Source organism: Arthrobacter silviterrae (genome assembly GCF_011045165.1).
Classification (GTDB): Bacteria; Actinomycetota; Actinomycetes; order Actinomycetales; family Micrococcaceae; genus Specibacter; species Specibacter silviterrae.
The window spans coordinates 1-54570 of sequence record NZ_JAAKZI010000019.1 but is presented as its reverse complement, the minus strand read 5'-3'; the positions used below and the strand labels follow the sequence as shown (position 1 = coordinate 54570).

General features: G+C 66.6%; 58 protein-coding genes (1 of these 58 only partly in view). 27 read left to right on the top strand and 31 right to left on the bottom strand.

The genetic code is table 11. The annotated features are described in order from the left end of the window. Together G6N77_RS11765 and G6N77_RS11760 are read right to left on the bottom strand one after the other, a co-directional pair. Nucleotides 1-1212, bottom strand: partial view of a glycosyltransferase 87 family protein gene (locus tag G6N77_RS11765; protein WP_370875255.1) — the 5' portion only. Its footprint begins 18 nt before the window's first position; 1212 of the gene's 1230 nt are visible here — the first part of the coding sequence; the start codon lies at nucleotides 1210-1212; the stop codon falls past the left edge of the window. A 76-nt stretch (nucleotides 1213-1288) separates the two neighbouring features. Next, nucleotides 1289-2617, bottom strand: coding sequence for a glycosyltransferase 87 family protein (locus tag G6N77_RS11760; protein ID WP_306987510.1), 1329 nt, complete (start codon nucleotides 2615-2617; stop codon nucleotides 1289-1291). Between the two features lie 235 nt (nucleotides 2618-2852). On the opposite strand from G6N77_RS11760, the gene mptB reads away from it, so the two are divergent. After that, nucleotides 2853-4430, top strand: a complete 1578-nt coding sequence (mptB, locus tag G6N77_RS11755; protein ID WP_306986875.1) for a polyprenol phosphomannose-dependent alpha 1,6 mannosyltransferase MptB — start codon at nucleotides 2853-2855, stop codon at nucleotides 4428-4430. On the opposite strand, the gene G6N77_RS11750 is transcribed toward mptB, so the two are convergent. Continuing rightward, complete coding sequence (locus G6N77_RS11750; protein WP_165182356.1) at nucleotides 4414-5112, bottom strand: DNA alkylation repair protein; 699 nt, start codon at nucleotides 5110-5112, stop codon at nucleotides 4414-4416. The genes mptB and G6N77_RS11750 overlap by 17 nt on opposite strands. Before the next feature lie 106 nt (nucleotides 5113-5218). On the opposite strand from G6N77_RS11750, the gene G6N77_RS11745 reads away from it, so the two are divergent. Next, on the top strand, nucleotides 5219-6037 hold the full coding sequence (locus G6N77_RS11745) for a putative protein N(5)-glutamine methyltransferase (protein WP_165182355.1): 819 nt from the start codon (nucleotides 5219-5221) through the stop codon (nucleotides 6035-6037). Here G6N77_RS11745 and G6N77_RS11740 read toward each other — a convergent pair. Continuing rightward, nucleotides 6021-6656, bottom strand: coding sequence for a TetR family transcriptional regulator (locus G6N77_RS11740; protein WP_165182354.1), 636 nt, complete (start codon nucleotides 6654-6656; stop codon nucleotides 6021-6023). The two genes, G6N77_RS11745 and G6N77_RS11740, sit on opposite strands and share 17 nt — an antisense overlap. 78 nt (nucleotides 6657-6734) lie before the next feature. On the opposite strand from G6N77_RS11740, the gene G6N77_RS11735 reads away from it, so the two are divergent. The 5 genes from G6N77_RS11735 to G6N77_RS11715 all read left to right on the top strand — a co-directional run bounded on the left by G6N77_RS11735 (nucleotide 6735) and on the right by G6N77_RS11715 (nucleotide 10861). Continuing rightward, on the top strand, nucleotides 6735-7796 hold the full coding sequence (locus tag G6N77_RS11735; protein ID WP_165182353.1) for a flavin-containing monooxygenase: 1062 nt from the start codon (nucleotides 6735-6737) through the stop codon (nucleotides 7794-7796). Between the two features lie 66 nt (nucleotides 7797-7862). Next, nucleotides 7863-8363: a universal stress protein gene (locus tag G6N77_RS11730; RefSeq protein WP_165182352.1), complete on the top strand. Its 501-nt coding sequence runs from the start codon at nucleotides 7863-7865 to the stop codon at nucleotides 8361-8363. Between the two features lie 158 nt (nucleotides 8364-8521). Beyond that, nucleotides 8522-9889: a glutamate decarboxylase gene (gad, locus tag G6N77_RS11725; protein WP_165182351.1), complete on the top strand. Its 1368-nt coding sequence runs from the start codon at nucleotides 8522-8524 to the stop codon at nucleotides 9887-9889. A 113-nt stretch (nucleotides 9890-10002) separates the two neighbouring features. Further along, the gene (locus G6N77_RS11720) at nucleotides 10003-10389 is read left to right on the top strand and encodes an ArsR/SmtB family transcription factor (protein ID WP_165182350.1); all 387 of its coding nucleotides are present in this window, start codon (nucleotides 10003-10005) and stop codon (nucleotides 10387-10389) included. Continuing rightward, nucleotides 10382-10861 carry an SRPBCC family protein gene (locus tag G6N77_RS11715; RefSeq protein ID WP_165182349.1) on the top strand — a complete coding sequence of 160 codons (480 nt, stop codon included), beginning with the start codon at nucleotides 10382-10384 and terminating at the stop codon, nucleotides 10859-10861. The genes G6N77_RS11720 and G6N77_RS11715 overlap by 8 nt, the downstream gene beginning before the upstream one ends. A gap of 5 nt (nucleotides 10862-10866) precedes the next feature. Here the strand turns inward: G6N77_RS11715 and G6N77_RS11710 are convergent, their stop codons facing one another. Continuing rightward, nucleotides 10867-11328, bottom strand: coding sequence for an SRPBCC family protein (locus tag G6N77_RS11710; RefSeq protein ID WP_165182348.1), 462 nt, complete (start codon nucleotides 11326-11328; stop codon nucleotides 10867-10869). Between the two features lie 130 nt (nucleotides 11329-11458). Here G6N77_RS11710 and G6N77_RS11705 point away from each other — a divergent pair, with 130 nt between their 5' ends. Then, nucleotides 11459-12337 carry an SGNH/GDSL hydrolase family protein gene (locus G6N77_RS11705; RefSeq protein ID WP_165182386.1) on the top strand — a complete coding sequence of 293 codons (879 nt, stop codon included), beginning with the start codon at nucleotides 11459-11461 and terminating at the stop codon, nucleotides 12335-12337. 14 nt (nucleotides 12338-12351) lie between these two features. Beyond that, on the top strand, nucleotides 12352-13269 hold the full coding sequence (locus G6N77_RS11700) for an oxygenase MpaB family protein (protein WP_165182347.1): 918 nt from the start codon (nucleotides 12352-12354) through the stop codon (nucleotides 13267-13269). A 39-nt stretch (nucleotides 13270-13308) separates the two neighbouring features. Here the strand turns inward: G6N77_RS11700 and G6N77_RS11695 are convergent, their stop codons facing one another. Further along, nucleotides 13309-13659: a hypothetical protein gene (locus G6N77_RS11695; RefSeq protein WP_165182346.1), complete on the bottom strand. Its 351-nt coding sequence runs from the start codon at nucleotides 13657-13659 to the stop codon at nucleotides 13309-13311. 201 nt (nucleotides 13660-13860) lie between these two features. Here G6N77_RS11695 and G6N77_RS11690 point away from each other — a divergent pair, with 201 nt between their 5' ends. The 4 genes from G6N77_RS11690 (at nucleotide 13861) to G6N77_RS11675 (ending at nucleotide 17184) form a co-directional block, all read left to right on the top strand. Beyond that, nucleotides 13861-14304, top strand: a complete 444-nt coding sequence (locus tag G6N77_RS11690; protein WP_165182345.1) for a hypothetical protein — start codon at nucleotides 13861-13863, stop codon at nucleotides 14302-14304. 105 nt (nucleotides 14305-14409) lie between these two features. Continuing rightward, nucleotides 14410-14787: a VOC family protein gene (locus G6N77_RS11685; RefSeq protein WP_165182344.1), complete on the top strand. Its 378-nt coding sequence runs from the start codon at nucleotides 14410-14412 to the stop codon at nucleotides 14785-14787. 108 nt (nucleotides 14788-14895) lie between these two features. Beyond that, nucleotides 14896-15951, top strand: coding sequence for an LLM class flavin-dependent oxidoreductase (locus G6N77_RS11680; RefSeq protein ID WP_306986874.1), 1056 nt, complete (start codon nucleotides 14896-14898; stop codon nucleotides 15949-15951). Nucleotides 15952-16056: 105 nt separating this feature from the next. Further along, nucleotides 16057-17184 carry a hypothetical protein gene (locus G6N77_RS11675; RefSeq protein ID WP_165182343.1) on the top strand — a complete coding sequence of 376 codons (1128 nt, stop codon included), beginning with the start codon at nucleotides 16057-16059 and terminating at the stop codon, nucleotides 17182-17184. Between the two features lie 27 nt (nucleotides 17185-17211). Here G6N77_RS11675 and G6N77_RS11670 read toward each other — a convergent pair whose 3' ends face one another. Next, nucleotides 17212-17388, bottom strand: coding sequence for a hypothetical protein (locus tag G6N77_RS11670; RefSeq protein ID WP_165182342.1), 177 nt, complete (start codon nucleotides 17386-17388; stop codon nucleotides 17212-17214). Nucleotides 17389-17679: 291 nt separating this feature from the next. Here G6N77_RS11670 and G6N77_RS11665 point away from each other — a divergent pair, with 291 nt between their 5' ends. Together G6N77_RS11665 and G6N77_RS11660 are read left to right on the top strand one after the other, a co-directional pair. Continuing rightward, nucleotides 17680-18174, top strand: coding sequence for an FBP domain-containing protein (locus G6N77_RS11665; RefSeq protein ID WP_165182341.1), 495 nt, complete (start codon nucleotides 17680-17682; stop codon nucleotides 18172-18174). Beyond that, a complete protein-coding gene (locus G6N77_RS11660) occupies nucleotides 18171-19514 on the top strand; it encodes an APC family permease (RefSeq protein ID WP_165182340.1) in 1344 nt (447 codons plus the stop codon). The genes G6N77_RS11665 and G6N77_RS11660 overlap by 4 nt, the downstream gene beginning before the upstream one ends. Nucleotides 19515-19538: 24 nt before the next feature. Here the strand turns inward: G6N77_RS11660 and G6N77_RS11655 are convergent, their stop codons facing one another. Continuing rightward, nucleotides 19539-20129, bottom strand: coding sequence for a DinB family protein (locus G6N77_RS11655; RefSeq protein ID WP_165182339.1), 591 nt, complete (start codon nucleotides 20127-20129; stop codon nucleotides 19539-19541). 103 nt (nucleotides 20130-20232) lie between these two features. Next, nucleotides 20233-20787 (bottom strand): cysteine hydrolase family protein, encoded by a 555-nt coding sequence (locus G6N77_RS11650; protein WP_165182338.1) that lies wholly within the window; start codon nucleotides 20785-20787, stop codon nucleotides 20233-20235. A 233-nt stretch (nucleotides 20788-21020) separates the two neighbouring features. Here G6N77_RS11650 and G6N77_RS11645 point away from each other — a divergent pair, with 233 nt between their 5' ends. After that, entirely contained in the window at nucleotides 21021-21440 is a 420-nt protein-coding gene (locus G6N77_RS11645; RefSeq protein WP_165182337.1) for a YciI family protein, read from the top strand. 70 nt (nucleotides 21441-21510) lie between these two features. Next, on the top strand, nucleotides 21511-22725 hold the full coding sequence (locus G6N77_RS11640) for an RNA polymerase sigma factor (RefSeq protein WP_165182384.1): 1215 nt from the start codon (nucleotides 21511-21513) through the stop codon (nucleotides 22723-22725). Here G6N77_RS11640 and G6N77_RS11635 read toward each other — a convergent pair. Beyond that, entirely contained in the window at nucleotides 22722-23162 is a 441-nt protein-coding gene (locus tag G6N77_RS11635; RefSeq protein ID WP_165182336.1) for an SRPBCC family protein, read from the bottom strand. The genes G6N77_RS11640 and G6N77_RS11635 overlap by 4 nt on opposite strands. Nucleotides 23163-23348: 186 nt before the next feature. On the opposite strand from G6N77_RS11635, the gene G6N77_RS11630 reads away from it, so the two are divergent. Continuing rightward, nucleotides 23349-23735, top strand: coding sequence for a hypothetical protein (locus tag G6N77_RS11630; protein ID WP_165182335.1), 387 nt, complete (start codon nucleotides 23349-23351; stop codon nucleotides 23733-23735). Here the strand turns inward: G6N77_RS11630 and G6N77_RS11625 are convergent. The 3 genes from G6N77_RS11625 to G6N77_RS11615 form a co-directional block, all read right to left on the bottom strand. Continuing rightward, a complete protein-coding gene (locus tag G6N77_RS11625) occupies nucleotides 23686-24450 on the bottom strand; it encodes a C1 family peptidase (RefSeq protein WP_165182334.1) in 765 nt (254 codons plus the stop codon). The two genes, G6N77_RS11630 and G6N77_RS11625, sit on opposite strands and share 50 nt — an antisense overlap. A gap of 182 nt (nucleotides 24451-24632) precedes the next feature. Continuing rightward, nucleotides 24633-25634 carry a substrate-binding domain-containing protein gene (locus G6N77_RS11620; RefSeq protein ID WP_306986873.1) on the bottom strand — a complete coding sequence of 334 codons (1002 nt, stop codon included), beginning with the start codon at nucleotides 25632-25634 and terminating at the stop codon, nucleotides 24633-24635. Nucleotides 25635-25907: 273 nt separating this feature from the next. After that, a complete protein-coding gene (locus tag G6N77_RS11615; protein ID WP_165182333.1) occupies nucleotides 25908-26921 on the bottom strand; it encodes a LacI family DNA-binding transcriptional regulator in 1014 nt (337 codons plus the stop codon). Between the two features lie 162 nt (nucleotides 26922-27083). Here G6N77_RS11615 and G6N77_RS11610 point away from each other — a divergent pair, with 162 nt between their 5' ends. The 3 genes from G6N77_RS11610 (at nucleotide 27084) to G6N77_RS11600 (ending at nucleotide 29625) form a co-directional block, all read left to right on the top strand. Next, nucleotides 27084-28286, top strand: a complete 1203-nt coding sequence (locus G6N77_RS11610; RefSeq protein ID WP_165182332.1) for a Gfo/Idh/MocA family protein — start codon at nucleotides 27084-27086, stop codon at nucleotides 28284-28286. Then, the gene (locus G6N77_RS11605; protein WP_165182331.1) at nucleotides 28283-29320 is read left to right on the top strand and encodes a sugar phosphate isomerase/epimerase family protein; all 1038 of its coding nucleotides are present in this window, start codon (nucleotides 28283-28285) and stop codon (nucleotides 29318-29320) included. The genes G6N77_RS11610 and G6N77_RS11605 overlap by 4 nt, the downstream gene beginning before the upstream one ends. Nucleotides 29321-29382: 62 nt before the next feature. After that, the gene (locus G6N77_RS11600) at nucleotides 29383-29625 is read left to right on the top strand and encodes a DUF2630 family protein (RefSeq protein WP_165182330.1); all 243 of its coding nucleotides are present in this window, start codon (nucleotides 29383-29385) and stop codon (nucleotides 29623-29625) included. A 162-nt stretch (nucleotides 29626-29787) separates the two neighbouring features. Here the strand turns inward: G6N77_RS11600 and G6N77_RS11595 are convergent, their stop codons facing one another. The 9 genes from G6N77_RS11595 to G6N77_RS11555 form a co-directional block, all read right to left on the bottom strand. After that, nucleotides 29788-31896 (bottom strand): phosphocholine-specific phospholipase C, encoded by a 2109-nt coding sequence (locus G6N77_RS11595; protein ID WP_165182329.1) that lies wholly within the window; start codon nucleotides 31894-31896, stop codon nucleotides 29788-29790. 531 nt (nucleotides 31897-32427) lie between these two features. After that, entirely contained in the window at nucleotides 32428-33591 is a 1164-nt protein-coding gene (locus G6N77_RS20140) for a hypothetical protein (protein WP_165182328.1), read from the bottom strand. Between the two features lie 259 nt (nucleotides 33592-33850). Further along, complete coding sequence (locus tag G6N77_RS11585) at nucleotides 33851-35005, bottom strand: hypothetical protein (RefSeq protein WP_205678231.1); 1155 nt, start codon at nucleotides 35003-35005, stop codon at nucleotides 33851-33853. Then, complete coding sequence (locus G6N77_RS11580; protein WP_165182327.1) at nucleotides 35002-35178, bottom strand: hypothetical protein; 177 nt, start codon at nucleotides 35176-35178, stop codon at nucleotides 35002-35004. The genes G6N77_RS11585 and G6N77_RS11580 overlap by 4 nt, the downstream gene beginning before the upstream one ends. 214 nt (nucleotides 35179-35392) lie before the next feature. Further along, the gene (locus tag G6N77_RS11575) at nucleotides 35393-36031 is read right to left on the bottom strand and encodes a nucleoside/nucleotide kinase family protein (protein WP_165182326.1); all 639 of its coding nucleotides are present in this window, start codon (nucleotides 36029-36031) and stop codon (nucleotides 35393-35395) included. Further along, nucleotides 36028-36990: a PfkB family carbohydrate kinase gene (locus G6N77_RS11570; RefSeq protein ID WP_165182325.1), complete on the bottom strand. Its 963-nt coding sequence runs from the start codon at nucleotides 36988-36990 to the stop codon at nucleotides 36028-36030. Before G6N77_RS11570 ends, G6N77_RS11575 begins: the two co-directional genes overlap by 4 nt. Further along, on the bottom strand, nucleotides 36980-37771 hold the full coding sequence (locus tag G6N77_RS11565; RefSeq protein ID WP_165182324.1) for an ATP-binding cassette domain-containing protein: 792 nt from the start codon (nucleotides 37769-37771) through the stop codon (nucleotides 36980-36982). The genes G6N77_RS11570 and G6N77_RS11565 overlap by 11 nt, the downstream gene beginning before the upstream one ends. Beyond that, on the bottom strand, nucleotides 37768-38763 hold the full coding sequence (locus tag G6N77_RS11560) for an ABC transporter permease (protein ID WP_165182323.1): 996 nt from the start codon (nucleotides 38761-38763) through the stop codon (nucleotides 37768-37770). Before G6N77_RS11560 ends, G6N77_RS11565 begins: the two co-directional genes overlap by 4 nt. Before the next feature lie 21 nt (nucleotides 38764-38784). After that, nucleotides 38785-39840: a substrate-binding domain-containing protein gene (locus G6N77_RS11555; protein WP_165182322.1), complete on the bottom strand. Its 1056-nt coding sequence runs from the start codon at nucleotides 39838-39840 to the stop codon at nucleotides 38785-38787. 150 nt (nucleotides 39841-39990) lie between these two features. Between G6N77_RS11555 and G6N77_RS11550 the strand changes: the two genes are divergently transcribed. Further along, on the top strand, nucleotides 39991-40983 hold the full coding sequence (locus G6N77_RS11550) for a LacI family DNA-binding transcriptional regulator (protein WP_240902021.1): 993 nt from the start codon (nucleotides 39991-39993) through the stop codon (nucleotides 40981-40983). A 14-nt stretch (nucleotides 40984-40997) separates the two neighbouring features. Continuing rightward, complete coding sequence (gene fbaA / locus G6N77_RS11545) at nucleotides 40998-42017, top strand: class II fructose-bisphosphate aldolase (RefSeq protein ID WP_165182320.1); 1020 nt, start codon at nucleotides 40998-41000, stop codon at nucleotides 42015-42017. Between the two features lie 81 nt (nucleotides 42018-42098). Here the strand turns inward: fbaA and G6N77_RS11540 are convergent, their stop codons facing one another. The 3 genes from G6N77_RS11540 to G6N77_RS11530 all read right to left on the bottom strand — a co-directional run bounded on the left by G6N77_RS11540 (nucleotide 42099) and on the right by G6N77_RS11530 (nucleotide 44953). After that, nucleotides 42099-44078 (bottom strand): HNH endonuclease signature motif containing protein, encoded by a 1980-nt coding sequence (locus tag G6N77_RS11540; RefSeq protein ID WP_165182319.1) that lies wholly within the window; start codon nucleotides 44076-44078, stop codon nucleotides 42099-42101. A gap of 207 nt (nucleotides 44079-44285) precedes the next feature. After that, nucleotides 44286-44678, bottom strand: coding sequence for a VOC family protein (locus G6N77_RS11535; protein WP_165182318.1), 393 nt, complete (start codon nucleotides 44676-44678; stop codon nucleotides 44286-44288). Further along, nucleotides 44675-44953 carry an ArsR/SmtB family transcription factor gene (locus G6N77_RS11530; RefSeq protein WP_165182317.1) on the bottom strand — a complete coding sequence of 93 codons (279 nt, stop codon included), beginning with the start codon at nucleotides 44951-44953 and terminating at the stop codon, nucleotides 44675-44677. The genes G6N77_RS11535 and G6N77_RS11530 overlap by 4 nt, the downstream gene beginning before the upstream one ends. Nucleotides 44954-45042: 89 nt before the next feature. On the opposite strand from G6N77_RS11530, the gene G6N77_RS11525 reads away from it, so the two are divergent. Continuing rightward, nucleotides 45043-45366 (top strand): DsrE family protein, encoded by a 324-nt coding sequence (locus G6N77_RS11525; RefSeq protein ID WP_165182316.1) that lies wholly within the window; start codon nucleotides 45043-45045, stop codon nucleotides 45364-45366. An 89-nt stretch (nucleotides 45367-45455) separates the two neighbouring features. Here the strand turns inward: G6N77_RS11525 and G6N77_RS11520 are convergent, their stop codons facing one another. The 4 genes from G6N77_RS11520 to G6N77_RS11510 form a co-directional block, all read right to left on the bottom strand. Further along, a complete protein-coding gene (locus tag G6N77_RS11520; protein ID WP_165182315.1) occupies nucleotides 45456-47765 on the bottom strand; it encodes a 2OG-Fe(II) oxygenase in 2310 nt (769 codons plus the stop codon). An 81-nt stretch (nucleotides 47766-47846) separates the two neighbouring features. Further along, complete coding sequence (locus G6N77_RS20345) at nucleotides 47847-48365, bottom strand: NAD(P)/FAD-dependent oxidoreductase (RefSeq protein WP_338083823.1); 519 nt, start codon at nucleotides 48363-48365, stop codon at nucleotides 47847-47849. Beyond that, nucleotides 48274-49251 carry an FAD-dependent oxidoreductase gene (locus G6N77_RS11515; RefSeq protein ID WP_306986872.1) on the bottom strand — a complete coding sequence of 326 codons (978 nt, stop codon included), beginning with the start codon at nucleotides 49249-49251 and terminating at the stop codon, nucleotides 48274-48276. The genes G6N77_RS20345 and G6N77_RS11515 overlap by 92 nt, the downstream gene beginning before the upstream one ends. Nucleotides 49252-49352: 101 nt before the next feature. After that, entirely contained in the window at nucleotides 49353-49889 is a 537-nt protein-coding gene (locus G6N77_RS11510) for a DUF2127 domain-containing protein (protein WP_165182314.1), read from the bottom strand. A 38-nt stretch (nucleotides 49890-49927) separates the two neighbouring features. On the opposite strand from G6N77_RS11510, the gene G6N77_RS11505 reads away from it, so the two are divergent. After that, complete coding sequence (locus tag G6N77_RS11505; protein WP_262455293.1) at nucleotides 49928-50479, top strand: Chromate resistance protein ChrB; 552 nt, start codon at nucleotides 49928-49930, stop codon at nucleotides 50477-50479. After that, nucleotides 50476-51750, top strand: coding sequence for an MFS transporter (locus G6N77_RS11500; RefSeq protein WP_165182313.1), 1275 nt, complete (start codon nucleotides 50476-50478; stop codon nucleotides 51748-51750). The genes G6N77_RS11505 and G6N77_RS11500 overlap by 4 nt, the downstream gene beginning before the upstream one ends. 65 nt (nucleotides 51751-51815) lie before the next feature. On the opposite strand, the gene G6N77_RS11495 is transcribed toward G6N77_RS11500, so the two are convergent. Next, nucleotides 51816-52202 carry a hypothetical protein gene (locus G6N77_RS11495; protein WP_165182312.1) on the bottom strand — a complete coding sequence of 129 codons (387 nt, stop codon included), beginning with the start codon at nucleotides 52200-52202 and terminating at the stop codon, nucleotides 51816-51818. Nucleotides 52203-52524: 322 nt separating this feature from the next. Continuing rightward, entirely contained in the window at nucleotides 52525-53433 is a 909-nt protein-coding gene (locus G6N77_RS11490) for a helix-turn-helix transcriptional regulator (protein ID WP_165182311.1), read from the bottom strand. A gap of 134 nt (nucleotides 53434-53567) precedes the next feature. Between G6N77_RS11490 and G6N77_RS11485 the strand changes: the two genes are divergently transcribed. After that, nucleotides 53568-54425, top strand: coding sequence for an aldo/keto reductase (locus tag G6N77_RS11485; RefSeq protein WP_165182310.1), 858 nt, complete (start codon nucleotides 53568-53570; stop codon nucleotides 54423-54425). The last annotated feature ends 145 nt before the right edge of the window (nucleotides 54426-54570 follow it).

The window sequence follows — 54570 nt, the reverse complement described above, 5'->3', positions numbered from 1 at the left end:
CGGCGCGGGGGCGCTAGAGGGTTTCCGGCCCAACTCCGCCGTCCGCCGCACTGCCCACACCAGCAGCGTCACCAGCAGCACGTTGCGGATGGTCAGCACAGCCGCCATGATCGGGTTCGCATGGATGAGGGGCGTGTAAAACAGCGGGTAGATCACAAAGGTGGTGAACGCGATTCCCATGAGGAGCGTGGCGGGGATCTTCCAGCGATCCCAGTTGTGCGTGAGCCCGGCAATGACCACGGGTGCCAGCCAGATGATGAACTGCGGGGACCCCACCTTGTTGAACACGATGAACGCCGTGACCATCAGCAGTGACCCCTCGAGGAGGAGTTCCTCGCGTTCGGCGCCGCGGCGCAGCGCACGGATCATGATCAGGGCGCCCGCCACGGCCGCAATGATGAGCAGCGGCTGCATGAGCAGGGCGGCAAGCGGGGCGCCCGGCCCGTACACTTCCGTGGAGTTGATGGCCACGTTGTCCGCGATTTTGGACCCGCCCAGGTGCAGCACGCTCAGCCACACCCACGGGGTGGAGAACGTGGCCTCGAGCTGCATGCCGCGCTGGCCCTGGTTGACGGCAAAGTCGAGCAGGTGGGGCCCGGCGCCGGAAAGCACAGTGGCCCCTGCGACCACGGCGCTGACCACCACGCCTGCCAGCAGCACCTGCACCCGACGCGCGCTGGCGATCAATAATGGGGCCACGACGGCGGCCGGCCAGACCTTGATCCACGTCGCGACGGACAGCAGCACGGCCGCCACCACGGGACGGTCCGCCGCGTAGAGCAGCGCAATCAGCACAATGGACGTGGTGATGCCCTCCACGCGGGCAAAGCTCAGGTAGCCCATGAACACGGTGAAGCCCAGCCAGAACCAGGCCGGGGCGATGCCGCGGCGGGAACGGGTGCCGCGCGTCAAGTACGCCAGCCCAACGGCGTCAAGTGCGGTCAGGATCAGCGTCCAGCCGAGCAGGTACAAGTGCGGGCCAAACATGTTGGCGGCGAAGATGGGCACCTGCGCCAGCACGGGGTACACCCACGGGCTGATGGCGCCGTGCAGCTCGGCCGGGTTGTAGCCCAGCAGCGCCCATTCGCGGTACTGCTCCGTGTCGCTGAACGTGTCGCCGTGGACGAAAAAGGAGAACATCCACGCCAGGAAGTACAGGTGGACGGCCGCGAAGCCCCACCACACGCTGGCGGGCGTGCGGAACCAGGCCAGCACGACGGGCGGGAGCAGCCGGTTCCGCAGCACCGTGGCGCGGTCCAGGACCCGGTCGAAAAGTGGCGTGGAAATCTCAGGACTCCTTGGCACAGGCGGGGGCGCCGGCGTCGTGCTTGGAGGGAACGGCGGAAGGCCGCCGGCCCAGCTGGAACAGCCCGCGCACCGACCACACAAACAGCACCACCAGCATCAGGTTGCGCAATGTGAGCACGCCGGCCATGACGGGGTTGTTGTGCGAGAGGGCGTCATAAAACAGGGGGTAAACCACAAAGGTGAGCACGCCGATGGCAATGAGCATGGCCGCCGGCACCCGCCAGGCTTTCCAGCTGTAGGCCAGCCCGACGGCGACGGCGGGGGACAGCCACACCATGAACTGCGGGGAGCCCACCTTGTTGAACACGACAAACGCCGTGGCCAGTGCCAGCGCCCCCAGCAGGAGCAGCTCGGTGCGGTCGGCGCCGCCGTTGCGCTTGCCGGTGTGCAGGGCCCAGAAAATGAGCCCGGCCACCAGCAGTGCGGCGGCCACCAGCAGTGGCTGCATCAGCACGCTCATGACCTGGGTGCCGGGCCCGTCGACCTGCATGGAGTTGATGTCCTGGTTCATGTACATCCGCGCCCCGCCCAAACCCAGCACGCTCATCCACAGCCACGGAGTGGTAAACGTAGCCTCGAGCTGCATGCCGCGGTCGCCCTGTTGGAGCAGGAAGTTCAGCAGCTTTGGCAGCGACTGCATGGACAGAGCCAGGCCCACCACCAACACAGTCACCAGCACGCCGGCAAGGACCACCCGCACCCGGTGTTTCACCACCGTGAAGAGGGCAAGAACGACGGCGGCCGGCCAGACTTTCATCCACGTCGCCGCGCTCAGGATGGCCGAGGCAAGGAACGGCTGGGCCACACCCAGGGACAGGGCGATGAGCACCACGGGGGCCGTAAAGCCGTCCACGCGCGCAAAACCGAGCCAGCCCAGCAGGCCGGTGAAGCTGATCCACCACAACGCCGCCGGAATGGCCTGGCGGCGCCGGCCCCAGCTGGTGAGCTTCGCCACGGCCAGGAAGTTCAGGAAGGTGATCATCAACACCCACAGGAACAGGAAAGGGGCGTTGCCAAACACGTGCGCCACCGCCATGGGGAGCAGGGCCAGGATGGGGTAAACCCACGGGCTGGGGCCGGTGATGCGGGTTTCGTCAAAACCCACGTCCACCCATGTGCGGTAAATGAAGGTGTCGCTGAACGCCTCGCCGCGCAGGGAAAGGATGCCGGCAAAGACCAGGAAGAACAGGTGGACGGCGGCAAAGACGCTCCACATTCCCTGGGGGGACTTCAACCAGGCGAGGGCAGGTGCCGGCAGGATTCGGTCCCGGGAGTGGGAGAGGCCGGCAAAGAATTTGTCCGTGGAGATGGTTGGGTCCTTCTCAAGCGTGGTTGGGTAGACTGCCAAGATAAGGTGCCCCTTGGCTTTACCATGTTAGCGCAGCCCGCTGTTTGCCCACGGGCCGCCCGGTGCGCGCCGGTGCCCACAGGGCAAACGGATTGTGCATGCCACTGATTGTTCAGGAGAAGAGTATTTGACCAGCCCGGAGGTTGCCGAGCTCGAGACGAGGAGTCCGGTGTCAGCTGCGGAGCCAGTGCACAGGGTGACCGCCAGGTCCGCGGTGTGGCAGGGCTTTGCCGGCTCCGTGATGTTGTTGCTCGGCTCCTTGGGCGTTGGCTGGATGGCTACGGGCAGTTCCCCCCTGATCCGCACCTGGCTGTTCATCCTGGCCAGGACCACACCGGCCGCCGTCATCACCTGTACCGTGCTGCTGTGCGTGGGCGCGCTGCTCATGCTGCGGGCTTGGCTGCGCCTGCGCCAGCACCTGGAGGGCTGGGACCCCTCGTCGCACCGGGTGCTGGTCAAGGCCCTTGCCCTGTGGACCGCCCCCATGATGGCTGCACTGCCGCTTTTTAGCCGGGACTCCTACGCCTACATTGGCCAGGGCAGGCTCATGCAGCAGGGCCTGGATCCCTACACCAACGGCATTTCGGCGTTGAGCAACTACTACAACCTGGGGCCGGACGCACTGTGGACCGAGGCTCCCACCCCGTACGGGCCGATTTGGCTGTGGCTGGAGCAGGCCGCCGTCGGGCTCGCCAACGGCAGCCCCGAACTGGCCCTGATACCGTTCCGCCTGGCCAGCCTGCTGGGCGTGGTGCTGCTGGCCGTCTACGTTCCGCGGCTGGCGGCGCGGCACGGCCTGAACCCGGAGCGGACCCTGTGGCTGGTGGTGCTCAACCCGGTGCTGCTGATCAACTTCATCGGCAGCGTCCACAATGATTCCCTGATGCTGGGCCTGGTGGTGGCAGGCATCTACTACGCGTCCGCCAAGCATCCCGTAGTGGGAATTGTGCTGGTGACCCTGTCCATAGCCATCAAGCCAATAACGCTCATTGCGCTGCCGTTTGTGGGCCTCCTGTGGGCCGGCTCGCAGGCGGGCTGGCGGCGCAAGTTCGGCCTGTGGGCCGCCACGCTTGCCATTTCCATGGGGATCATGGCCGCCATGGGGGTGGTCAACGGGCTGGGCTTCGGCTGGCTGGCCGCCCTGAACACCCCGGGCGCCGTGTGGATATGGTACGCCCCTGTCGGCCTGTTCTCCCGCACGGTGGGCTTCATGGTGACCCTGCTGGGCGGGGGCGCGGCAGGGGGAGTGGTGACCGGCGTCATCCAGACCGTCGGCCAGGGTGCGTCCATTCTGGCGGTGGTGGCCCTGGCCCTGGTGAAGGTGCGCCCGCCGCGGGCGGATGGTTGGCGGGCGGACGCCGTGGACGACACCCGCTACAGCCGCGCCGCCATGCGCCGGATGGCCTGGGCATTTGCGGCCGTTGTGCTGCTTGCCCCCATGATCCAGCCCTGGTACATGCTATGGCTGCTCGCGTTTTTTGCCGTCACAGGTGTCAAGGACGGCTGGCCCCTGCGTGTGGTGTATTTCCTGTCCGTGTTCTTCACGCTGATTGCGCTGACCGACCAGTTGAGCGTGTTCCAGTGGATCCCCGTGGTGCTGGTTCGTGGCGTGGCCATTGGTGTTGGGGTGCTGGGGGCGCTGTGGATCATGCTGTGGGACAGGAAGGTCCGGGGGCTGTTCCGGCCGTCCGTGGCTGCCCGGGACGAGGAGCGCGACGCCGCGGCCGAACGGCCGGTGGCGGCCCGTCGCGGCGCCGTCAACCCAGGTGCTTGAGCGCCTCGCGCCGTGACAGCGGGCTGAGCCGGGCGCCGTACCGGCCCACGAAATCCAGCACCCAGTCCGGATCGGTTCGTGCGTACTGCCGCAGGGCCCAGCCAACCGCTTTCCGGATGAAGAACTCCTGCTCCGCCAGGTTGGGCACCAGGACATCGTGCAGCAGGTCCGTGTCCGTTGCCGACTTGGCGGGCAGCTGGGAAATGATGGCTGCCCGGCGGAACCAAAAATTCGCATGCCCGCTCCACTCCCGCAGCAGCGGGTCCATGGCCGCCCGTTCGGCCAACAGCAGCCCGGTGAGCCTGGGCGCCACGGAATCCACGTAGTCCCACCACTGCCCCTGGCCAATGACGGCGGTGTAAAACGGCAGGAAGCCCAGCTCGCCCCGGGCCGTGCGCGAGTCCGTGAGCATGATGGCCGCGTAGCGCTCCTCCCGGAATTCCGCCCCGGCCCATAGTGCCTGCGCCGTGGCCAGCAGTTCTGGCGGACCCGTGAATCCGTGCTTGCGGGCCAGGGCGCGCACGGCCTGGCGCACCACGGGGGACGGCACGCCCAGGAACGGCATTGCCGACTTCATGTAGGCCGCCATGCCCGCTGCCTTCCCCGGCACGGCAAGCCCCTCAAGGGCGGGTCGAAGGGAATCGAGGAAGGCGGTGTTTGGGGTGGCGGCGCGGTCGGTCATGGGGACAGCTTAACCGCCGCCGGCCGGGGAGCGCTCCGGCTGATGGACGACGGCGGCGCGCCGTGCCGGGCTTCCCCCGCGGGAAGGGGTCTAGCATGTGTATTCCATGGAGCCCATTGGCGTGGAGTTGGTCGAGGAAGTGGTGGCGCAGCTGCGCGCAGCCGGATGCGTCTATGCCGAGGAGGAAGCCGGCATCCTCCTGGAGGCAGCCGGGGATTCCACCATCCTGGCAGGCTTGCTCCGCCGCCGTGTGGCCGGGGACCCGCTGGAGCACATTGTGGGCTGGGCCGGGTTTTGCGGGCTGCGCATCAAGGTGGCGCCGGGGGTGTTTGTGCCGCGTCGAAGGACAGAATTCCTGGTGGCACGGGCGTTGGAAGTGCTTCGGACGGCGCCGGCCGGTTGTTTCCTTGACCTGTGCTGCGGCAGCGGTGCCGTGGGCGCGGCGCTGGCCGCCGCCCTGCCCGGCGTCGGCGTCCACGCCGCGGACATTGACCCCGCCGCGGCGGCCTGTGCCGTGGAAAACCTTGCCCCCTACGGCGGACGCGTCCAGTGCGGGGACCTGTTTTCTCCGCTTCCGGAGGACTTCCGCCACTCCTTCACGGCCATTGTTGCCAATGCCCCCTACGTGCCGGAAGACGACATTGCCTTCATGCCCCCGGAAGCCAGGCTTCATGAACCCGGGGCGGCCCTCAGCGGCGGGCCGGACGGCCTGGCGCTGCACCGGCGCATCGCGGCGGAGGCTCCCGGGTGGCTGCGGCCCGGCGGCTGGCTCCTGCTGGAGACCAGTGCCAGGCAGGCCTCCCGGACCCTGGTGATCTTGGAACACGGCGGCTTTTCGGCCACTGCGGGGCACAGTGGCGAGGTGGATGGCACGGTGGTGGCGGGACAGCTGCGCGGTGGTCGGGCAGCTACGCCAGCGCCTTGAGCAGCGAGTCGTAAACCCATTGCCGGTACCGCGTGCCCGACCAGCCGAAGGTGCCCCTCAGGGAAGCATAGGTGTCCGGGTGCCCGATGGTGAAGATGATGGCGGCAGCGTCGCCGTCGCCCATGCCGCCGGTCAGCCCGCCGCGCTCCCGGACGGCGGCGGCCGCCTCGCGGTAGTGCTCCATGCGCTGCCTGGCCCGGGCATCACGCAGCTGCGCGACGGCGGGGTCGACGGCGGCCGCCTGGGCAATGGCCGTGAAAACGGCGCCGCTGCGGGGCAGCCCCTCGGCAAACCAGTCGGCCAGCACGCCCGCCAAGGCAGGGAAGTCGGCGGCCCGGGAGGTGCGTTCACGCATGAATTCAGGCACGGTTGCCGGGGCGTTGGGGCCGGCGACGGCGGCATCGAGGACGGCCGAAAGGAGGGCAGGTTTGTTCCCGACGGAATTGTAGATGGTCTGGACCGCCACGCCCGCGGCCGCCGCGATGCCCCCGATGGTGGTGGACACATAGCCCTGGGTCAGGAACAGTTCGCCAGCCGCCCGGACAATGTCGAGGCGGGTTTGTGCCGCCTGCAACTCCCGCCGCCCCGCGCGGCCGGATGATCCTGCTGTGCCAATCATGAATCTAGAATAGCATTCCACTCACTGGAAGCGTATTCTAATGAAATCACAGGGCCACGGAGTCGCAGGAGGCGCATCATGGCTGCACGGGACACAGGCGGGACCATTGTCATCGGGGCGGGGCAGGCGGGGCTGGCCACGGCGTTCCACCTGGCCCGGCTGGGAGTGGACTGCGAAGTGCTGGAAAGGGGCGTGCCGGGGGAATCCTGGCGGCACCGCTGGGATTCGCTGCAACTGTTCACGCCTGCCCAGCACTGCAGCCTGCCCGGCCGACGGTTTCCGGCGCCGCGGGGGAGTTTCCCCGCCAGGGACCAGACGGTGGCATACCTGCACGACTATGCCGCAGAACTGCCGGTCACACCGGGCGTAACGGTGACCGCCCTTCGCCGCTCGGGCAGTGGGTTTGAGCTTGACACCTCCAGGGGAACCCGGTCTGCTGCACGGGTGGTGGTTGCCACCGGCGCCACTTCCGTGCCGCGGATTCCGGAGCTGTCACGGGAGCTGGCCCCCGGGCTGCGCCAGCTCCACAGCTCGGACTACCGCAACCCCGGCTCAGTTCCCCACGGTGGCGTCCTGGTGGTCGGCAGCGGCACCTCCGGCGTGCAAATTGCCATTGAGCTGGCCGAAACGCGTGAGGTGTGGCTGGCCGGAAAGGCGCCAGTCCACGTTCCCGATCCCCTGCTTAAGTACGCTGGGGCCCTCTACTGGCAGTTCATTCACCGCGCACTGACCCGGCGTACGCCGCTGGGCAGGAAGCTGGCACCCAAGGTGGTGGCCCATGGCGCCCCGCTGATCTCGGTGTCGACGGCGGATGCCGAACACGCCGGCGTCGTTCTCCTGCCACGCCTTGAGGCCGTCACCGACCGTGGCCTGCCTTCCTTCGCGGGGCGGCCCGCCCCGGCCATCTCAACGGTTGTTTGGGCCACCGGTTTCAGGCCGGACTATGCCTGGATTGCCGGCTTGGAACGCGACGGGAACGGCTGGCCGCTGACGGACAGGGGTGCGGCGGCCGGGCTGCCCGGGCTGTTCTTTGTGGGGTTGCCGTTCCAGTTTGGGCTGACGTCCCCACTGTTGGGCGGGGTGGGGCGGGACGCCAGGCATGTGGCCGGACGGGTTGCCGCTGCACAGCAGGCCGTGTGAAGTTGCCCCCGTCGGGACGATAATGGGGTCATCCCAGGCAACTGGCATGGACGGAAGCAGGGGGCAATGGAATCCCGATTCGGCATAGGCGCCGTGATTGTTGGGCTGCTGCCGGCCCAGGACCCGGCCGTCCTGCTGTGTGCCGCCGAACTGGCTGCGGCAACAGGGGTCCGGCTGGCCGGCGCCTACGTTGACCCGGCCAGCTACCTCATTGAGTGGGACCCGGACGGAAATGTCGACGGCAAGTCGCTGGACCCCGCCCTTGACCCGGAGGACGACGCGCTTCAGGCAGCCCATGAACTCGAGGCCCTGCTCCGCCGCGCGGCCGGTGCGTGCGGCGTGGAGTATTCCTTCCGCACACTGGGCGGTGACCCCGCCATGGCACTGGGCCGCCTGGCTGCGGCCATGTCCGCATCGGCAATAGTTGTCGGGACGCGCAGGCCCGGCGTGGCAGCCGGCGTCAGCGAGCTCGTCGGCGGCTCCGTGGCGCGGAAACTGTTCACCACCCAGCACGTCCCCGTGGTGGTGGTGCCGCGAACCGGGGTCAAGGCGGCCCACCAGGGCTGAAGCCCGGCAAGCAAAGGCCCACCAGGGCTCAAGCCCGGCAAGCAAGGGCCTGGTGCCGGCGTCGTTGGCAGGGGTGACGTCTGCGGCGGTCCTTTCAAAGCACGGGAATTCTGGCTAGCCTCGGGAGGGACCGACCGACACACAATGAGGAGCCATCCGTGAGCCTGCACAAGCACCACCCCCAGCATGACGCCATTGTTTTGGACCCGGCATTCGACGGCGGCGTGGGGTCCATTCCCAAGCACAGGCTGCCCCGCGGCACCCAGGATGCAGACGCCGCCCAGCGATTTGTCCGGGACGAGCTCATGCTGGACGGCAATGCCCGCCAAAACCTGGCCACCTTCGTCACCACCTGGATGGAGCCGCAGGCCGCCGCACTGATGCAGGAGTCGTTGGAAAAGAACATCATCGACAAGGACGAGTACCCGCAGTCGGCCGAGATTGAGCGGCGGTGCGTGAACATTCTGGCCAATCTGTGGAACGCGCCGGCGCCCACCGGGGGAGCGGACGCCGTGGGGTGCTCCACCACCGGCTCCTCGGAGGCCGCCATGTTGGCCGGAATGGCGCTGAAGTGGCGGTGGCGGGCGCGCCGGGAGGCCGCCGGGCTGGACACGGCGAAGCCCAACCTGGTGATGGGTGCCAATGTGCAGGTCTGCTGGGAGAAGTTCGCCCGCTACTGGGACGTGGAGGCGCGCCTGGTCCCACTTGACGGGGCGACCCACCTGACGGCCGCGCAGGCCGCCGCTGCCTGTGATGAAAACACCATCGGCGTGGTGGCCGTGCTGGGCTCCACGTTTGACGGCTCCTATGAGCCGGTTGCTGAAATGGCCGCAGCCCTGGACGAACTGCAGTCCAGGACAGGGCTGGACGTGCCGCTGCACGTGGACGCTGCATCCGGAGGCTTCGTTGCCCCGTTCCTGGACCCGGAGCTGGTGTGGGACTTCCGCCTGGACCGGGTGAAGTCCATCAACTCCTCCGGCCACAAGTACGGCCTGGTCTACCCGGGCGTGGGCTGGGTGCTGTGGCGCAGCACCGAGGACCTCCCCAAGGACCTGATCTTCAGCGTGGACTACCTGGGCGGGTCCATGCCCACCTTTGCGCTGAACTTCTCCCGTCCCGCAGCCCAGGTCATCGCGCAATATTACGTGCTGGTCCGGTACGGCTTTGACGGCTACCGGCGCATTCAGCAGCGCTCGCGCGACATTGCCGGCGCCATTGCCGACGGCGTGGGGCGGCTGGGGCCGTTCACCCTCCTCAGCCGCGGGGACGAACTGCCCGTCCTCGCCTTTAAGCTCACCGCGCCGGACGGCTGGAGCGTGTACGACCTCTCGCACGAGCTGCGCAGCTTCGGCTGGATTGTGCCTGCCTATCCCATGCCGGAGGGGATGGCGGATGTGGACGTGCTGCGGGTGGTGGTGCGCAACGGCTTCACCTTTGACCTGGCGGAGTCATTGCTGGTCGATATGGGCAAGTGCGTGGACAGGCTTTCCGGCGCCGCCAAGCGGGCTGTCGCCTTCCACCACTAAGCCGGGCGGCGCCGGCACAAAAAAGTTGTTGACAACGCTTTTCGGCGGGTTTAGCTTTAAAGAATCAACCAACTGGTTGATAAACGAATTAGTTGATTATAGGCAGTGGACACATGCAGGACACCGGACCTTACGACGACCGCCTGGACAAGGCCTTCCTGGCCCTGGCCGACCCCGTCCGCCGCAGCCTGGTGGCCCGGCTTTCACGCAGTTCGGCCACGGTGAACGAGCTCGCCGAACCGTTCCAGCTGAGCAAACAGGCCATTTCCAAGCACATCCAGGTGCTGGAGAAGGCAGGCCTGATCACCAGGACCCGGGACGGCCAGCGCCGCCCGTGCCACCTGGCACCGGCCGCCCTTGAGGAGCTCACCTTCTGGATCGACGGTTATCGCCTGGCTGCGGAGGCGCGCTTCAGGGCGCTGGATGGGGTCCTGGCCGCCATGAGAACTGCCCCGCCGCCAAACAAGGAAACACGGAAAGAAGTTGGGAAAGATGACTAGCCAAAACACCCTCGTTGTCACCGCCGAGCCGGGCGTGCCCTTCGTGGACAGCGTCCGTGAGGTGGATGCCCCGGTGGCGGACGTGTTCCGCGCCTACACCGACCCGGCCCTGGTGGCCCAGTGGATGGGGCCGCGGGAACTGACCATCGAGATCATTTCCTGGGATGCGCGCATTGGCGGAACCTGGGCGTACACCCACACGGATCCAAGCGGCAACGCGTACGGGTTCCGCGGCGTCTTCCATGACGTGACCCCCAATGCAGGCATTGTGCAGACGTTTGAATACGACGGATTCCCCGGCCACGTCAGCCTGGACCGAGTGGTCTTTGAGGACCTGGGCGGGCGCACCCGAATTGTCAACCACACCACGTTCCAGACGCAGGAGGACCGCGACGGCATGGTGGCCTCCGGAATGGAGCGGGGCATGTCCGAAGGCTACGAACGCCTGGAGGAGCTTCTCACCGGCAAGTAGGTGGGTTACCCCTGGGCAACCACCGTGGCCAGTTTCGCCAGGCCCTTTTCAAAGTCGCCACCCACCAGCTTGTCCATGTTCATGAACAGCATGAAGACCTTGTTCAGCCCCTTGCTTTCCCCGTCCATGGCCCAGGTGACCCGGGTGCCGGAACCTTCCGGGGCGAAGGTGAAAGTGATGGGGTTCAGGGCCTTCATGGGCTTCGTGAACTCAAGCCGGATGGCAATGCTGGCGGGCTCCGACGCGTCGGTGATTTCCATGGTGCCGGCACCGGCCTTGCCTTTGCCCTTCCAGGCGTACTTGGCGCCCACGCCCTTGACGGGCCCGTCATAAGTGCGCGTCATCGAGGGGTCGATGGTCTCCCAGGGGGACCACTTGACCCATTCGCGGAAGCTTTCGACAAACGGGTAGATGGCCTCGGCGGGCGCCTGGATGAGTGCGCTGCGGGTGACGTTGAATGATGACATGCGCCCATACTATGCGCCGTGCGCGCTGTGCAACAGATGGCCGCCCCGCGTGCCTGAAAGCCGGCCTGCGGTGTTGCTTCGACGCCGGAAGGTGCAGGATGGGACCATGGGCTACGACGACGGCGGTGTTATGGGCGGGGATCGGGATCACCTTGGCGCCACAGCGCACCCGAACGGGCTGCGGCCGCACCCGTGGCACCGCTTTGTGGCCCTGGGGGATTCGTTCACGGAAGGCCTGGGCGATCCGGAACCAGGCAGCCCGGGCGGCTTTCGCGGCTGGGCGGACAGGGTCGCGGAGGAACTTAGTGCCAGCCGGGAAGACTTTGCCTATGCCAACCTGGCCGTTCGCGGGCTGCTGCTCCGGCAGGTGTTTGACCGCCAGCTGGCCCCCGCCATCGCCTTGCATCCCGACCTGGTTTCCATCCAGGCCGGCGGGAACGACCTCCTGCATCCCCGTGCCGACCCGGACAAGCTGGCTGACGTCGTCGAGGGTGCCGTGGTGGAGCTGCGTGCGCTCGGGGCCACCGTGCTGGTTTTCGTGGGGCCGGATTCGGGCAGGTCCACTGTCATGGGCCAGTTCCGGACCAAGATTGCCATCTTCAATGAAAATGTGCGCAGCATTGCCGAACGCCACGACGCCGTGGTCGCAGACCTCTGGGCCATGACCGAGCTCCACGATCCGCGCATGTGGAGTCCGGACCGGCTTCACCCCTCAGCCATGGGCCACCATGCCGTGGCGGCCATGGTCCTGGACACGCTTAATGTTCCCCATTCCATGGTGCCCCAGCAACCCAAGCCGCTGCCTGCGCGGAGTTGGCGGGAGGCGCGGGCCGGGGACCTGGTCTGGGCACGGGAGTACTTTGTGCCGTGGGTGCTGCAGGGCCTGAAGAACCGCTCCCACAGCGACGGCTTCCAGGCGAAGAGGCCCTTGCCCGGACCAATAACGGGGCCGGCAGGCGGACCGCTCTTCGGCAACCCCGTCCCGCCCGGCCCGGAGGCCGAAAGTTAAGGCATGGTGGCGCCGTGAAAAGATTCCTGGCCCGCTGGCGGAGTGAACTGCGGGGCACCTTCAGCGCCAACTCGCCCACCATTCCCCAATGGGAGCTGGACCTCGAGCACGGGAACGACGGCGGCTACTTCGGCCCCGACTCCGCCGCCTGGGCCGTCCACGGATCAACGGCAACCCTGGTGGCCGGCATCCAGTCCCTGCTCATCCAATCACTCCACCCCGGGGCCATGGCCGGCGTCCACGACCACTCCGACTATGCCAGGGAACCGCTCTCCAGGCTGGCCGGGACCATCCGCTGGATTTTCACGCTGACCTACGGCGACACGGCCGCCGCGCAGGCTGCCTGCTCCCGGGTGCTTAAAATCCACCGCCACATCACCGGCCGCTACACCACGGCCGCGGCGGAGGAGATGCAGTACAGTGCCAATGACCCTGACTTGCTGCGATGGGTGCACTTGGCTTTCATCGAGGCGTTCCTTGCCTCCAGCCGGTATGTGGGTGGCCCCATGCCGGGAGGGCCGGATTCCTATGTGGCCGACTGGGCAGTTGCAGGCCATCTCATGACAGTAAACAATCCGCCGCTCACGGAACGCGAACTTCACCAGCAGCTGGCGGCCTTCACCCCGGAACTGCGCTACGATCACCGCGTTGCGGACACCGTGGCCTTCCTGAAGAACCCGCCGCTGCCGCGTTCGCAGCAGCTGGGCTACAGGATTCTCTTTGCCTCGGCGGTGGCGGCCATGGCTCCTGAATACCGTGCCCTGCTCCGCCTGGACACGCCCAGGGTGGGAAGGGTCCGGCTCCCGGTGAGGTCGGCTGCGAAGGTGGTGCTCGGCGTCGTGCGGTGGGGGTTGGGAACGCCCGGGCCCAGCGAACGGTCAGCCCGGGCCCGCAGGCGGCGCCTGGGCCTGGACGGGACTGAAGCCAACTAGGCCACAGCGCGGCCCACGCGCCGGCCGGCTGCGGCGGGCCTATGCGGCGTCGAGCTGGTGAACGTTGCGGGAGAGGTAGATGTGGTTGTCGTCCACCCTGTCAATGGCACTGAGCGGGGCGAAGCGGCTGCCGGACCACACGCCGTGGCCGGCAATTTTGACGAAGCCGGCGCGGAACAGGCGCGAGGACATTTCCTTGGGCACGCGCGGTGTGGCGCCGAAAATGGCGGTCAGAATCAGGTTGATCGGGTCCTGGGTGGAGACGCTGGCGGCTTCCTCAAAATCAGCGATTTTCGCGTTGGCCGGTTCCACATGGCTTACCTTGCCAATCTGGCGTCCCTCCGAGTCAATAACCAGCATGCCCTTGATGACGTGGTCGTAAGTGATCATTTCGACACCCTCCTTGAACTCTTAGTTGAACTATAGCTCCACGAGGGTAAAAGTCCCCTGAATGTTCATGCCAATTTTGCAACGGTGGAAAGCGGTGGACATTTCTCACAGGAGACACGCAATTTCCGTGCTGTCCGCGCCCAGCAAGGGGCAATTTACTGGAGAAGCCAGGCAAGGGCCAGACGGAATTAAGGAGTATCGGTGAGCCAAGAAGCACCAGAGAATGATGCTGCGGGCCGGGTGCCTGACGCGCGCGACGGCGGCGCCCGACCATACAACCCGCCCACCCAGGCGCTGCCCAGCACCGGCCAGCCCCCGGGCGCCCAGTTCAGCGCGGCCGGCCCCGGAACGCCCCCTGTCTGGCGGGGCACCAACTCCACCATGGCTGCGCCGCTGAAGAAGAGGTGGTGGACCATCCCCAAGGTGATCATTGCCGGGGCCATAGCCGTGCTGCTGTCAGGCGGAGTTGGCGGCGCCGTCGGCTACGGCATCGGCCATGCAAGCGTCCCGCACCACGGCTTTGGCCAATCCGGCCAGCTCCGCTACGGCCACGGCGGATTGGGCAACGGCACCATTCCAGGGCAGGGCGGCACGGGCGGAAACGGGTCCGGAAGCAATTCCGGGTCCGGCAGCAGCAACCCCTAAAACTTCCTGCGGGGCAGTGCACTGGCACTGTTCCGCAGGATGCCACGAGGCTAGCCTTGGAAGAGGAAAAGTCGGGGCAAACCGCCCCGGCCCTGGGAGGAAACCATGTTGGCAGGCAGCCGTGCATTTAGCGGATATTCGGTGGACGACGTCGGAACGGTCCGGGACTTCTATTCCCGCACCCTGGGCCTGGACGTGGGCGAGGACCACGGGATGCTCAAGCTGAACCTGGCCGGCGGAGGCCAGGTGCTTCTCTACCCCAAGGGGCCGGCCCACGTGCCGGCGACATTCACGGTGTTGAACTTTCCCGTGCCGGACGTTGATTCCGCCGTGGAGGCACTTGCCCGGGTCGGGGTGGCCTTTGAACACTATGAGGGCACGCCTGCTGAAACCGACGACAAGGGCATCTTCCGTGGCGGGGGGCCGCTGATCGCCTGGTTCAAGGACCCCGCGGGGAATGTCCTCAGCGTGGTCCAGGAATAGGGGCCGCAGGCCGGGCAGGCCTGCGGCGAGCCTGGGTCGCCACAACTTCCGTGATTTCCAAGATGATCTGCGTGGAATACTATCTGTGTGACAACATAATTTCTGGGTGTGGAGGCAATTGTGGAAATCGGCGCCTACAGTTTTGGCGACACCCCGCTGGAGGCGGACGGTTCGCCGCGCCCCACTGCGGAGGGCATCCGCAACTTGTTTGACGCCATCGTCCATGCTGACCGGGTGGGGCTGGACTATTTTGGAGTGGGGGAGCACCACACGGTGTCCATGCCCGCATCCTCCCCGGGCGCCCTGGTGGCGGCGGCCGCCGCGGCCACCAAAAACATCACGCTGGGCAGCGCCGCAAGCATTATCAGCACTGATGACCCTGTGCGGGTCTTTCAGCAATTTTCCACGGCTGACGCCGTATCAGGCGGAGGGCGCATCGAAATCACTGCAGGTCGCGGTTCCTCGGTGGAAACCTTCCCCCTTTTCGGATACGACCTGGCAGATTATGACCAGCTGTACTCCGAAAAGCTGGCACTGCTGATGGCCATCAACAGTGCTGAAATGGAAAACATTTCGTGGAGCGGCAGCGTGCGCCCCGCCATTGACAACCTGGCCGTCGTCCCCCGCCCCATACTGGGAAAGCTGCCGCTGTGGATTGCCACGGGAGGCAGTCCGGCGTCGTCCGCAAGGGCAGGGAGCCTGGGACTGCCGGTTTCCTACGGCATCATCGGCGGGGCACCCCACCGCTTTGCCCCGCTGGCCCGGCTTTACCGGGAGTCGGCCGCCCAGGCAGGGCATGCGGGGGACGGCATCAAGGTTTCGGTGGCGGCGCTGGGACTGGTTGCCCCCACCAAGAAGGAGGCCTTGGAGCGCTTCTACCCGGGTTGGCACAACCTCAACGTGGAGATGGGGCGCCTGCGCGGATGGCCCGCCCCGGACAGGAACGCCTACCTGGCCCAGGCCGAGGCCCCCGGCGCCTACTATGTGGGCGACCCTGATGAGGTGGCAGAGCGGATAGTTCACCTGCACGGGTACATGGGACACATGCGGCACTTCCTGCAAGGGGACATCGGTGGGTTGCCGCACCAGCACCTCCTGGAATCAATCACGCTGCTGGCCACGGAGGTCAAGCCGCGGGTGGAGCGCCTGCTCTCGAAAAAGTAGGGTGGCGCCCGGACGTTTCAGGCTGCCCCGGACACTGCCCTTGACACTGCCCGCGGCGGTGGACAGCATTGCCTCAACAGCAATTCCACGCAGCGGGAGATGGCCATGGACCCTGACGGTGGCAACAAACTTGCCCCAGCGCTGACACACGCCCAGCTGGACGCCTTGCGGCCCCATGTGGTGGAGCTTCAGGATGGCGCCCTGGCCACCACGGCCCAGCTGAATACGACGGCGGCGGATGTCGACGCGATTTTCACCACGCACCTCCCGGCCTTTATCCAGGCGCGGGGCGGCGGACCCGTGCCTGTCATGTTTTGGGCGCACGGCGGGCTGGTGGGCGAGGGCCAGGCGCTGGAGACTGCCCGCCAGCTGCTTCCCTGGTGGCTGGCCAACGGCATTTATCCTGTGTACTTCATTTGGCACACCGGCTTGTGGGCCACCCTCGGAGACCTGCTGGCCAGCCACGTCACCGGCACATCCGCGGCGCAAGCGCGCCCGGCCGGGGCCTGGACGGATTCAACGGACACGGTGATCGAGGACGCCGTAAGGGCCCTCGGCGGGCCCGCCGTGTGGGAAGCCATGAAGGAAAATGCGCGGCTGGCGTCGATCGCGGGCGGGGGAGCGGCCCTGGTGGCGCAGCGCCTGCAGGCGTTTCTTGCCGCCCGGCCGGGCGCCCTGACGCTGCACGCTGCCGGCCACAGCGCGGGGGCCCAGTTCCATTCACATTTCATCCCGGCCGTGGTGCGTCCGGGACCGGGCTTTGACAGCTGCTCCCTGCTGGCACCCGCCCTCACCACCGGGGAATACAAGGCAACGCTGCGGCCGCTGGTGGGGGCAGGCATCGCCTCCACCGCGGTGTTTGGCATGAAGGAAGCTGTGGCTCGCGCCGACAATTGCTTTGGACTGTACCGAAAATCACTGCTGTACCTGGTCGGCGGAGCCCTGGAACCCCATCCGGGCACTCCCATCCTGGGCCTGCAGCAGTCCTTGCTGGCAGACGCGGAATTGCGTTTGCTGTTTTCGGGCTCGCACCGGGCCGCCGCCGTCTGGTCGATTGCTGACACCGGCCCCCTCCGCTCACGCAGCAGCGCCACCAGCCACGCGGCATTCCAACATGACGCCCCGACAATGGACAGCGTGGTGCGCCGCATTACCGGGCGCGACAACATCATTTCCTTCGGCGCCGCGAGCCATCCAGGTGTTCTCTCGGCGGCGGCGCGAATGGCGCGCTAACTCCGGTCCGTGAAGTTTCAGGCGGTGTCAGCCGGCGCGTTCGGGCCACAGCCCGGGCAGCATGGGCGTGTTGCCAAACAGTTCGGAGGCGTCATCCGGGACGGCAGGCAGGACAAAATTCTCCACGGGCGGCTCGCCCATCTCGATGAGCAGCTCGTCGATGGAGGTCTGCCCCTCGATCTCCCCGGGAATCTCAAAGTCCATGGCTAAATCGTACGGTTGCCTGGCGCTGCCGGGGAAGGGACACGCCCACACCGGGCGGCGGGCCGCCACGTTTTGTCTGGGCGTATACTCAACTTCGTGGCTATCACAGTGACTGTGCCCTTGGGGCGTTTGGAGGTTGTCGGCGAATCACTCGCCGACGCCAGATAGCGCCGTTTTCCCCGGTGAATTACCCCGGCGCCGTTTGGCGCCCCTTTCCACCCAAGTCTGTCCCTGCACGGTTCAAGGCGGCACAGCCGCACGGCAGGGACCACGAGAAACGGCAACCACACCATGCTTTCACTTGACGAAAAAACCATCCGCTCCTCCTTCATCAACGCCTCCCAACGGGAGCGCAGCAACATGAACTTGCCCGAGAATTTTGACACCCTCGACTGGGACGGCCTGGACTTCCTGGGCTGGGGCGACAAAAAGTACCCCGAGCTTGGCTACGCCGTGGCCTGGACGGGAGGGCGCCCCGTGGGGGTCCTCCTGCGCCAGGTGGAGGGCAAAACACGCAGCCGTCCCCAATGCGCCTGGTGCGAGGACGTGTACCTGCCCAACGACGTGGTCTTTTTCAATACCAAGCGGGCCGGGGCTCCGGGGAGACAGGGGAACACTGTGGCCACCCTGGTGTGTGCCAACTTTGAATGTTCCGCCAATGTCCGCAGGCTGCCGCCCGTGGCGTATCTCGGCTTTGACGTGGAGGCCGCACGTGTGGAAAGGATTGCCGCCTTGCAGGGAAACGTTGAATCCTTCTTGCGCAAGGTGGGCGGGGACACCCCATGAGTGCCTTTGCCACACCATCCCTCAAGCGGACCATGTCCTTCCGGGACCTTGTCATGAACGGGCTGGTGTTCATCGGCCCGGCCGCCGCCGTGGCCGTTTTTGGTCCGCTCGATGCGAAGAGCCACGGGGCCACTGCCATGGTGTACATCGCGGCAACCGTCGTCATGGGCTTCACGGCCTTGTCCTATGCCAAGATGTCCGTGGCCGTGCCCAAGGCAGGATCAGTGTTTTCATACGCCACGGCCGGCATTGGGCCGGGCACCGGCTTCATGGCCGGCTGGATGGTGTTGCTGGACTACATGCTGATCCCCAGCGTGGCGTACTTGTTCACGGGGCTGGCCATGCATTCGTTTGTGCCGGCCGTCCCCACCTGGGCCTGGACGGGCGCGGCCGTGGTGGTCACGACCATCCTGAACCTGACGGGTGTGAAAAACATAGCCCGCGCGGCCCTGGTGGTGGCCCTGGCGGAGGTCCTGGTGCTTGCTGCCGTGCTGGTGGGCGTGGTGGCGGTGCTGGCCACCGCCGGCGCCACCCGGCCCCTGCTTTCACCCCTGCTGGGGGTGGGCGGCTTTTCGCTGACGGCGGTCCTTGCTGCCGTCTCCATCGCCGTGCTGTCGTACCTGGGCTTTGACGCGATTGCCACGTTTGCGGAAGAAAACGCCGGTGACGCCAGGCTGATAGGCCGGGCCACCCTGGTGTGCCTGGTAATTGCCGGCCTGCTGTTTGTGGCCCAAAGCTATTTGGTGGCGTTGATTTCACCCACGTCCCCGGCCGAACTCGCAGCCCACCCGGAGCTGCAGGGCACCATTTATTACGACATCGTGCGGGAAGCCGTTGCCCCCTGGCTCGCCACCGCCCTGGGGGTGGCCAAGGCCCTGGGCGCCGCCTTCTCCGGAATGGTTGCGCTGGCAGCGGGCGGCCGCGTTGCGCTGACCATGGCTCGGGAAGGGAAGCTGCCCCGGGCCTTGTCCGGCGTGTCTGCGCGCACAGGCATTCCCACCGTCTCCACGGTGACAGTCACTGCCGTCACCCTGGTAGTGGCAGTGTGGGCCGCCTCCGCTCCGGACGGCCTTGACCTGCTGGTGTCCGTGGTCAATGTCGGCGCCCTGTGCGCGTTTGTGCTCCTGCATGCCTCCGTGGTGGGGTACTTCGTGGTGCGCGGCGGCAGCCGGCGCTGGGTGGGCCATGTGGTGTTCCCGGCACTGGGCGTGGCCACGTTGGTCCCCGTCCTGGTGCTGGTCAACCACCGGGCCCAGCTGGTGGGCGCCGTCTGGCTGGCTGCCGGCCTGGTGACGGTCGCCGTGCAGCGGAGGCGTGGTGCTGCGATGCCGCGGAGCTAAGCTCCGAGGCATGCGCGGCCGGCCTCAGGGGCCTTCCGGTGCTTCCTTCGCGGCCTGCTCAAGCTGTTGGCGGTACTGCTTCCACCACCTTTCGTCCTGGTGGGGCAGGTTTTCGTTGCCGCGGCGCAACCCCGCCATTCCGTCAATGAGTTCGCGCACTATGTCGGCGTGCCCGGCATGGCGGTGTGTCTCGGCGATCATGTGGACCAGGATTTGCTGCAGCGTCACCTCCTGCCGGCCCTCCGCCCACCAGGGCACCCGCCCGGGTGCGTCGAGGGGCAGGGCGGCGATGGTGCCGTCGGCATGCGCGCAGGCCGCGCGGTAGAGTCCGGTGATGTAGTCACGTGATTCGCCGGCCGTCGCCCACATGTCCACGTTGGAGCCGTCATCGTCCGACCAGGGAAGCACGATGTCGGCGGCCCTGCCAAACACCGTCCCAAAATAATCCAGCTCGCAGCCTGCAAGATGCTTGACGAGACCTAGCAGGTTGGTGCCGGTGGGCGTCCTTGGGCGCCGGATGTCAAAGTTTGACAGCCCCTCAAGCTTCCACAGCACGGCTTCCCGGGCGGCGTCGAGGTAGCGCTGGAGCACATCTTTCGGATCAGTTTCAACCATGTGGGGAAGACTACCGCCCGCGACGGCACATTCCCACAGGCAATGTGTCCCGCCATGCCGGCGGCAGGACCGGTCATCGGGCCGCCGTACCACGCGGTGCGAATCAACCCTTGAAATCGACGTCCATGGCCGGCGTGACGGCTGCCGTGCGGCCGGGCGCGTCCTGGTACTGCCAATACAGGTTTGTGTGCGCAATGACTGCCTCCACCGGCGGGGCTCCCCAGGCGGTCTTGTCCCCGGCCGTGTGGGCATCACCCACGAGCGTCACGTCGTAGCCGCGCGTGAACGCGCCGTGGATGGTGGAACGGATACAAGCGTCCGTTTCGGCGCCGGCCACCACCAGCCGGCCTACGCCGGCGCGGGCCAGCACGTCCTCCAGGTTCGTCCCTTCGAACGAGTCCCCATAGGACTTGTGGACCAGCGCCTCCGGTTCCCGGCGGACCAGCTCCGGCACGTACTTCCAAGCTTCGCTGCCCTCTTGCAGTTCCTCATCCGAGTGCTGGACCCAGACCACTGGAACGCCCTCGCCACGGGCCTTCTCAACCAGCGCTTGGATGTTGGCGACGACGGCGTCTCGCCCAAGGGCCCCGTCCACCACGCCGTTTTGGACGTCGATGACAATCAATGCCGTGTTGGGCCGGTCCGCAAGTGTGGTCATGGTGCTTCTCCCTGGTCGGTGGAGCTGGATTGCTTTCAGATTTCCAGACTAACCGGGACCACTGACAGGCACCATGGCCGCAAGCTTGCAGTGACTTCGCAGCCTCCAGCTGCCGGCGTCGGGCGGGACCGGGCAGCCGAAAATTTTTTGGGCCGTTGTCGATTTCCCCTCGCGCCATTCGACCAATGGGTGAGAAGGTCGAGAGGCGGCCTTCCACAACCAAGGAGTGCATCATGGCAAAGTACATGCTGATCTGGCGCCCGAGCGATGCGTCAATGGCAAAGTTCCAGGACATCGACTTCACCGACATCATGAACGCGATGGGCAAGTTCACGGACGAAATGATCAGGGCCGGGGTCCTGCTTGCCGCCGAGGGCCTTGCCGATCCGGCAGAGGGAGTGGTGGTCGACTTCACGGGGGAGGTTCCCGTCGTCACCGACGGGCCCTACGGGGAAACGAAGGAACTGTTCAACGGCTACTACATCATTGACGTTGCCTCAATCCAGGAAGCCGTGGAATGGGCCAAGCGGGCACCCTACATGCAGGGGAGCAAGGCCGAAATCCGCCGGGTGCCCACCATCGACGAGTTCCCGCAGGACAACGAGTGGATCCAGAAGGAACGCGCCTGGCGCGAACAGACAGGGCAGCTCTGATCCGCCATGGAAATGCAGGGCGGGAACGGCTGTGAATGAGGCCCGGGGCGCCGTCGAGGCGGTGTGGCGTATGGAGTCCGCCCGCATCGTCGGCGCCCTGGCCCGCTACACGGGTGATTTCCCGCTGGCGGAGGACCTGGCCCAGGAGGCGCTGGCCGAGGCCCTGGTTTCCTGGTCAGTGGACGGGGTGCCCGCCCAGCCCGCGGGGTGGCTGCTGACGGTGGGCCGCCGTCGGGCGATAGACACCTTCCGGCGCCGGGCCGCGCGGGACGAACGCTACGCGCTGCTGGCCCGCGGGCTCGACGGCGAAACGCCGGGACCGGACGCCTTGTTTGACCCTGAAGCGGTCGACGACGACATCCTCGCGCTGATGTTTGTCTCCTGCCACCCCGTCCTGGCCAGGGAGGCGGGGATTGCCCTGACGCTTCGCGTGGTGGGCGGCCTCAGCACAGCCGAGATCGCCAAGGCGTTCCTGGTCCCGCAACCCACCATCCAGGCCCGCATCACGAGGGCGAAGAAGGCGCTGGCCGCGGCAAACGTCCCTTTCGCCGTGCCCCCGCCGGAGGAACGTGCCGCGCGGCTGGGCTCCGTGCTCCAAGTGGTCTACCTGATTTTTACTGAAGGGTCCTACGCGTCCGGCGGCCCGGAGTGGATCCGCACCAGCCTGGCCTCGGAGGCCCGCCGGCTGGCCCGCGTGCTGGTCCGGCTGGTCCCGCAACCTGAAGTGTTCGGGCTGCTGGCGCTGATGGAACTGACCACGGCCAGGTTTCCGGCCCGGCTGGATGCCGCAGGCCGGCCGGTGCTGCTGGAGGACCAGGACCGGCGGCTGTGGGACCAGTCGGCCATCCGCCGCGGCCGGGCCGCGCTTGCCCAGGACGTGGCCGCCGGCCGAGGCCTGGGCGTTTACGGGCTGCAGGCCTCCATTGCCGAATGCCATGCCGTGGCCCGGTCGGTGAAAGAGACTGACTGGCCGCGGATTGTTGCACTGTACGGGGCCTTGGGGAAGCTGGCCCCGTCGCCCGTCATTGAACTCAACCGTGCTGTGGCGGTGGCGGTGGCGATGGCTTCCGGCCCGGAAGCCGGGCTTGGCGTGCTTGACGCGATCGACGCCCGCGGCTGGCTGGCGGAAACGCACCTGTTGCCGTCCATCCGCGGTGAACTGCTCCTGCGCCTGGGGCGCATTGGGGAAGCCCGGGCCGAGCTTTCGAGGGCCATCGGCCTGTGCGGCAATGATGCCGAACGTGCCGTGCTCCAGGACAAGCTCGACGGCGTGGGCCGGGTTTAGCGAGCGGGCCACGCCTGGGCTTGCTGGCCGATCAGCGTCTTGAGATTGCCGTTGATGTACCCGCCCCAGGCGGATTCGCACCTGTCGTAGCACTCGAAGTCCGGGACCAGGCCCTCGTGCGTGAATGTCACCAGCGTGCGGCCGTCCTGCTCGGCAACGTCGAACGTCACGGTGGTCCCGGTCCATTCCTCCTTATTTTCGGCGAAGGTCAGCTGGCTGTCGAGAACCAGCCAGGCCACGCGGCTTGAAGGGCTGAGCTCGGTGATGCGGAACTTGGAGTAGTGGATATCCGGAACGCGGTAGGTGAATTCGTCGCCAAGCTTCTCGGTGCCTCCCTCGATGTCCCCCGTCCACCAGCCACGGACGTTGTTGATGGCCGAGAAGGCCTGTTGCGGGGTCTGGTCAACCACAAAGCTGATGCGCATGGACTTGTCCATGGTGGTGCTTCCGATCTTTCCTGGGCCGCTCGCGGTTGCGATGCAACCCGCTGTTTAATGTGATGGGTATTACTTTAGTGACACTTCCGCCATGCTGTCGTCCGGGGGCCGGACCTGGGGATCCTAGGATGGACAGGCCCACCTTTCCCCTTACCGTGCACTGTGCCTTCCGGCAGGATTAGAGCCATGGGCAGCACAGGAAGGGACCGCACCGTGACCGAACTTCAGGCAACGCCGCTCGAGGCAGGACCGACCATCCGCCAGCCCCGGGGGCTGCGCGTCGGCGACACCATCGAGTCCTGGCGCGGGGGCCGGCTTGAGGCGGCTGGAATTGTGAGCCGAACCCTGCCGTCCGTGGCGATGGCGTGGATCGTGTGCGCCAGGACGGGAACTCTCAAGCTGGTCGACCAGCAGACCACCGACCTAGTTGTGGTGGCCGCGGCCGGCTGCGGCACCCGGGAGGGGGCGGCACCCGGGGGGTGCCGCCGTCGCCAGTCCCTGCGGGCGGAACGGCCCGGCCAGGTCACGACGTGGAGCGGACAGTCCAGAAGTCGCTGGCCAGTGACGTGCTGAGCAGGTAGGCGTAGGGCATGGTGGCGTAGCCGGCCTTGCCCCAGCCGTTGCCCCACGAGTTGCGGATGGTAAAGCGCTGGCTGGAATCGTCGTATCCCACGGCCACCACGCAGTGCCCGCCCAGGACCGCTTCGCCGGCGGCCGGCATGGGGACCACGCCGGTCTTGGCCACGTCGGGGCTTTCGAAGCTGTCGTAAACGGTGAAGCCAAACACGATGGGGTACCCCGCGGCCAGGCAGCCCTTCATTTGGCTGAGCGTTTGGCCGACTCGTGAATACACGATGGCCCTGTGCTTCTTGGCAGCCGTGTAGCAGGCCGCCTTGGGCTTGGTGGCAAACTTGGCAATGTCGTACGGCCAGAGCGTTTCATCGCAGGCGCCCGCCGCGGCCACCGTCTTGATGCCGTCGCGGATCTGGGCGCCGGAATCGGACTTGACGGTGCCTTCAATGACGCGCTCGTTGTAGTAGATGAACAGGCGCGACGGCGTGGACGTGTCCGCCAGGCCCTCCTTCAGGGCGTCAAACTGGAGCACCCCGGCCACGCCGTTGCCGGTGCAGGAGCCCAGCTGCCCCTGGTCGTAGACAGGCGGGCAGTTCGCTGTCAGGTCGACGGCGGGCGGCAGGCTGGCCTGCACGGCCGCCGGTGCCGCAAAGTGGTAGTCGCGCTGGTCGGGAAGGTCGGGGACCCATCCGTACCGGGAGTTGGTTCTGGCCATGATGCTGTGCCTCCTTGCCCATGCCGTGGTCCGGGCGGGCCTTGCAGCAGCATGGTTAGTCACGAGATTCCTCCCGGGCAGGAGCCTTGTCAAGGGGACATTGTCAAGGGGGCCGGCGCGAACTTGGCGGCGACAGCCGGGCCCGGGGCCGGGCATGGCGCGCGGCCCCGGGCCGGACCATGCTAGCGGATGCCTTCCTTGGCAAAGGCAAGCACGGCGGGCGCGTTGTTCTTGTCAATGATGGACGGCCCGGTCAGCACGGGAAGCCCGCCGCCCACCTTGAATCCGCCTCGCTTGTACTGCCAGAGCGCGTCGATGGAGTCATAGCCCTGCAGCCACGGCTGCTGGTCCACTGTGAACTGCACCTTGCCGTCAATGATCGACTGGGCGAGGGTTGCGTTCAGGTCGAAGGAGGCCACCTTGACCTTGTCCTGCAGGTTCAGGCTGGTGACGTCCTTGACAATGGTGAGCGTGATGGGCGCCCCCAGGCCGATGATGGCGTCCGCGTTGGAATCGGCCTGCAGCTTCGCCGTCACGGTGGAGTCGACCTGGCTCATGTCCGTGCCCTGCACGTAGAGGATTTCGGTGCCGGGAACCTTGGTCTTGACACCGGCACACCGGGCCTCCAGCCCTACATTGCCCTGCGCCTGGATCACGCAGATGGGGTGCTTGACACCCTCCGCCGCCAGCCGGGCACCCACTGCGGCGCCGGCCACGTTCTCATCCGAGCCAAAGTGGGTGAAGGCCCCCAGGCTCTTGAAAACGTCTTCGCCGGAGTTCAGGCTGACCACGGGAATGCCCGCATCCTCGGCCTTCTTCAGCACGCCCTTGAGTGCATCCGGCGTGGCCAGGGTGACGGCAATGCCGTCCACTTTCTGGTCGATGGCCTGCTGCACCAGCTGAGACTGCTTTCCGGCGTCGGTGTCCGAGGTGTAAAGCAGGGTGACGTTGTCCTTGTCGGCGGCCTCCTGGGCCCCCTTGCGGACAATGTCCCAAAACGTGTCACCGGCCGGGGCGTGGGTGATCAGGGCAATCTTCAGTCGAGGCGTGGTGGCCACCTGCCCGCCGCCCCCTGCTGCGGACGAGGTGGCTGGGCGGCCGCCCGTGCTGGAACAGGCGCTCAGCGCCAGCATTGGCACCACTGCGGCCGCCATTGCCGCCATGCGCCATGAAAACTTCCTCACAATTGATCTCCTTTGATGTGTGGGACTGCCCTTGGACGCTGTTTTCGCTGGGAACTCGCAGCGTCCAGGCAGGGACTGTTGAGGCCGTGGGGTGGGCCGGCGCCGCACATCAGCTATTCAAGACAAGTTGTCAAGACAAAGTGCTGGCGTGAGAAAAACTGTACGTGCCCCCACGGGCATCCACAAGGCTTTTTAGGAAATTATTTGCAACGCTCCAAATTCGACCCGTGGCCCGAGGCCCAGCAAATGCCAAGAACGACGGCGGCGCCCGGCTCAGGGGCTCACGGCCGCCGTGGTGCCCCGGGGGGCCAGCTCGGGCTGGATCAGCGTGCGCAGCAGCGGGCGCGAGGATTCCTCCATGCGGGCCAAAAGTGCCCGTGCCGCGCCGATGCCCACGTCACCGCTCTTGGCGTCAATGGAACTCAGGTCAAGGTAGCGGGACATGGCCAGCGGTGAGTTGTCGTAGCCGAGGACGGAAACGTCCCGGGGCGCCTGCAGCCCCCGCTCCCGCAGTGCGGCCAGCGCCCCCACCGCCATGATGTCGTTGGCGGCGAAGATTGCCGTGGTGTCCGGGAAGTGCTCCATGAGTGCGCGGGCGGCCTGGTAGCCGTCCTCCTCGCTGGTGCCGTGCCCCTCGCCCCACAGGCGCACCGGCAGGCCGGCTTCGGCGCACCGCAGGAGGAAGCCGGCCCGGCGGTGCGCTGCAGCGCCGCCCGATCCGGTCAGGTGGGCGATGCGGGTGTGGCCCAGGTCCAGCAGGTGTCCCGCTGCCAGCCGCCCGCCGGCGTTGTCGTCGTTGGCAACAAGGTCGGCCCCGTCGGGGATGCGGTCCCGCCACCCGGCAACAACCGTGGGCGCCCACGTGGCCGGCAGCATGGAATCGCGGGGGTCCATGGCCACCACGATTCCGTCAACCCGCAGGGACAGCAGCTGGTCGATGGGCCCGTTTCCGGGCGTTTCGTCGCCCGGCGAATCCACCACCGTGACGTGGTAGCCGTGCTGCTCCAGCTCGGCCTGCAGGCCGTGGAGCAGCTCGACAAACCACAGGTTGCGGTAGTCGTCGATGATCAGGCCGATTGTCTTGCTGGCGCCCCCTGCCAAGGTGGCAGCCGCCCGGCTGGGGCGGTAGCCCAGCTCCTTGATGGCAGCATCCACCGCAGCGCGCTTGGGCTCCCGGACCAGCGGGGAGCCCTGCAGCACCAGGGACACCAGGGACGTGGACACGCCCGCGTGCCGGGCAACGTCGGAGATGGTGGGGCGCCGCGCCTTGGAAGCTTTGGAGGCCATGGTGGAAATCCTTTCGTCACTGACATCTGAGACTACCGCCACCGTGCCCTATTGACAGGACAAATGGATGAAACTAATCTGACTGAATCAACACAATTTGTAGCGCTCCAAATAATCGTCAACACAGCCGAGCAACGGCTGGAATCCACAAGGAGAATCCCAATGCCCCAAAGTTTAGGCGTGGCCGTCATCGGTGCCGGCATGGCAGGAAAGGCGCACGCTGCGGCGTACCGCGCCGCCTCCACCCTGTACAGCCCGGTGCTGCCGCCCGTGCGGCTGGTGTCCATTGGCGACGTCAATGCAGAATTTGGCAGCCTCGCCGCCCGGCGCTTCGGCTATGAACGGTCCGACACCTCCTGGCAGGCCATCGCCGCGGCGGACGACATCGACGTGGTCAGCGTGGTCATCGCCAACTCCCTCCACCGGGAGGTGGTCGAGGGGCTCCTCGCCGCGGGCAAGCACGTGCTCTGCGAGAAGCCGCTCAGCGACACGCTGGCCGATGCCCGGGCCATGGCGGACGCCGCGCGCAACGCCAGTTCCGTTGCCCGGATCGGCTACACCTTCCGCCGCACCCCCGGCATTGCCTACATTCGCAACCTCATCCAGTCCGGGGTCCTTGGCAAGGTGCTGCATTTCAGCGGTCGCTACTGGACGGACTACGGCTCCAGCCCGCAGGCGCCGATGAGCTGGCGCTACAAGGGCACGGCCGGGTCGGGCGCCCTGGCCGATGTCGGCAGCCACCTGGCCTATGTTGCCGAATTCCTGTGCGGCGACGTCCGCTCCGTCGACGGCGGCCAGCTCAGCACGGTCATCGGCGAACGGCCCCTGCCGCTGGGCGCCGTCATGGGTCACGACCATGCAGCCGTCAGCGACACCTTCGAGGCGGTCGAGAATGACGACTACGCCGCCTTTTCCGCCACGTTTGACCAGGGTGTGGGCAGCTTTGAGGTGTCCCGCGTTGCCGCCGGCCACGCCAACAGCCTGATCTTCGAGGTATTCTGTGAGAACGGTGCCGCCACCTTTGACCAGCGCCGCCCTTCCGAAATCAGCTTGTTCCTCAACGAGGGCGCCTCATCGCAGCGCGGCTACCGCCAGGTGATCCTGGGCCCCGAACACCCGTACATAGGCGGCGGCCTCGCCATGGACGCCCCCAGCGTCGGGTTCGGCCAGAATGACGCCTTCGGCTACCAGGCCAGGGCCTTCCTGGAAGAGGTGGCCGGCTTTGACGGTCCTGATGCCCTGCCGCGCAATGCAACGTTCGACGACGGCGTCCACAACATGGAACTCCTCGACGCCGTGGCCCGGTCCGCCCAGGCCGGCGGCAGCGCCGTCGCCGTCGGTGCAGGAAAGCTGGCTGCAGCATGAAACTGGGCGTCTACAACGCGGTCCTGCATGACCGCACCCTCCCCGAGGCCCTCACGGTGGTCCGGGACCTGGGTCTGACGGGCATTGAGCTCAACTCCGGCGGCTTCCTGCCTGCCGTCCACATTCCGAGCTTTGACGCGATCCTGGAAAGCGACGCCGCGCGCGACGACTTCCTGGCCCTCTTTGAGGGGACGGGCGTGGCCATTGCCGGGCTGAACTGCAACGGCAACCCGCTGCACCCCAACCGCGCCATTGGGGAAAAGCATGCCGAAGACATCCGGCGCTCCATCCGCCTGGCCAACCGCCTGGGCCAGCACCGCGTGGTGACCATGTCCGGGCTGCCCGGGGGCGAGCCCGGGGCCACCCGACCCAACTGGATAGTCAACGCGTGGAACTCGGCGGCGCTGGACGTGCTGGACTACCAGTGGGGGATTGCGGCGGACTTCTGGCGGGAGACAGACCGGCTGGCCCGCGAGCTGGACGTCAAGGTGGCCCTTGAACTGCACCCGCAAAACCTGGTCTTCAACCCGGCCGACATCCTCAAGCTGGTGGAACTGAGCGGTGCCACGCATGTGGGCGTCGAGTTGGATGCCTCGCACCTCTTCTGGCAGCAGATGGACCCGGTAGCCGTGGTCCGCGACCTGGGGCCCCTGGTGTTCCACGCCGCGGCAAAGGACGTCCGCATCAACCCCGCCGCCGCCATCTACGGCGTCCTCGACAACCGCTTCCGGCGGCTGGGGGCGGACGAAGCCCGGACCAACTTGGGCGGGGACGAATGGGCCAACGAGTGGCCCAAGGATGCTGCCTGGGACTTTGTTGCCCTCGGGAAAGGCCATGACACGGCGTTCTGGACGGAGTTCCTGCGGGCACTGCATGAGGTGGACCCGGAGATGTTGGTCAACATCGAACACGAGGATGTTGAGCTGGGCCGCATCGAGGGGCTCCAGGTGGCGGCGAAGGTCCTGCTGGATGCCGATGCCGGCCTGGCCGAATCGCTTGCCCCAGGTCTCGCCGCGGGTGCGAAAGCGCACTAACGTAAGTCTCGACAGCACAAGCGCTCCGGGCAGCGGCCCGGAATACGGCAGGGAGATGCGGCATGGACGACTACCAGGTGCATCACAAGATCGAGGAACTGGTCAAGGCTGAACAGGAGCTGAGGGAATCCGCTCCGGACCAGGCGGACTTGGCGGGGCGGGCGGCGAAGCTGCAGTCCATTGAGGTCCAGCTGGACCAGTGCTGGGACCTGCTCCGCCAGCGCCAGGCCCGGGTCCATGCCGGTGAAAGCCCCGACGGCGCCCAGCTGCGTTCGGCCGACGAAGTTGAGGGGTACAGGCAATAGCCTCCCTCGACTTCCAGGTCCGCGGCCCGTCCACTTTGATTTGGACGGCCGTGAAGCAAAGCCGGTACAGCCCGCGCAGCCCGCGGGGGAGTTAAACCTCAGTGCCGCAGCGGCCCAGGTTAGGGTCACTGCGGCACCGGCGGTACGTCCCTGGCAGCCGCGCTACCCGGCCTGGCCGCCCGCCATGGCGGGGTCGCTGAAACTTGGCTTGCCGTCCTCAACGTGGCCGGCGAAGCGGCGGAAATACGCGGGCGCGTCCTCATCCGTGATGGATACGTCGAACCAGCCGTGGCTGGCACCGAAGTCAATGTCCTTCACCACAGTCTTGCGCGGGGGGACAACCACCTTGCGCGCCTTGTCGGTGCTGTAGGAATTGCTGATGTGCAGCTTGCGCGGGCGGCTGCCCGCATTCACCAGCACCAGCCGGGTGCCGCCGTCTTCCATCCCGGCCTGCACCTCAGGCTCTCCGGCCAGGGAACCCTTGAACTCGGCGAGGTAGCCGTTGGCACCCCACACGCCCAGCTGGTAGTCCGGACCGCCGGCCCAGGAATCCCTGACGGTGTCGGCCGCGGCCACCTGGTAGCGGCGCGGCGCATCCTGCGGGGCCAGGCCGTTGCGGACGTGGAACGGCGCCCCGGCGGTGCCGTGGTTGGCGAATTCCAGTTGCAGCTCGGTGCCACTGAGGCGCACCAAGTCCACGCCGAAGCGGTAGGGCAGGGGCCGCGCCGGCCGGGTGCCCGGATCCTGGAGCGGCATGGACTGCGGGTCCTGGACGGAGAACGGCTGGCCCAGGCCCTTGATCGGGGCCGGGGCCGCGATGGCGGTGAAGTTGGCCTGCGTGCGGGAGAAGTCGAAAGCGGAGGTCAGGTCGCCCACCACGGAGCGCCGCCAGGTGCTGATGTTGGGCTCGGCCACAAGGAAGCGCTGTTCCAGGAAGCGGATGACGGAGGTGTGGTCAAACACTTCAGAGCACACCCAGCCGCCCTTGCTCCAGGGCGAAACCACCACCAGCGGCACGCGCGGCCCCAGGCCGATGGGCTGCTTGCCGAGGGGGTCGGCTCCGGGAACCAGCGGGTGTGCCTCGCCCGGGTGCAGGTCAAGGTCGAGGATTTCATCGGCCAGGCTGGCGGCCAGGGAATCCGAAACCAGGCCGTCAGTGCCTGGGCGGTTCTGCACGGGCGGCATGGGTGGGACCACGTGGTCGAAGAAGCCGTCATTCTCGTCATAGTTAAGGATCAGCGCCGTCTTGGCCCAGACCTTCGGATCCGTGGTGAGCGCGTCCAGGACGGTGTCAATGTAGTAGGCGCCGTCCGTGGGGGAGGCCGAGGGGTGCTCGCTGTACTTGTAGGGCGAAACAACCCAGCTGACGGCCGGCAGCGTCCCGTCCAGCACGTTCTGCTTCAGTTCGGCGAGCGTGTGGGTGGAGGCGCCGTTGTCCACCAACGGTCCGCTGGCGCCCTGTGCCTTCTGGAAATTGGCAAAGAATTCCAGGGAGTTGTCGGTGTAATTGTCCGTTGGCTGGCCCGGGACCCCGGTGCCGCCCTGGTACACGCGCCAGCTGACGCCCGCGTTTTGCAGCCGCTCCGCATAGGTGGTCCACGTGTAGCCGTTGGTGACGTTCCGTTCGCCCAGGCCGGGCCCGTTGGGCTTGGCGCCCATCCGGTTTTGCGGGTCAATGGTTCCCGTCCACAGTGCGATCCGGTTCGGGGCGGTGTCTGCGTGGACCGAGGCAAAATAGGCGTCGCAAATGGTGAAGTTGTCAGCCAGGGCACGGTGGAAGCTGTTTTCTTTTTCCGTCAGGTACGCCATGGTCAGCACATCCTGCTTTTGGTTGACCCACTGGTCCCAGCGGCCGTCGTTCCAGGCCAGGTGGCCGCTGCTCCAGCCGTGGTCGGTGCCGGCAATGTTTTCGCTGGTCCGCTCGGAGTTCAGCGGGAACGGCAGCACATGGGCGGCGTCGGAGGGCAAGCCGCGGGCGTGGTAGCGAGAGGTCTGCACAGTGGCAGGCGGCTGGTGCCAGACGGTGTCGCCATTGGGCAGGATCCACGGCCGGGGGTCGCCGAAGCCGCGCACACCGCTCATGGTGCCGAAGTAGTGGTCAAAGGAGCGGTTCTCCTGCATGAGGACCACCACATGCTCGATGTCGTTGATGGTGCCGGTGCGCACGTCCGGCTCGGCGGCAACGGCCCGGCTGATCGAGGCGGGCAGGGCCATGGAGGCTGCTGCGGCTGCAACGCCCCCAAGGAACTGGCGGCGGTTTGCGGAAATCATCCGTTGGTCTCATTTCTCGTGATTGCTGGTCTGGCAAAGCTATGGTCCCAGCCGGATTAAAACAGCCCATGAAGCCTGGTGGGACATGGGATGAACGCTGTGGGAAAGGCCTGTCGGAACGCTGTGGGCATCACCGTCGGGAAGCCCCGTGGAAAGCGCTGTGGACATCACCGCCGGGAAGCCCAGGTGAGGCGGGTTGGGTGGCGGGGCGGCCGCCGTCGTGCTTGAGTCAAGGCCGCTGGCTGGGAATCTCCCCGACTCCCCGCTGATCGTTGAAGTTGGAGATAACCACTTCTCGCCCCATCGAGATTCGAGATAAACCCCAACTCCTTGTGGGGGATTATCTCGAACTTCAACGATGGGATCGGTGGTGATCTCCAATCTCGACAGGTGGAGGCGTGGTTATCTCCAACTTCGGCGGGGCGAAGGGCGGCCACTGGCAGCTGCAGCAAACCACCGTAAACACGAAAATGGCCGGAGCCTCCCCGGGGCTCCGGCCATTACTTTGGGTCAGTTGCCTGCCCCGCGTGGCTAGTTCTGCGAGTCGGCTGCGTCCTGGCGCTGGCCGCCGTGGCCGCCGTGGCCGTCCTGCCCGCTCTGGTCGCCGTGCCCGTGGCCGCCGTCGTGGTTGTCGTCGCGGGAGGAGGTGAACATCAGGCCCTTGGGGTGGATGGCCGCCAATTCCGGGATGGGTGTCAGCGCACCGGTGGTGAGGTCCAGAGTGTTCAGCGAGTTGGCGCCGGCGTCGGGGGCCACTGTGGAAACGGCCTGGCCCGCCTTGAAGGGTCCGGTCACGGAGTACACAGCGTTGGCGGACGGGTCGGTGATCCACAGCGTTTCATTGGCCCGGGCCGCAAAGGCCGTGTCGTCAAGCGGCTGGGCCACGTTGAGCACCTGAAGGCTCTGGCCGGCCTTGCCGAGGTTGGCGGCGAAGATCAATTGCTGGTCGCCCTGGGCGTCCAGCATGAACGCGTTCTTGAAGCGCGGCGCCGAGCGCGGAACCATGGTGTTGGAGTCCGGGTCGGTCAGGGCCAGGGTGGTGGTCGATCCGGCGTTCGGGCCGTTCGCGATCGTGGCGGTGGCGTTGTCGGCGAACAGGGGCGTCAGCGCCGCCGTCGTGCCTTGCAGGGAGACCGAGTAGGCGGCAGGGCCGGTGGAGTCGCTCGGGGCGGAGGCGCTGACAACGATCTTGCCGTGCCGGAGCGTGATCGCATCCGTGCCGCCGCCATGGGTCAGGCCGGAGTAGCTGTAGCGGGCCAGCGGCACGGCCGCCCCGGGGGAGAGAGTGGCGAAGGAGGAGTTGCCGTCCTCGTTGGCGGTCAGCAGCAGGCGGTGGTGGGCGGGGTCGGCGGTGAGTCCGTCCACCTTGCCGCTCACCTGCCAGGACTTGCCGGGCTTGCCGTCCAGGCCGTACTGCTGGATGGTGCTCTCGGTGGCACCGGACTTGGCGGCCTCGCCCAGGGGGCCCACGCCGTTTTGGAAGGAAACGTACACCGAATTGCCCAGGCGTGTGATGTCGTCAGGGCCGGTCTCCGCGCCGACGGCGGGGAACGACTTCACCGTGTAGCCGGTGGTCTTGGGGGCCTCGGGTTTGTTGGCGGCGGAGGCGGGCAGCGCGGCGGAGGTGGCGGCGGCGGTCAGGCAGACGCCGATCAGGACCAGGGAGGTGCGCTTGAAGTGGGGCATGGCAGGCATGGGTAATATCCTTCGGTTCGGAAATAGCTTGCCTTTGAAAGTTATGACCGCCGTCTGGGAGTCCGTGCTGAACTGGGGAAACTGCGCCCAACGCGAAGGTGAACGGGAGAAATTGTCAGGCGGAGCGCCCTTCGCCTACGCCGTGAGCCCGGCCCGCGCCCCTGTGGAACGGTCCCAATGGCCCCATGGATGCCGATACGGACTATAGATCCTGATATATCAGCCTCAATTGTCCGTATCGGCATCCCCGGGCCCAAACTCAGTCCTTTCGCCGCCGTGCCAGCATCTGCGGATCGTCCGGGCGGACCTCTTTGGCGATGCGGTTCTTGGGCCGGTTCGGCATGACGGGCGCAAAGGCGAACCGCCGCGGCCCGCTCCACATGGAAGGCGGGGCGTCGATGGCGTAGGCCAGGGCGTAGGCCACCTTTTCGTAGTTGGCGCGCCAGCCCCTGAAATGCGGCCAGGCCTGTTCGGGGGTGACCTCAACGGGGAAATCGACGCTGCGCAGCATGTTCACGGCACCCTGGAAGTCTTCGAAGGTGACATTGAGCGGGGCGTCCGGGTCCGGGTCTTCGTCAACCGGGATGCGGATGGCCCGGGCCACCTGGTTCATGCAGGTGAACCCCATGCGGATCACCAGCCGCGCCCGGGTGTTGGGGACGGTGCCCGGGCTCAGGGCCAGCTGCAGCGCGGCGGCGTCCATCACGCTCAGCAGCGAAATGAGCCAGTTTGACTGCGGGGACGGGGAACGGAACCACACCAGGGTGAGGTAGGTGCTGTGCGATTCGGCCACTTCGGCGGCCCAGCGTTCCCACCGCTGGTACAGCTCGGCCAGCTCGTTGGTGCTGTCCTGGGCGGCGCGGCCAAACCGTGTTCGGACCAGCAGCTCGGGGCCCCATGACGGTGATCCGGCGCGCGACACCAGGAGGGTCACTTCAGCCTCGCGGCGGTTGAAGGCTGAATAAAGTGTGGGGAGGTAGCTGATCTGCAGGGCGATGACAATCAGGCCGGTAAATGCGGCGGCGTAGACCAGCACCGTGTTGCCCGCATTGGTGGGAGCCGCATAGCCAAGGGTGAACATGGCCGAACCAGCCTCGCTGGCAGCCTTCCACACGTCCCCGTCCACAAAGGGAAGCAGCATCAGCGTGAAGGACAGGTCAAAAAGCACCACCCACAGGATCAGGCGCAGGAACAGGGACATAGGGGCCTGCCAGGACATGAACCGGTCCCGCATTTCGTACGTCTCAACCGGCTTCAGGATGGCGAAAAACACCTTCATGGTGGCTATGCCTGTCACCCGGGACAGCACGCTGTGCAGCGGCCGGGGCACAATCAACGTTCCGATCACGCTGATCCAGGTCAGCAGCAGCCCCACGGCCCCGACGGTAAAACTGGCCCATTGGAGGACCGTCAAGGCAGCTTGTCGCCGTCCGGTGTCCCAGGTCCCTGGGGTTCGACGCCGGGCACCTCCGCAGGCTGTCGGCTGCCTGTTGGGTTCGGGGGAGCGGGCATCTCATCCTCCGGCATGGGGGAGCCGTACCCGCCCTCGTGAATTTCGTTGTGCCGTGAAGCTTCCTGCTGGCCCATTGCTGGCCTCCCTGTGTGGCTGCCGTGCGTGTTGGCGGCCGGGGGAGTGGCCCCGGTGAGGCACGGCGATGGTAAAACTTTAGCCATGGCGGCGGCGCGCGGGAACCCCATGCGGGCAAGGCCTTCGCGGGCACGGGCTGCGAGCTTACCGCGGGGCGGGCCCGCGACTCGGGCCGTGTCAGCCATTGATGAGGCAGTGCGCGCCGCAGGGAAGCTACAAGCCCTTGACCCGCAGAACACGGTCCGCCCGGTGGGCCATCGACTCGATGAGCCTGGCATTGTTCTCATCCGAGCCAAGCGCCCACAGCCGCGCGTCCGCCGCCGACTTCCCGTAGTCCATGTGCCGGTTGATGAGCCAGTGGTGCCGCCGGTCCCGGTCCGGGTCAAGGAACCAGGATTCCGTGAGGCAGGCGCGGGCGGCCGGCCAGGCGCCTGCCTCCGCCAGCAGGTAGTTTCCCTCGGTGACCACAAGAGGGACCTCCGAGAGGACGGCGATGCTGCCGGCTATCGGCTCCTCCAAGTCGCGGTTGAAGCTGGGCGCATAGACAACCTCGCCTGGCTGCTGGGCCCGGATCCGCAGCAGCAGGCTCGCGAATCCGGCGTCGTCGAAGGTCTGGATGGCGCCCTTGACCTGGCGCAGCCCCTTGGCCAGCAGCACCGCGTTGGCCAGGTGGAAGCCGTCCATCGGGACCAGTACGGCCCGCTCCGGGCCCAACGCCGAAACAATGCGGCTGCCCACCGTGGATTTGCCCGCGCCGGGGGCTCCCGTGATGCCCAGGATGGCCCTGCCACCTCGGGCGGCGAGGGCGGACGCGCTTTCAACTAGCTCGTCAATCTGGACCGCGGTGGTCATGGTCGTACCGTCCTCAAGTAGTCAAGCGGCCCGCTGCCGGCCAGCCCGCCCAGCCATTCCCGGGTGCCCGGCCAGGCGCACTTGAGCGCCGCTATGTGGCCCGCAAATTTCAGCGCCGCGGCCGGTTCCAGCCGGCCGGCACCGCCAAACGTTCGTGCAAAACTATATGCCCCGTGGAAGAAATCACCGGCAGCCAGCGTGTCCACCGCGCGGAACTGCTCCATGTCCACGGAGCCCCCGCACTGCCGGCCCAGCCACCGCACGGGTGCCGGCCCGTCAGTGACGGCGGCCAGCTCCGCACCCCGGTCCAGGATCCACTGGAGCGTGCCGCCGCAGTCCGGGACGGCGAAGTCCGCCGAACACACCACCTCGGTGGCCAGCGGCACCAGCTCCGCCATGACGTCCTTCCAGCGCCCGGCATCCACCACCCTCGGGATGCCCCGTTCACGGCCCCAGCGGGCGGCGGCCAGCGCCAGGTCCCGATGGTGGCCGTCAAGATGGACGACGTCGGCCCTCCCCAGCGCGTCCAGCGCCGCCTTGACATCTGCCTTGCCAGGCAACGGGGCGTGCGCCAGCTGGCGCTGCCTGCCCAGGGCATCGGTGGAGACAATCTGCCGCTCGCCCGTGGCGTCGTCCACCGTGATGGTGGAGACGGACGGCTGGTATCCCGCGTCGGCAAGGTCCACCAGGGCCACGCCCCGCGCCGCCAAATCTTCCCGGACCACGGCGGAAATGCTCCCGTGGCCCAGCCGGGTCACCAATGTGGCGCGGCCGCCCAGGGCCGAAAAGACCACGGCGGCATTCAGTGCGGGCCCGCCGCCCGCCACATCCTGGCGCAGCGCCGTGGCTTTGGCATTGCGCCCGGGGAACTCCTTGACCCGCTGAATGATGTCCAGGGTGGAAAGCCCCACAAAAACGCCGTGCGGAAATCTGCCGGCGGACGGCGGCTCAGGCTCCACCGTTCTTCTCTTCCTCGCTCGGCTCCAGGGCTCCCGTCATCAGTGCCACCACCTCGGCCATGCTGCGCACCTTGGGGTCCACCACGGCGGTGCGTTTGCCGAGGCGGTGGACATGGATGCGGTCAGCCACCTCAAAAACGTGCGGCATGTCGTGGCTGATCAGGATCACCGGCAGGCCGCGCTCGCGGATTTGGCGGATCAGGTCCATGACCATCCCGGATTCCCGCACGCCCAGGGCAGCGGTGGGCTCGTCCATGATGATGACGCGCTTGCCAAATGCGGCGGAACGGACCACTGCCACACCCTGCCGCTGCCCGCCGGAAAGCGTTTCAACCGCCTGGGTTGCGGACTTGACGCCAATCTTCAAGTCCGTCAGGTGTTGCATGGATTCGGCCCTCATCCGCGGCTTGTCCAGCTGGCGAAGCACGGTGCCCAGAAACCCCTTCTTGCGGAGCTCCCGGCCCAGGAACACGTTGCTGGCAATGTCCAGCGCCGGGATCACGGCCAGGTCCTGGTAGACAGTTTCGATGCCGTGGTGCCGCGCGTCCAGTGTGGTCCGGAACCGGACTGGCTCGCCGTCCATCCTGATTTCGCCGGAATCCGGCACCAGCGCCCCGGAGAGTGCCTTGATGAGGCTGGACTTTCCCGCCCCGTTGTCGCCAATCACGGCCAGCACCTCGCCGGCACGCAACTCAAAATCTGCGCCGTTGATGGCCGTGACCGAGCCGTACCGCTTGACCAGGTTTTTGGCCTCCAGGACCACTGTGGGTGAATTGGTCACTGCGTCCTCCTGCGGGCGATCTGGTCAAACGCGACGGCCAGGATGACCAGGACGCCGGTGGCGATGTTTTGGTACAGGTTGTCCACCCCGATCAGGGTCAGCCCGTTGCGCAGCACGCCCACGATCAGCGTCCCGATCAGCGTGCCCACCACGGATCCGCGGCCGCCAAAGAGGCTGGTCCCGCCAATGACGACGGCGGTGATCGTGTCCAGGTTGGCCGTCTGGTACGCATTGGGGTCGGCATTCGGAATGCGCCCCAGTGCGGCCCAGGCGGCAATCATCGCAATGACTCCCGTCATGATGTAGACCATGAGCAGCGTCCGGTTGATCTTGATGCCTGTGAAGCGGGCCGCCGTCGGATTTCCGCCCACTGCGTATACGTGCTTGCCGCCCGCCGTTTGGTTCAGGACATAGAAGGTGACCGCATACACCACCACCAGCAGGCCCACGCCAAGCGTGGTCCGCCAGGCGCCAATGCCGAAATCCTGGCCAAAGAAAGTCAGCAGCGGGTCCGTCACAGGGTAGGTGGCGGAACCGGCATAGAGCTGGCTGGCAGCTGCCACCGCCGTGAACGTCCCAAGGGTCACGATGAACGGCGGCAGCCGGAGGAATGACGCCAGCGATCCGTTGATGGCGCCTACGGCCACGCAGACCACCAGGGCGATGAGCAGGGCGCCCACCCCTCCGGCACTTTGCACGGTCTTGGCCATCACGATGGTGCCCAGGACCGCTATGGCACCGATGGACAAATCAATGCCTGCGGTCAGGATCACAATGGTCTGCGCCACGGCCAGGATGCCAATCACGATGGACTGCTGGCCAATCAGCGACAGGTTGTAGGGGCTGAGGAACCGCGGCGAGCCGATGGAGAACACCACCACGGCCAGGATGAGTGCCGCCAGTGGCCCCACAAGCGGCTGCCGTGCAACCCACGTCCAGTCGCGGCGGGTTCGGGGCGGTGCGGGGCTGATGGTGTCGGTGCGGGTAGTCATGGCTTACCTTCCTAAATTCCGCTATCCCCAGCAGTTCTGCAGGCCCCAGGCGGTGTCCTTTGAGTCGAGGCCGGCGACGGGATGGTCTGTGATCAGCTGTGCACCGGTGTCAATGAAGCCGCTGGGCTTGGTGCCATCCTTGGCGAAGGTCACAACGGCGTCAACGCCCTTCTGCGCCATTTTGGCCGGGAACTGCATTACGGTGGCGCCGATCTTCGCGGACTTCACGTTCGCCACGCCGGTGCAGCTGCCGTCAATGGAGGCCATGGTGATCTGGGCGGTCTTGCCGGCCGCGCTGATCGCCTGGTAGCCGCCAGCCGCGGCCGGCTCGTTGATCGTGTAGACGGCATTGGCGTCGGGAACGCGCTGGAGCAGGTTTTCCATGGCCGTTTGGGCCTTGGTCTGGTCGCCGTTGGTGTTCTCCATGCCGGCGATTTCCGGCGAGCCTGCGGCAATGCCCATGCCCTCCAGGAAACCGTTGTGGCGGAAGTCATCCACCGTGCCGCCAGGGGTGCCGTCGAGCATCAGGAGCTTGGGCGTCTTGGCGCCGAGGGTGCCCTTGACCCATTTCCCTTCAAATACGCCGGCCTGCTTGTTGTCCGTGGCAAACGTTGCGTCCACGGCGTTGGCAGGGTCGGTGGCCGTGTCAAGGGCAATAACGACGACGCCGGCGTCCCGGGCGGACTTGATGGCGGCCAGGATGCCGGTGGAGGAGTTGGGCGTAATCAGGATGCCCTTGACTCCCTGGCTGACCAGGTTCTCAATCGCGGTCACCTGGCCCTCGTTGTCGCCGTCGAACTTCCCGGCGAGGGCGATCAGGTCGGCGCCCTGCTTGGCAGCCTCGGCCTTGGCGGCCTCGCGCAGCTTGACGAAGTACGGGTTGGTGTCGGTCTTGGTGATCAGGCCGACTTTCACATTGGCTGACGCCCCGCCGCCGCTGTTGGTGGTTCCGGGGGTGCTGGAGCCGCCGCACGCCGAGGCCGTCATGGCAATGGCGCCCGCCAGGACCAGGGCTGAAAGTGAGCGGTGAATGCCGCTGTGGTGGGTGATTTTCCGGAAACTGCTGATGTTCGTCATCTGGACTCCTTCGACCAGTGAGGCAGGGACCTGCCGTCGAGTGGCTCCACTGTAAGCACCTCGCAAACGCTTGCGCAAGCGTTTGAATTAAAATATTGTGAGAGGTGCCACATACTGAACGAAGTCAATTGAGGAGGACTCTTGGGTACCATGGCCGACGTCGCCCGGGAAGCCGGAGTCTCCATCAGCACTGTTTCCCATGTCCTCAATGAGACGCGCCCGGTCAGCCCTGACACCCGGCAACGGGTCATGGACGCCATGGCCGCCACGCACTTTCGGCGCAATGCCCTGGCCACGGCACTGGTCACCTCCCGCACGCACGCCATCGGACTCTCGATTTCCGCGCTGCAAAACCCATACTTCGCCAACCTGGTCCATGCCATTGAGAAGCGCGCCTCAGCCCGGGGATACAGCTTGGTCATGGGGGATTCGCACGACGACGCCGAGGTGGAGGGGACCTTGCTGGGCACACTGCTGGACCGGCGGGTGGACGGGATGATCATTGCCCCGGCCCCGCACAGCGAAACGGCCAACCTGCCGCGCATTCTGGCGGACGGCACGCCCGTGGTCCTCATTGACCGCCATGCCGACGTGGACTGCGACCAGGTGGCGCCGGACAATGTGGAACCGACACGACTGATCACCGCCCACCTCATTGAGCACGGGCACCGGCACATCGCAGCCATCACGGGCCTGCCGGGCATACAGTCCACCGAGGAGCGCATCGAAGGCTTCCGGGCAGCCGTAGCCGCCGCGGGGCCCGGGGTGCAGTCAGTCATGGCCGTGGGAAATTCGAAGGCCAAGGACGCCTACCGGGCCGTGACAAAGTTGTTCAGCAACGCCGAGTCCCGCCCCACTGCACTGGTGGTGCTGAACAACGCCATGACCATCGGGTCCATGCAGGCGCTGAAGGACCTGGGCCTGAAGGTGCCCGGCGACGTGGCCCTGGCCTGCTACGACGACTTCGAATGGGCGGACGTCTTCGAGCCGCAGCTGACAGCCATCGAACAGGACGTGAAGTCCATGGGGCGCGCCGCCGTCGACCTTTTGATCGACAGGATTGACGGCAAGGCCGCACCGCGCCAGGTGCTGCGCACCAAGACCATCTACCACCACAGAAATTCCTGCGGCTGCACCGATTGACCAAGGAGCCTGCCATGCCCATTGCCACCCCGGACGAATATGCCCACATGCTGGATACAGCAAAGGCGGCGGGCTTTGCGTATCCGGCCATCAATGTCACCTCCTCCCAGACCCTCAATGCGGCCCTGCGGGGATTTGCGGAGGCGGAAAGCGACGGAATTATCCAGGTGTCCGTGGGGACTGCGCAGTATCTTTCCGGGGCGGCGAACCACCGGCTGGCCGGTTCGCTGGCACTTGCCGCTTACGCGCACGAGGTGGCCTGCCACTACTCGGTGAGGATTGCCCTGCACACCGACCATTGTCCGGAGGGCAACCTTGAGGACTGGGTGCTCCCGCTGCTGGACCACTCCATCCGGCGGGTCAAGGGCGGGCAGTTGCCGCTGTACCAGTCGCACATGTGGGATGGTTCCGCGCTTCCCCTCGGCAGGAACCTGGAGGTGGCCCGCCGGCTGTTGGAGCTCTCGCAGCAGGCGAGGACCATCCTGGAAGTGGAGGTGGGCGTGGTGGGCGGCGAGGAGGACGGTGTTGAGGGTGCCATGGATGAGCGGCTCTACACGACCATTGACGACGCCCGCCGGCTGGTGGGGGAGTTGGGGACAGGGGCACAGGGCAGGTATCTGGCCGCGCTGACCTTCGGCAATGTCCACGGCGCGTACGAGCCGGGCCATGTGAAGCTCCGGCCGGCCCTGCTGGGCGAAATCCAGGCCGCCCTGGCGGACCAAACGGGCATTGACCGCCCGCTGGACCTGGTGTTCCACGGCGGCTCCGGCTCCACTGCGGACGAAATTCGCCAGGCTGTGGGGCATGGGGTGGTGAAGATGAACATCGACTCGGACACGCAGTACGCCTTCACCCGCTCCATTGCCGGCTACATGCTCTCCCGGTATGACCAGGTCCTCAAGCTCGACGGCGAGGTCGGGGTGAAGAAATCCTATGACCCGCGGTCGTGGGGGAAGCCGGCTGAACAGGCGATGGCCGGCCGCGTGGTGGATGCGGCGCAACAGCTTGGCTCCGCAGGCCGCCGCTTGAAGTAGGTGCATCGGCGGGGCCAGACGTGTCGGCCCGCGGTGTTGGCTCGCGGTGTCGACAGTTCCCGGTGGTGTGAATTGGCGGGGTCATGGCGTGTGGTATGTGGTGGTGGGGAGGCCGTGGTGGTAGCTGTTGCGGATCGGGGTTTGGGTCGGGTCGAGCTTGTAGGCCGGTGTGTACCAGGGGGTGCCGTTGGTGAGTTTGATGCTCCAGAGGCCCTGGTGGACGGCGATGTGATGCGCTCGGCAGAGCAAGGCCCCATTCGCGATGCTGGTTTCCCCGCCGTCCATCCAAGGGATGATGTGGTGGGCGTCGCACCAGTAGGCGGGGCGTGTGCAGCCGGGGTGTGAGCAGCCCTTGTCGCGCGCGATGAGGATTTTGCGTTGCGCCTTGGTGAAGAATCGTTGGGTGCGTCCGACATTGAGGATTTCCTGGCCGTTGCCCAGAAGCATGGTGGTGACGTCTGCGTCGCAGAGTTCGGTGCTGAACAGGCCCAGGGGTTGGGGGCCGGAGTAGGGCAGGAAGGCGATGCCGCCGGGACGCCCGTCGGTGGTTTTTCGTTGGAGGTCGGCTTCGGTGGTGGAGATGAAGAGTTGGGGTTTCAGTCCGCCGTTGTCGGGGAGTTTGCTGGTGCGGGCGGCGAGGTCCAGGCAGTCGATCATGCCGTCGAGGAGTCGTTGGGCGCGGGTGCGCCGGTCGGCCAGGACGGGGTTGGTGTTGGCCGGGTCGATGGGGTCCAGGCCGGGCAGTTCCTGTCCGGAGCCCGGCGCGGGCACCCAGACCCCGTTGACCAGGTGCGGCCACGGCGCCTCCGGTCCGCGTTCCGCCTGGCCGGTCCGGGTTGGATCATGCCCTGGGGGTGTGATTGGGGGCGGTGGTGCGGCTGCTGTCAGGGCCCAGTTCGGGGGCGGGCCCTGGAGGAGACCGTCAAGGTCCAGCTGCCCAGGCACCTCCCCGCCACCGGCTCCGTTCGTATTGTTCTGGCCGCCGCTGGCGTGCTTCCAGTTCCTCTTGTTCTTTTTATTGTTCTTCTTGCGCTTGTTCCTCCTGTTGGTTTTGTTGTTTGAGCCGCTCTTGCCGCTGTTGGCGTTGTTGGGGTTGGCGCTGTTTCCCTTGGTGGCGGTGGCGGTGCTGGCGTTGTTGTCGCCGTTGGGGTTGATGTCGTTGAGTTCGAGGTGAGGGCGGGGGTTGACGGCTGAGCCGGTGGCGGCCATCCAGATTTCGTATTGGGGCACGGTGGCCCAGCCCTCAAAGTGGACCAGGCCCTTGCGGGGTTGGCGGAAGGTGATGCCCTGTTTGGCGGTGAGTTCGCCCGCGGTGGGCTGCTGCCCGTCGGGGTCCAGCAGGTTGACCGCGAGGACCCCGACGCGGGTGAGGGAGTCCGGGTCCAGGGTGGTGGCGTGGGCGGTGAGGGTTTCTTCCAGGTCCCGGGCTTCCTGACCGGTGATCCGCCCGCCCTGGGTGAGGTGTTGTGCTTCCTCGATGTGGCCCGAGGCTGTCAGGGCCTGCTCGGCGGAGAGCTTGCCGCTGAAGAACGCGGACGCGGCCACGGGCTGCGCGGCAGGGGTCCTCACTTGGGTCAGGTCATCGCGGACGGGCAGGAACCGCCCGGCCAGGCGCAGCCGCCGCCCGGCTGCCCGCCGGTCCAGGCACAGTGCGGTGGCGAACAGCTCCGCCGGGTTCTTCACCCCGTCGAAGCGGCCTGCCCGCACCCGCCCGGCCAGGTCCCCGGCCACCTGCACCTGCAAGGCTGAAAGGAACGAGCCCAGATGCTCAAGGTCCTGCGCCCACGCCACGGCCTCGGCGTCGCTCAGGGATTCCACATCCACACCCAACGGGGACTCCACCAAACCCGCGGCTGTGCCGGCGGCAGCGCCGGTGTCAGCCCCAGAACCAGTAGCCGTGGCCGTCCCCGTGGAGTTGGTGGTGTCAGGGGCAGTGGCGGCTGAGGCGGCGGCGCGGGTCAGGGCTTCGGCAAGGGCGACGAGTTGGCGGACATGTCCGCCAACGCCCCTGCCTGTCCGTGTGGACCCGGGATTTCCCGGCGTCCCTGCCGTTGCTTCCATACCAAACACACTACCGGTCAGCACTGACAAAAACAGCTACTTACCTGAACATGTGTACTACTCGATGGTCTGATCGGCCTGTGGAGGGAGCAACACCCAAAATAGGCCCTAAAAAGCCCTACTGCCTGGATCCTGATCCGCCCGATCTCCGTGATTCGACGGAATCAACCACCGCATCCGGACCGCGACAGAATCGCTGCAGACCGCTTACGCCCCGCCCATGGCAGCAATCTGGATGAGGTTGCCGACCGTGTCGTCGAGGACCGCCGTCGTGACCGGTCCCTGCACCATGGGCGGCTGTGTGAACGTGACGCCCAATGCAAGCAGGCGGTCGTACTCGGCCTGGACGTCCTTGACGCCGAAGGAGGTGAAGGGAATCCCGTCCGCCACGATGGCGTCCCGGAACGGCTTCACGGCGGGGTGCTCGGAGGGTTCCAGGACGATCTGCGTGCCGTCCGGGGCCTCCGGGGAAACCACTGTCAGCCAGCGGTGTTCGCCCATCGGGATGTCTGAAGCGGGCAGGAATCCAAGCTTTTCGGTGTAGAACGCGAGGGCGGCGTCCTGGTTGTCAACAAAGATGCTCAGGAGCGTGATCTTCATGGTGTGTCCTTTGGGGGCCAGCGCTCGGCGATCTGCGCGAGCGGGGAGGTGTCGAGGGTGTGGAATTTGTAGCGGCCGCGGCGCTCGCTGTGCACCAGGCCGGCTTCCTCAAGCACGTCCAGGTGCTGGGAAACCGCCTGCCGCGTGGAGCCCAGGCCGTGTTTCATGGCCAGCCGGGAGCAGATTTCAAACAGCGTCTGGTCATCCCGCAGGGCCAATTCATCGAGGATGGCGCGGCGTGTTTCGTCAGCCAAAGCCTTGAAAACGTCGCCCATGGCCTCAGCATAGGCAAGTGGTTACTTGCATGTCAAGCATCGGAAGGCCGGCGCTGCTAAGGTCAAGGTCCCGACCGAAAGGACACATCATGGCTGACAGCAACGGAGCCCCGAAGGGTCTGCTCATGCACGGATTCGGCACCGGCGCGGAACAGGCGGCGGGCCTGCCTGGCGCCGCCGTGGAGATTGTCATCCAGGGCCCGGCTGTCGCTGCCTTGACGCACGACGGCGGCATGGCCGGCCCGGTTGCCAGCGTTCTGGAGGGCGGGGTTGCAGTCCGGGCGTGTGAAAACAGCATGCGCTCGGCGGCTGTTGACGCCGCCAGCCTCCTGACCGGAGTCTCCCCGGTTCCGTCCGCCGTGGTGCATCTGGCGCAGCGGCAGTGGGACGGCTGGGCGTACGTGCGGCTGTAGGCGGACTGCGGAATTCCGGAGTTTGACCATCGTGGCGAATAGCGGCGTCGGTGATTGCTCCCATCGGCGACCAGGGCGGCCGGCTTGCCTTACCCGAACGTCTCCATCAGCCAGGCGAAGTCGGCCTGGGCCTTCCGGAGCATCTCGTCTTCATGCCGGAACAGCTCGTCGGTTTTCTCCAGAACCAAGGTATAGGGCCGGCCCTTCCTCCGGGTGGCATGCCGTAGCGGCAGGCCGGAAGCGTCGATCTGCTGGTGGACGTGCTGCCGGCCGGGCGTAGCCAATGGCCACTCGTGGGTGTGTTCGGTGGGAGCGGACAGGAAGCCTGCGAGCCGGTCGCACAGCCCGCACCCGCATCCGGTCCAGGCAATTGACCAGTCGTCCGCGGTCCGCGCCGGCTGGCCGGCAAGGAGTGACAACCGCTCCCTACAGTTGTTTGCGATCGCAAGGACAGCGGGCGTTGGCGGCAGCCGGAGGGCGCGCAGGACGGGCACCAGAAGCTCGACGGCGGCCCCGCCCAGTGGTTGGAGAAACTCGGCAATGGCAGCGCCCAGCTCCCCTGACGCGGCTTCCAATGTTCGGGCCAAGGGTTCGCCAAGGTCGCCCAGGTACTCCCGGCGCCGCCCGGGGTGCTTGTGACTAATTGCCGCTTCGAGGCCGCTCCGTACAGATTCCCAAGCCAACACTGCGAGCCCGTCCGAGACGGGGCCGGCACCGCATTGGTGCAGTTTCTGGCACAAGGGGAGCAGGCTCTCCACGATCCATGAGCTCAGGTCCAGCCTCGCGGACCGGTTCGGGGAATGCCAATGGCCCACAAGTTCCAGCGTCCACTGATCGCCATATGCCTTGGCAAGCGCAGCAAGAAGTGGGGCATGGTCTGCCGTCAGCAGCTGGAGTCGGAACGGGGCCGCCACCATATGCGCCATCGCGGCGTCCTCCAAGGCAGCGGCGACCTGGAGTGCGGGAGCGAAGACGTCCACGGCCAAATTGGTCCAAAATGGCTTGAGCGATGCGGCATCCGCCCTGGCACCTTCCAGCTCACCGGCATCGATCCGGTCAAGCAGCGTCTGCATGGCCCAAGCTGATCCCGCCTCGGCTCGTGCAGCGAAGGCCTTTTCGCGCGGCCACATGACCATTGCTGCCCGCCGGTACCACCTGTCCAGGGTGTTGCCGTAGTTGCCCATGTAGCCTTCAAACTCGGTCTCGTACGGTGTAATAGACTCCGTTGGCGTAACCATGCAGACTTCGTAGTCGCCAAGTGGCAGCTGGATCGTCTCGGCGCCGGAGCCGTCAGTGCCGATCCACCATCCCAGCGAGATCTCACCCTCGATCAACGAGTTAAGCTGGTGTGCTCCACCTTCTGAGTCGTCAGCGTCCGGGTCGAAGCCGCCTTCGAAGTCGTCGTCGGGCGCTTCCTCGCCGTCGTAGTAGCCGCCCTCGGCCCCGTACCAGCCTCCCCGGCCGTTGTATTCATCCGGCAGCACATCCCAAGTTTCCTTGATCTCGGCCAGGGCCAGCATGCTTTCGCACCCCGCCTGCCGCGCCGCGTCCTGCAGCAGGGCTACGCGGTGGGCGTCGGCGCCCTTGAGCAGTCCGGCGGCCAGACCGCCCTCGGTGTATTCGTGGTCCAACAGGAATGCGAGCCGGAGGGGAACGCCCAGGTCCGCCCCGCCATACGGGCTGACCGCGCGCGTTTCGAAATGCTCCTTAATGCAGGATGCGGCCCCCGCCGCGCGCCCACCCGTTTCGGGTGTTCCATCCGGGCGGTTGAGGAGCAAATTGAACGTCAGCGAGACCCGGTAGCCGGAACGGACCGGCCGGACTTCGTGGCGGCGGTCGGCATAGAACGCCACCAGAACCAGGTCATCCCGGGATCCGAGGTATACCTGTTCGCTTCCGGCGTCGTCCACCACCAGCTCGCCGCCGGTATGGACGGAGGGAAGCATGACCACCAAGGTCGCGACCATCTCGGCATGCTTTTCGGAATCCTGGTGTGGCAGAAAGAATTGCCCCTTGCCGTAAACCAGCATCGAGTGCAGCCCGGCGGTCAGCCACGTGCCTTCGGGCAGGCCAAGCTCCTCGCCAAACTGTTCCAGTGCCGCGTCGAGGCAAGCCTGCCAGGACGGGCCGCCCAGGCTCACGCGGTCCGGCGCAATTTCCCACGTGTCGCGAACCGACGTGTCGTTCAGCGTCTGCGCACCCCGCCCATACCCGGCCGGGCGGCCCGCCGCCATTAGCTGCTTCGCCTGGGCCGCACGGATGGGGACCTGCACCGGCCCGACGCCGTCGACCTCCAGTGCCAGCACACTGCCTGGCAGCCGGAGCATGGCGCTGTCCGCCCCGTCCGCTTCAACGTCGGAAAGTATTTGCGCAAGTCGTTCGCGGGCAGTCTTCGGCATGGGAACAGCTCCAATTGGGCAATGATCGGTCCAGCTATATACGCTACCCGCACGACGCCGGTTCCCGCCCTCGCGGCCCCCTCAGTCCCCTTGCGGCTCCGGCAGCCCCAGCAGCGCGTTTTCGACCAGCTCCGAAAGTGCCGGGTGGATCCAATACTGTTTCTTGGCCACATCGTGGGCAGTCTGGCCAAAGTGCATGGCCTGGATCAGCGGTTGGATCACAGTGGCCGCCTCCGGACCAATGGCATGCGCGCCCAGCAGCAGCCCGGTGGCCGGGTCGGCAATGACCTTCAGGAAGTGCCCCTGGTCCTCACGTGCCCAGCCCGCCGCGATGTCGCCGTACATTTGCGTCTTCACAGCATGCGCGATGCCCGCCTTCACCGCGTGCGCCTCCGTGATGCCCACCGAGGCGATCTGCGGATCGGTGAATACGGCAGCGGGCACAAAGCGGTGGTCGGAGCTGATGGGCGCGTCCGGGTGGGCCAGGTTGTGCTTGACCACCCGCGCCTCATGGTTGGCCACATGCTTGAGCTGGAACTTGGAGGAGACGTCGCCCAGCGCGAAGATCCCGTGCACGCCGGTGCGCTGGAATTCGTCCACCACCACGCGGCCGTGCCCGTCCAGTCCCACGCCGGTCTTCCCCACGTCCAGGCCCGCACCGTTGGGGTTGCCGTCCCGTGGCCACCAGCAGCAGCTCCGCCTGGATGGTCCCGGGCCCGTCCGGCCCTTCCACCTGAAGTTCGACGCCGTTCCCCGCCTTCGCCACGCTGCCCACCTTTGTGTGCAGCAGGACTTGGTAGCGCGCCGCGGCCTCCCTGGTGAACTGGACGGAGACGTCGTGGTCCTGGGACTTGAGCAGCCGCTCGCCCCGGGCGATCTGGGTGACGGCCACTCCGAAGGAGGAGAACACGTGGGCAAACTCGGCGGCGATGTAGCCGCCACCCAGGATGGCGATGCTGGCCGGCAGCTGCTCAAGGCGCATGATCGTGTCCGAAGTGTGGAAAGGCGCCGCGCCGTCGCGCAAGCCGGGAATGTCGGGAACCACGGCGTGCGATCCTGCTGCAATGACAAACCTGTCCGCCGTCACCTCGGCGGTGCCGCCGTCGTGCAGGTCAAGGTGCAGGGCCTTGGGACCGGTGAACCGCGCGCGCCCGGGGTAGACGGTGACGTTGGGGCATTCGGGCCCCTCGCGGTAGCGCCGCCCGCCAGCCTCGATGGCGTCAATGCGGCCAAAAATCCTGTCCCGGATCTCCGGCCAGTCGACGGAGTTGAGCTGGGCGTCGATGCCCAGGGGCTTGCCGTGCCGGGCGGCGTCGGCCAGTTCTGCCGGGTGGACGAACATTTTGGTGGGGATGCAGCCCACGTTCAGGCAGGTGCCGCCAAACAGGCCGTCCTCCACAATGGCGATGGACCAGTGGTCGAATTCCGGCCCGGGGATGGAGTTGCCGGAACCGGTGCCAATGATGACCAGGTCAAAGTGGGGCATGGGGGCCTGCTTTCAATGGTTGAGCTTGTTCCGGTGGTCCGGCAGCGGGCGTTGAGACCCGGGGGCGTTGCTTGTGATTGTCGGAACCCTGTATTTTCAGGTTACCGTTTCCGGGCCGGGAATTTCCGGGTTTCAGGCGACTGGGTGCCGGGTGTGGCCGAACGCGCTTTGTGGGCCCTGTATTCGTGCAGGGTGAGCCAGACGATGAAGATGTCGAAGGCGGTCAGCAGCACCATGCCCCATGTGAAGGCAACCACCAACTCGTACCCCTGGTAGGCGATGAAGATCAGCAGGAACGCCACCATCCACGGGTACGCCCAGAGTTTGTCCTTGAGCACCGCCCAGACCAGGGCCACCTTGACCAGGCCGTGCAGCAGGAGGTAGATGGCGCCGAATAGCGTCGCGGAAACGGTCAGTGTTCCGGCCAGGTGCACCAGGGTGGTGGCCACAAGGTCGTGGGGGTCTTCGGAGAGTTCATGCTGGGTCAGGAACCGGACTACGGAGCCCATTTGTACGGGCGAGACGAGCAGCAGCAGCACCCCGCCCACCAGTTCCAGCACGCCGTCCAGGCCCTTCAGGATGAGGCTGATCCTGAAGGTTTTGTCGAGCAGTGCGCTGTTGGAAATTGCCTTGGCCACGATTCCTCCTAGATGTAACCGCTGTTACAATTTCAATTGTGACACAAAAAATTGACTGGGTGCTGGTCATGCCCCAAATTCCGTCCGAGCCGTCCCGGCACCGCGTGGCCGTGTGGCGGCAGCTGCGCAAGGCCGGTGCCGTGCCCTTGTCTTCCGGCGTGTGGGCGCTGCCTGCGGGCCCGGCGTTCCAGGCCGACCTGGACCGTGCCGGTGAACTGTGCCGCAAGGGCGGGGGGACGTTCGCCGTGATTGATGCCGCCCCGCGGGATGAAGCCACCGCCGCCCTGATCCGGGACACCTTCGCCGTGGTCCGCCTTGACGAATGGGCCGAATTCATGGCGGACTGCGGCAAGTTTGACGCGGAAATCGCCAAGGAAATCGGCAAGGCGAAGTTCACCTTTGCCGAGCTGGAGGAGGAGGAACAAAGCCTGGAGCGGCTGCGGCGCTGGTACCGCGACCTGAAGAAGCGGGACGTCCTGGAGCTGCCCGAAGCGAAGGCTGCGGACGCCACGTTGCGGGACTGCGCCGCCGTGCTGGACGGCTACGCGGAGCAGGTCTACCAGGCCGTCCACGGCGGGGAGGGCGAATGAGCCGCCCCCGGCCCCGCAACGATGAAGCTGGGATTGTGGCGGTGCCATCCACCGCGCCCACTGCACCCACCGTGTCCGCTGCCCCCGAGGCGGCTACGCCCGGACCCTCCGCCCGGGCCCTGGCCCCGCTCTACGCCGCGGGCTTCACCACTGCGTTCGGAGCCCACAGCATCGCGGCAGGCCTCGGCGCGGAAAGCGGCGGCATCGGGCTGGGCCTGCTCACCTTCGGAGTGCTTCTTGCCCTGTACGACGTCGCCGAGGTGATTCTCAAACCCGTCTTCGGCTCCCTCAGCGACAGGATTGGCGCCAAGCCGGTCATAGTCGCCGGCCTCGCCGGATTCGCACTGGCCTCGCTGGTCGGCACCCTCGGAACCGCGCCGTTGGTCATTGGCATTGCCCGCCTGGGCCAGGGCGCAGCGGCCTCGGCATTCTCCCCGGCGTCCTCCGCCGCCGTCGCCCGTCTTGCCGGGCCGGCGGCGGCCGGCAGCCACTTCGGCAAGTACGGGTCCTGGAAGGGCCTGGGGTATGTCCTGGGCCCGCTCCTGGGAGCGGGGCTCATTTGGACTGGCGGATTTCCGGCTCTGTTCCTGTCCATGGCCGTCATCTCGGCCGCGGCTGCCGTCTGGGTGGCGATCGCCATGCCGCGGCTCCCCGTGCTGCCCCGCCGCCGCTACACCGTGGCCGACCTCCTGCGCCAAAGCACCGAGCGGTCCTTCCTGGTGCCCACCCTTTCCCTGGCCGCGGCCACAGGCGCGCTGGGTGTTGCCGTCGGCTTCCTGCCGCTGCTGGGAAGCTCGCTGCACCTGCCGCTGATCGCCAGCATGGCCGTGGTGGCCGTCCTGGCGCTCGCCTCCACGCTCATCCAGCCGCTGGCCGGCCGGCTGCGGGACACGGGGCGCATCACCTCCAGCGCCGGCATGGCCCTGGGCCTGGCCATGGTCGCGGCGGGAATTGCGCTGCTGGCCGCCGTCCCCGTGCCGGCAACGCTGTACGTGGCCGCGGTGGCCATTGGCTGCGGAATCGGCATTGCCACGCCGCTGGGCTTCGCCCACCTTGCCAGCACGACGCCGGCAGAACGCATGGGCCGCACCATGGGCAGTGCGGAAATCGGGCGGGAAATGGGCGACGCCGGCGGGCCGCTGATTGTTGGTGCCATCGCCACGGCCGCGAGCCTCGCCGCAGGGCTGTGGACGCTGGCGCTGCTGGTTGCAGCCGCGGCATTGATGGCTGGAATCCTGCTGCGTCGCGGTTCCAGTGACATAGCTGACTAGCTCGCCCGGTTGGAGACAGGTGTCGGGGCGCCGGACGGACCATTACTCCGGCGCCCCGCGTGCGGTCAGGTGAGCACGGTCCGCAGGGGCTGCGGTGCCCGTCGGAGAATCAGCTCCCATCGAGGCCCGAGCCCCCACGAACGGCCGGCGCCGGCGGCAGCGACGGCAATCATGGCGGCAGCGTAGATGATGTGTTCGTCCACTGCAGGATTGGACTTGATCGGCAAGGCGCTCAGCCACATCAGCACCATCAGTGCAGTGCCGCCAACCGCGGCCGCGCGCAGGGCAACCCCCAACACCAGTGCCAGCCCCACCAAAAGGAGCCCAGCCATGAAGGCCCACAGAAGCACCGCACCAAGCAGGATCCGCAGCGCGGCCAGCGTTCTCAGGGCTGTTGTGCCGGGAAACGCGACGGTGGCGCGGGCTGGCTGGACCGTGGTGGAAGGGGGCATGGGGCTCCTCAAATTCAGTATTGTGGTCGGATTTACCATTAGGTCACAAACAAGTGACCTAATTTCAAAAACCCTACAATAGTAGCTAAGGCTAACCAAACTTATGTGAAAGATGACGCCGGCCAATTAGGCCCGGAACCGGTATGGCAGCCGCCATGGCATCCGCGTAGGAGGGGGGCCGGGACCAGTACCAGTCCGGGCGGGTGCTCGGGTCGATCGCGCGGGTGCACCCGCCGGACCACCCCGTCGCCGGTAGTCCGGGCCCCCCGGGTGGTCGCACTGAATCAGGGCGCCGTCCGGGAACCTTACCGGTCGGCCGGCGTCATTCTTTGCCTTCCGGCGGCTCTGCTTTGGCGCGGAGGCCCACGGGCGCCTGCCCCGGGGTGCGCTGTTCAGAGGCACTCCAGCTGGCGAGGAAGTTGAGCTGTTCCTGGGCACGGCTCCCCGGCTCCGCGGTGTAGGCAATGATCGTGAGGCCGTCGCCGGGGACCTCCAGCGATTCCCCGGTGAGCTCAATATTGCCCACCAGCTGGCTGTGGAGCGTCTTGCGAGCGGAGCGGTGGAAGCGAACGTTGTGCCGGGCCCAGCGCGTGGAGAATTCGGTGCTTCCTGTGGCCAGATCCCCGATGAGGCTGTTCAGCGCCCTGTCCTGCGGGCTGCGTCCGGCCTCGCTGCGCAACGCGGCGGCGAGATCGTCCGCGAGCGTTTCCCATTCCACGAAGAAGCCCCGGGAGTGGGGGTCCAGGAACATAAACCGGGCAATGTTCAACGGCAGCGACCCTGGGCTGAGGACGCCTGCGTAGAGCGCGAAGCAAATGTCATTGGCAGCCAGGATGTCCATGCGCGAGTTGCGGACATAGGCGGGCATGCCCGCCATTCCGGCTAGGATCCTTTGCACTACCGGGCGGACTTCGGCGCGGGCCCGCCGCGTTCCCGGTGCCCGGGAGGGCGCGGCGGCCCGGGCCAGGTCGAGCAGGTGGGCGCGTTCTGCCTCATCGAGGCGGAGCGCTGCGGCCAGCGACTCCAACACGCTTTCGGATGCTCCCCGCAAATTGCCGCGTTCCAGCCTGGCGTAGTACTCGGTGCTGACGCCGGTCAGCATGGCCACTTCCTCACGCTTGAGCCCAAGGACCCGCCTGGTCCCGCCGTAGCTGGGCAGGCCAGCTTGGGCGGGGGTGATGCGCGAACGGCGGCTGGTGAGGAAGTCTCGGACGTCCTGGCTGTTGTCCATGGACTCAACTTTACGGCGCCCGTGCCGGCCCCAACAGGAACTGGCAGTACACCTCACGGCAGGTTCTTCCCTGCAGGTTCCGGGACTGGTTTTCTGGTACCAGCAGCAATTCACCCACAGTCGAAGGAACTTCCATGCAAAACGTGACACTCAACAACGGCGTCCAGATGCCCATCCTCGGTTTTGGCGTCTACCAAATTCCCGACGTCGAAACCCAGGCCGCCGTCGAAGCCGCCCTCGCTGCCGGGTACCGCCACCTGGACACGGCGGCTTCCTATGGCAATGAGGAGGCCGTGGGCGCTGCCATCAAGGCCAGCGGCATTGCCAGGGCGGACCTTTTCGTCACCACCAAGCTGTGGATCCAGCACGCCCCTGCGGGCAGCGTGGAAGAGGACACCCGGCGCTCCTTCGGCGAGTCCCTCCGCCGCCTGGGCCTGGACTACATTGACCTGTACCTGATCCACCAGCCGCTGGGCGACTACTACAGCGAATGGCGGGCCATGCAGAAGCTGAACCAGGACGGACTGGCCCGGGCAATCGGCGTGTCGAACTTCCATCCGGACCGCCTGGTGGACCTCATCGACCACAACGAGGTGGCCCCGGCCGTGAACCAGATTGAAACCCACCCCTTCCACCAGCGCGCTGCTGACCAGGCCCTGATGGTGGAGCGCGGCGTCCAGATTGAATCCTGGGGCCCCTTCGCGGAGGGGAAGAACGGCCTGTTCACCAATCCGATCCTCAGCGCCATCGGTGGCGCCCATGGCAAGTCCGTCGCCCAGGTGGTGCTGCGCTGGCTCACCCAGCGCGGCGTGGTGGTCATCCCAAAATCGGTCCGCCCGGACCGCATGGCCCAAAACCTGGACGTATTCGACTTCACCCTCAGCGACGGGGAAATGGCCCGGATCGCCACCCTGGACACCGGCGTCAGCCAGTTCTTCGACCACCGCGACCCCGCCATGGTCAGCTGGCTGGGCGGGCGCCGGTATAGCTGACCCGGCGGCGTGGGCGGGGCGCTGCCATGGATGAAGTACGACGGCGGAACCTCCTTGGGTGATCGGCTTTCTGTGCCGCGTGTTCTCCGCGAACAGGTTCTAACCTCGGTGTTTCATGAGGGCGTGTCGGGCTGGCGTCATTAAG

Coding starts and splice junctions, on each gene's coding strand:
- G6N77_RS11720 (WP_165182350.1), top strand. CDS start 10,003: ATGCAGGACACCGGACCTTACGACGACCGCCTGGACAAGGCCTTCCTG.
- G6N77_RS11615 (WP_165182333.1), bottom strand. CDS start 26,921: ATGGCCTCCAAAGCTTCCAAGGCGCGGCGCCCCACCATCTCCGACGTT.
- G6N77_RS11605 (WP_165182331.1), top strand. CDS start 28,283: ATGAAACTGGGCGTCTACAACGCGGTCCTGCATGACCGCACCCTCCCC.
- G6N77_RS11595 (WP_165182329.1), bottom strand. CDS start 31,896: ATGATTTCCGCAAACCGCCGCCAGTTCCTTGGGGGCGTTGCAGCCGCA.
- G6N77_RS11515 (WP_306986872.1), bottom strand. CDS start 49,251: ATGCCCCACTTTGACCTGGTCATCATTGGCACCGGTTCCGGCAACTCC.
- G6N77_RS11520 (WP_165182315.1), bottom strand. CDS start 47,765: ATGCCGAAGACTGCCCGCGAACGACTTGCGCAAATACTTTCCGACGTT.
- G6N77_RS11670 (WP_165182342.1), bottom strand. CDS start 17,388: ATGGACTTTGAGATTCCCGGGGAGATCGAGGGGCAGACCTCCATCGAC.
- G6N77_RS11635 (WP_165182336.1), bottom strand. CDS start 23,162: ATGGACAAGTCCATGCGCATCAGCTTTGTGGTTGACCAGACCCCGCAA.
- G6N77_RS11735 (WP_165182353.1), top strand. CDS start 6,735: ATGGCTGCACGGGACACAGGCGGGACCATTGTCATCGGGGCGGGGCAG.
- G6N77_RS11630 (WP_165182335.1), top strand. CDS start 23,349: ATGGGCAGCACAGGAAGGGACCGCACCGTGACCGAACTTCAGGCAACG.
- G6N77_RS11660 (WP_165182340.1), top strand. CDS start 18,171: ATGAGTGCCTTTGCCACACCATCCCTCAAGCGGACCATGTCCTTCCGG.
- G6N77_RS20140 (WP_165182328.1), bottom strand. CDS start 33,591: ATGCCTGCCATGCCCCACTTCAAGCGCACCTCCCTGGTCCTGATCGGC.
- G6N77_RS11655 (WP_165182339.1), bottom strand. CDS start 20,129: ATGGTTGAAACTGATCCGAAAGATGTGCTCCAGCGCTACCTCGACGCC.
- G6N77_RS11705 (WP_165182386.1), top strand. CDS start 11,459: ATGGGCGGGGATCGGGATCACCTTGGCGCCACAGCGCACCCGAACGGG.
- G6N77_RS11740 (WP_165182354.1), bottom strand. CDS start 6,656: ATGATTGGCACAGCAGGATCATCCGGCCGCGCGGGGCGGCGGGAGTTG.
- G6N77_RS11715 (WP_165182349.1), top strand. CDS start 10,382: ATGACTAGCCAAAACACCCTCGTTGTCACCGCCGAGCCGGGCGTGCCC.
- G6N77_RS11530 (WP_165182317.1), bottom strand. CDS start 44,953: ATGGGCGACGTTTTCAAGGCTTTGGCTGACGAAACACGCCGCGCCATC.
- G6N77_RS11650 (WP_165182338.1), bottom strand. CDS start 20,787: ATGACCACACTTGCGGACCGGCCCAACACGGCATTGATTGTCATCGAC.
- G6N77_RS11750 (WP_165182356.1), bottom strand. CDS start 5,112: ATGACCGACCGCGCCGCCACCCCAAACACCGCCTTCCTCGATTCCCTT.
- G6N77_RS11640 (WP_165182384.1), top strand. CDS start 21,511: ATGGAGTCCGCCCGCATCGTCGGCGCCCTGGCCCGCTACACGGGTGAT.
- G6N77_RS11550 (WP_240902021.1), top strand. CDS start 39,991: ATGGCCGACGTCGCCCGGGAAGCCGGAGTCTCCATCAGCACTGTTTCC.
- G6N77_RS11600 (WP_165182330.1), top strand. CDS start 29,383: ATGGACGACTACCAGGTGCATCACAAGATCGAGGAACTGGTCAAGGCT.
- G6N77_RS11540 (WP_165182319.1), bottom strand. CDS start 44,078: ATGGAAGCAACGGCAGGGACGCCGGGAAATCCCGGGTCCACACGGACA.
- G6N77_RS11675 (WP_165182343.1), top strand. CDS start 16,057: ATGGACCCTGACGGTGGCAACAAACTTGCCCCAGCGCTGACACACGCC.
- G6N77_RS11580 (WP_165182327.1), bottom strand. CDS start 35,178: ATGGGCCAGCAGGAAGCTTCACGGCACAACGAAATTCACGAGGGCGGG.
- G6N77_RS11625 (WP_165182334.1), bottom strand. CDS start 24,450: ATGGCCAGAACCAACTCCCGGTACGGATGGGTCCCCGACCTTCCCGAC.
- G6N77_RS11535 (WP_165182318.1), bottom strand. CDS start 44,678: ATGAAGATCACGCTCCTGAGCATCTTTGTTGACAACCAGGACGCCGCC.
- fbaA (WP_165182320.1), top strand. CDS start 40,998: ATGCCCATTGCCACCCCGGACGAATATGCCCACATGCTGGATACAGCA.
- G6N77_RS11525 (WP_165182316.1), top strand. CDS start 45,043: ATGGCTGACAGCAACGGAGCCCCGAAGGGTCTGCTCATGCACGGATTC.
- G6N77_RS11500 (WP_165182313.1), top strand. CDS start 50,476: ATGAGCCGCCCCCGGCCCCGCAACGATGAAGCTGGGATTGTGGCGGTG.
- G6N77_RS11685 (WP_165182344.1), top strand. CDS start 14,410: ATGTTGGCAGGCAGCCGTGCATTTAGCGGATATTCGGTGGACGACGTC.
- G6N77_RS11730 (WP_165182352.1), top strand. CDS start 7,863: ATGGAATCCCGATTCGGCATAGGCGCCGTGATTGTTGGGCTGCTGCCG.
- G6N77_RS11485 (WP_165182310.1), top strand. CDS start 53,568: ATGCAAAACGTGACACTCAACAACGGCGTCCAGATGCCCATCCTCGGT.
- G6N77_RS11745 (WP_165182355.1), top strand. CDS start 5,219: ATGGAGCCCATTGGCGTGGAGTTGGTCGAGGAAGTGGTGGCGCAGCTG.
- G6N77_RS11695 (WP_165182346.1), bottom strand. CDS start 13,659: ATGATCACTTACGACCACGTCATCAAGGGCATGCTGGTTATTGACTCG.
- G6N77_RS11555 (WP_165182322.1), bottom strand. CDS start 39,840: ATGACGAACATCAGCAGTTTCCGGAAAATCACCCACCACAGCGGCATT.
- G6N77_RS11645 (WP_165182337.1), top strand. CDS start 21,021: ATGGCAAAGTACATGCTGATCTGGCGCCCGAGCGATGCGTCAATGGCA.
- G6N77_RS11665 (WP_165182341.1), top strand. CDS start 17,680: ATGCTTTCACTTGACGAAAAAACCATCCGCTCCTCCTTCATCAACGCC.
- G6N77_RS11490 (WP_165182311.1), bottom strand. CDS start 53,433: ATGGACAACAGCCAGGACGTCCGAGACTTCCTCACCAGCCGCCGTTCG.
- G6N77_RS11610 (WP_165182332.1), top strand. CDS start 27,084: ATGCCCCAAAGTTTAGGCGTGGCCGTCATCGGTGCCGGCATGGCAGGA.
- G6N77_RS11560 (WP_165182323.1), bottom strand. CDS start 38,763: ATGACTACCCGCACCGACACCATCAGCCCCGCACCGCCCCGAACCCGC.
- G6N77_RS11495 (WP_165182312.1), bottom strand. CDS start 52,202: ATGCCCCCTTCCACCACGGTCCAGCCAGCCCGCGCCACCGTCGCGTTT.
- G6N77_RS11575 (WP_165182326.1), bottom strand. CDS start 36,031: ATGACCACCGCGGTCCAGATTGACGAGCTAGTTGAAAGCGCGTCCGCC.
- G6N77_RS11710 (WP_165182348.1), bottom strand. CDS start 11,328: ATGTCATCATTCAACGTCACCCGCAGCGCACTCATCCAGGCGCCCGCC.